We start from the raw sequence: 57,671 nt of genomic DNA on the forward strand, positions 1-57,671 counted from the left end.
TGCTGATTGTGTTGCGGCAATGGAGGCGAATGTTTCGGTTGTGCCCCAATGCAGTGCATATCATATGATCAACCGCTATCTTGAGCGGTCTGCGGATCATGCCTGCCGGATGGGAGAGAAGGTCTACTATATGCGGACCGGTAAACGGGTGGCTATCGATCACGTCAGCGAATGACGTGATCTTTTTTTTGGAACGCTTCGTGAGAAAACGCGAATCGCATGCCTTCGGCCTGCTCACCGCTTCGCGGAATAAAAAAATATCAAAATAACTTATTTTTAGGCCCACCTACCAGTTCAAAAAAATATAAATGTTTTTTTTAAATAGGAGTTACGCGGTGTGATTTTTTAAACACGAACCACACGAAAAAACACGAATTATTTACCTCACGAAATATTTCGAAAAACACGAAATAGGATCTTGGATGTAGATGTAATCACTGAATACCTCCTAAGATCTGAAAATAAAGATGATGATCAGAAAGTGTTTCTGCTGGAATCAATCAACAATTACCGCATCGAAAATCCTATTTCGTGTTTTTCGTACTATTTTGTGAGTTTATGTTTCGCGTTTTTTCGTGTGGTTCGTGTTTAAAAAATCACAATGGGAGTTGTGTTGAAAAACCATTCTTGGCAGTCTCCCCACTTCACAGAATTACACCGTGTAAGTCCTATTTGAAAAATCGCCATTGGCGATTTTTTTATTCCGCGAAGCGGTGAGCAGGCCGGAGGCATGCGATTCGCGTTATTCGCGTTTCAGATATTTATCCTGCCCATCCACCACTCATTCAGATATAATCGCCGATATCCATCTCGCGGGAGATGACCGTGTCGCAGTAGCAGCAGCGGTATCCACGCGGGTGGGCAGTAAATCGGCTTTCAGCAGGCTCGCGGGTATTGGTGATGCAGTTCGGGTTCGGGCACTTGATAACGCCCGTGATATCAGTTGGCACTTCGACCGATTTTTTCTCGACCACTTTGGAGTCGCGAATAATACTGATCTTTGCGTCGGGCGCAATGAGAGCAAGTTTGTCCACCTCGGACTTGACCAGTTCGCGGTTCTCGATCTTGACCATGTCCTTTCTGCCGCCGCGACTGCTGACGACATTGGTCGCAACCGTGAACGTAATGTTTGTTCCATCCTGAATGCCAAGGATGCGGATCACCGTCAGGCCCTCTCCGGGCGTGATGTGATCGATTACCGTTCCGTTTTTGATCGGGGAGATGACAATTCCTTGATCGCCGACCCGCTTCATGATCGCATCACCTCATCTAACATTGCCATTCGGATGGGAACTCCGTAATGCGCCTGCTGGAAGTATTTTGCACACGGCAGATTATCAACTGACTGATCGATCTCATCCACTCTCGGCAGCGGATGCAGCACAATCATGGAGGGTTTTGCCCGCTCAAGAAGTTCGGGCGTGACCCGGTAGGTTGCAGCAAAGCTTGCGAATGCCGCAGGGTCAGGGAAACGTTCCCGCTGAAGTCTTGTCACATACAGGACGTCGAGTTCAGGAATTGTTTCTTCGATATTTTCATGCACGATTATTTCCATTCCGGCATCGGTGAGATCCTGCTTGAGATGGCTCGGCAGGTCAAGGCCTTCGGGGGCGATGGTGTGCAGACGAATGTCATCGTATTTTGTTAAGGCAGCTGCGAGGGAGTGTACGGTTCTGCCGTACCGCAGGTCTCCTTGGAGGCCGATGTCGATGTTCTCCAGTTTCATGGATTTGCGAATCGTGAAGAGGTCCAACAGCGTCTGGGAGGGATGCTGGCCTGCGCCGTCACCGCCATTGATGACGGGAACAGATGCTACTTCGCTCGCGAGTCGAGCGGCTCCCTCTTTTGGATGGCGGAGCACGATTGCGTCAGCGTAACCTGAGATGACGCGGATGGTGTCGGAGAGTGTTTCTCCTTTGACGATTGAGGATGCCTCGACACTTCCGAGGTTGAGAATTTTTCCGCCAAGTCGCATCATTGCGGAGGCAAATGACATTCTGGTTCTGGTACTTGGTTCAAAAAAGAGCACGGCAAGAATTTTTCCCTCAAGTTCATGTCCGGTGAACTTTTTTTGATCAAACTTTGCAGCAGCCGTGAGAAGAGCGTCGATCTCTTCACGGTCCATGTCCCGTACAGACAGGATATTTTTTTGATCATGTGTCATGGGTTTTTGTCCAACTCTGATATCTGTATTTGGTGTGGGAGAGATAAATAATGGTCGTCTTGGTTTCTTGATCAGAAAAAATATATTTGAAAAAAAATTATTCAAGCCCCATTCTTTTCCAGATACGCCGCAGTTCGTTTCGCGACATTTTCCTTCAGATTTTCATAGAAGAAATTGTAATCGTCTACATGAAAGACCCCTTCAGCAAACAGTTCCGGAGTGGAATACACTGCCGGATCCGGCGAGTCCGCGATCAGAACAACTGAACCGTCAACCTCTGCAAGATATGCGCCGGTAAAGTTTGCCTCCCTTGAAGTCACAGTACCGTTTTCGAAAAATACCGCACCATAGTTCTCATCAGCAGACGCATACGTCCCGTCCGTCTTCCAGTTCAGCGGATTAATTGCGATTGATCCCGGAAGCACAACAATGTTTTTATCGGAAATCTCTGGTGCCTGTGTGTGATATGTGATAATAACGCCAGTATCAAGCTCGCCTGTTGCGGGCTTCAGCTGCTTGTACTGAGCAAGCTCAAACTCCGAGACCGTATAGCCGATAAGATATGCGGCAACAAGTTTCTCCTGAAGCTCAGGATCAACAAACAGATCGATCATCAGCTGTTTGGCTCGGTATGACCCTTGCGAGTGTCCGGCAAGAATGAAGGGCTTTCCATCGTTGTAGTTGTCCAGATAATAGATAAACGCAGCCTTCGCATCCTCGTAGGCAAGTTTTCCGGAGACATACTGATTTTCTGTCCAGGTGCCGTTGCCCATCATCGAGTAGAGTCCGGTTTGCCGGTAGTATGGGGCGTAAACATTCGCCGTCTCTTCATAGACGCCTTTGTTCGTCATCACATTTACCACTGCCCGATCCCGGGCTGCCGGATCACTCAGGTTCATGGAGTCAACATACAGGTTCGTGGCCAGAGTCGGGTAGAGATAGAAAACATCAACAGCCTTCTGCTCAGAAGACGCGTCTGGCACCATCACCCAGTTTTCCGCAAGTGAGTAGTCAAGCGGTTGATAGGGCGAGTCGCTCGCAGGCTCTGTAGTGACACAGCCTGCGGAGATGACCACAAGGAAAAGGAAAGGAATCAGAAAATATCGTTTATCCATATAGAAGGTAATAGGAGTTTATTCTACATAAGTGATGCTGGGTTTCTCATAGAGATCTGAAACGCGAAGATTTGAAACGCGAATAGCACGAATAGCGCGAATCGCATGCCTTCGGCCTGCTCACCGCTTCGCAGCTTCGCGGAATAAAAAAATCACCAATGGCGATTTTTAAGGAGTTACGCAGTTCGTGTTTCAAAAACGTATCACATAAATTCTATAGAACTTACGCGGTGCAATTTTTGAAACACGAACCGCATGCCTTCGGCCTGCTTATCGCTTCGCGAAACCACACGAAAAAACACGAATAATTTAACTCACGAAATATTTCGAAAAACACGAAATCTGTTCTTGAGTTCAGAATCAGTCACGAAGTCTCTCGTAATATCCGAAAGTAAAGATGACGATCAGAAAATATCTCTGCCGAAATCAATCAATAATTTCCGTATCGAATTTCCTATTTCGCGTTTTTCGTAATATTTCGTGAGTTAAATTATTCGCGTTTTTTCGTGTGGTTCGTGTTTTCAAAAAACGTATCGCATAAATTCTATTGGGAAAATCGCCATTGGTGATTTTTTATTCCGCGAAGCTGCGAAGCAGTGAGCACGACGGAACGACTCCTGATAGGAGGAGTTAAACACGACGGAACGGCGTGTGGAAGGCATGCGATTCGCGCTATTCGCGTTTCATCAAACAGAAAAAGAAGCCCGATAAATCTTCTCAGGCACCAGCGAATGCACCCGCCACATATCCTCACTCGTCACGACTCCCTCCTGAATCATCCGCTGCATCTTGCGGGGAACCGACCGCGGACCATTCACCGCCCCAGGCCGTGAAAGATCATCCATATAATCACTCTCAAGCGTGAACTCGCGTTTCTCTAAAAACCAGTCCGCAAGAAACGGCTCCCTGACCGTCACTGACGGATGAAGCGGCGTATCAGTAGTCGCAAAATGTTTCACCACACGAGAAGGATTCATCCCAACTGCTCTTGCCATATCAGGCACATCCAAACAAGGACCGCTCTCTGCATGAATCTGCAAAGAACAGTCCAGCTCCCTTGCAAGCATCAAAGCATGGGAAAGCACGCGGTTTGACGCATCCCACACATTCTGCTCGACCGGATAGTGAGGACGGCCTGACTTCAGACCAATCGCTTTCCCTTCCGCCACATACTCAGCCGCCACATCCAAAGCCCCGCACATCAAACGCTCCGCATCCACCAAACTCATCCGCTGAGTTAACCTCCCGATCTCAGCAGGATGCACACCGCACATCGCATAACAACCACAGCCCTCAGTTCGCACCGCGTCCGCAGTTGCTAACAGTTCATCAAAAACAGATTTGAAATCCTCAGGCTTCGTTGGCGAAACCTCATGTGACCAGGAAGGCAGAGACACCAGAATAATATGCGTCCCTCCCGACCGCATAAACTCCCGAACAACCGACGGACCTACGCCAGCCCGGCGGTTGATATGAAAATGATCATCCAGAATCGGAAAAGACTCAGGCATTTTCAGTCAAGAATTTTCATCATCGGGTAACCATTCTCGTACTTCAGCTGTGCCCGACAGACCGCGTCCCCGAACTTCGTCTCAATCACCGCATCATACATCGCACCGGTCAGCTCCGAGTAGCCGAACGGATTCTCATTCATCAGCGTTCGATCAAGACGCACCTCAATATGCGTCACATACGGCTGAAGAGAAACCGCACTCTCAATTGCCGCCTCAACCTTCTCAGCCGTTGACCTGCTGATGGGCGTCCCCACAAACTGGTGGTAAAGTGCACCAAGTTTAATCGCTGCTTCAAACACTGCATTTTCTCGATCAGTTGCCATTTTTTTCCTCACAAAAGTTTTACCGTATCATTGCGCGGCGAAATAATATCGCCCGACCGCTTGAGTTTGTCCAGAAGTTTCTCAACCTCATCTTTACCATATTTGTGCTGACTCACCATCGTATCAATCACATTGTCAATCTTTGCCGAACCCGCACCCTCAGCAAGAATCTTGATCGTCTCACGAAGGATGCGTGTCATGTCGCGGCTGGATTTGGTGATGCCGGTCGCAACCCGATCGATATCAATCGCACCGGTAGCTGGGTCGTACGCGACCTGCTTTAAACAGGTGTCCACAATTTTTACCACACGCGTCGCATCCTCGACAGTGATCTCATCAGCAAGTCTAACGCGGGCGCTCGCTTCTGCGAGCCTCACAAGTGCTTCTAACTGACGGGCGGTGACCGGTACGGGTTTGTCAGAATCAATTGCGACGCTGCGGAGATTCTGATAATACTGCACAAGAATCTGTTTGGCATCATCGGTCAGCATCGGGAAACAGTTTCGTTTCGCATACGCGAGATATTTTCGAAGCAGCACGGCATCAATCTCAGGCATGACGGGAGCGAGCTCGCGTTTGAAGTACTCATCATCAGCGCCCGGAATCGGATGCTTCTTGTGATGCATAATCTTCTCGCCTGCCATGTGGGACTTTAAGATATGGTTCGCGATGTTTAAGTCGCGGACCGCATCAGGTTTGTCCTTCATGATGAAGATCAGATCAAAACGCGAGAGCAGCGAAGGCGGCATGTTGACTTGTTCAGAGATGTTGGAGAACTCGTCGAAGCGTCCGAGCTTCGGGTTTGCTGCGCCAAGAAGTGAACAACGGGTACGAAGCGTTGCGTTGATGCCGGCTTTTGCTACCGAGATGGACTGCTGTTCCATTGCTTCGTGCAGGGAGGAGCGGTCGTCCTTTTGCATTTTGTCCATTTCATCTACTGCGGCAATTCCTTTGTCGGCAAGTACGAGCGCTCCTGCTTCCAGCGTCCAGCGTCCGTCGCCGAGGTCGTCTTTGACTGCGGCGGCGGTGAGACCTGCGGAGGATGCGGACTTTCCTGAGGTGTAGATGCCGCGGGGAGCGAGTTTGATGACGTAACGGAGCAGCTGCGATTTTGCGATACCCGGGTCTCCGACAAGGAGGACGTGAATGTCTCCTCTGAGACTGCTGCCGTCAGGCATTTCTTTGGCAATCCCGCCAAACATCTGAAGAGCGATTGCTTCTTTGACTTCGTCGTTTCCGTAGATGGTCGGGGCAATGGATCTGGCGATTTTTCCGTAGACTCCCGGGTCGGTCGCCATGTCTTTGATGGACTCTTCGTCCTCTTCGCTGATGTTGACTTCTTCAAACTCTTTGATGGAGATCTCTATAGAATTACATTCAACGAAGAGGTCAAAGACGGTGCTTTTCTGTCCGGCAGTGATTCGCTGAACACTTCTGAGAATGCCGTTGACAATCACGCGGTCGCCGGGAGATACAATTCCACAGATGTCATCGACGATGTCGATGTCGATGTTCTGCGGCTGTTCGCCGCCGCGGAGTCCTTCGGGGGTTTCCTGAATGCGGAGTTTCTGGGAGTCGATGAAGGTGGATCTGTTCTGGACGAGTTCGAGTTTTTTCTGGGTGCACTCTGCGTTGCCGCAGACGTCAGGTTCGGTGTAGGTGCCGTAATCCTGGGCTTTGTAGGTGAAGTGGCCTGCTGGACAGCGGAATGCACCGATTACGAGCCTTGGCCGAACTTCGGTGACACGGCGGATGATGCCGTCAACACTGACGAATTTGTTGATGTGTTCGGCACGGATGTCTCGAATCTGGGTTTTTCTGGGGAGGTGAATGAATCTGATGTTGATTCCTGTGATGATATCTTCGGAGATGTCGTTTCCTTCGCGGTCTTTGCGGCTGATGAGGTGGCCGGTTCTGATTGCGTCGCGGATGTCTTCGAGTGTTTTGCCGGGGCGTTCGAGCAGTTCGTCAGCAAGGATGACACCGGTTTTGCCGTAGCCTTCGAGGACGTCGTAGCCGATAGTGAGGGATTTGGTGTACGGGTATTCGCGGGCGAGTTTGTTTAAGTCGGTTTTGTACTTCTTTTTCAGAAATACGCCCCACTCTTCCGATCTGTCGATGATTTCGAGTTCAGCTGCCACGTTCTCCCTCCTGTTGTTTATGTGGTTTGGTGCGTGAGGGATTAAGGATTTGGAATGTCTGGGTGTGGGGGTGAGGGGTAGAAATTTTTCAGTAGGAGTTACGCAGGGTAGGTAGTTACTCCAAACGAGACCAAGGACAGAAAAATCTCAAATGATGAAATTCACCATCTCATAACTCCTGTTGAAAAAATTTCCAAAAATTTTCGTTCCGGCATCTGTTATGTTCCAAACGGAACAGTTTGTACTTACCATTATACGTTTTGAAGGAGTATGATATTTCTATGAAAAGGTTCATTGTACCTGTTACTGTTATTCTTACCGTTCTGCTGCTGACAGCCGGATGTATCGGGACTGATACTCCGGTACAACAATCGTTATCAGAAAAACCTCTTGGTACTTGGGTAGTGATGCTCCCTTCTGAAACAGTAAACGGCACTGAGAGATACGACAGCTATGAACTGAAACTTTGGGAGAATGAGTTCGGCACCGTGATATATTCCCATACGGAAAAAGTGAATGACCAGACATCTACCACCACGTATCAGATGGAAGGACCAGTCATTAAAAACGAGAACAACTATACGGTTGTCACCGAAGATGCTGGTAACTTTACCCTGACATTCTCCACAGATACCAATTACTGGAGACCAGAGATTCTGACTCTGCCGGATGGAACAGAAGTAACGAATGAATTAATCTACACAGTGTACGAAACCTCCAGCATCGGCAGTGCGCCAAGCAGCGGGTGGGACTCGCCCAAAGAACCGGTCGGACTCTGGACAACAACCCTTCCCTCAAAAAATGTGAACGGAACAGAAGTTGTGGTTAATTACTCCCTGCTGTTCCTTGGAAACGATAATGTCACCGTAACCTATGAAGAAACACAGATACAACATTATGAAACAACAACCCTTCTCCTTACAGAAGAAGGAACAATGATCAATGAAGGGGACAATTACACCATTACCACCGAAAATCTCGGTAACTTTACCATGATCTGTTCCTTCACCGAAGACGGAGTATGGGAAGCGGGACCAGTGGTTTTGCCAGATGGAACACTTATCGAAGACTACTGGCATTTGATCACTTACAACAACGTCTACACCTGAATCACTCATCCCAATAAGAGGAAAATAATCTTCTCTTATCCCTTTTCTTACCCCCATTACACATCTATAAATTCCCGCAACCCAAAATAGTACGTGTAAATTGAGGCTGGATTTTATCTCCCGCCTCTGGTGAAAAAACATGAAAAACGATGACTCTACCGTATCCAGAGGATACCAGTCGGATCGTGTCTATATCTTTGACACAACGCTCCGTGACGGCGAACAATCTCCCGGCGCAACCATGACCCTACAGGAAAAGGTGCGCCTCGCCCGTCAACTTGAGCTACTCGGCGTAGATATTATCGAAGCAGGATTCCCTGCCGCAAGCCCTGGCGACTTTGAAGCAGTTCGTGCAGTCTCAAAGACCGTCACCAACTGTCAGGTCGCAGGACTCTGCCGGGCGGTTGCCGCAGACATCGACCGTGCATGGGAAGCCCTCAAACATGCAGCCAACCCGAGAATCCATGTGTTCCTGGCAACCAGCCCGATTCACATGGAACACAAACTCAGAAAAACTCCTGAACAAGTTCTTGAGATGGCAAAAACTGCCATCCTGCACGCAGCATCACTCACCAAAAACGTTGAGTTCTCTGCCGAAGACGCGTCCCGCAGCGAACTCCCGTTCCTTGCAAAAGTCGTCGAGACCGTCATTGACGCAGGAGCCACAACCGTCAACATCCCTGACACGGTAGGATACATCCAGCCTGAAGAGTATGGAAACATCATCCGCTACCTCACAGAAAACGTCAAAAATATCAACAAAGCAGTAATCTCTGTTCACTGCCATGACGACCTCGGCCTCGCCGTTGCAAACAGCCTTGCCGCAGTAAAAGCAGGCGCTCGTCAGATCGAATGCACCATCAACGGCATTGGTGAACGTGCCGGCAACACCGCAATGGACGAAGTTGTCATGAACCTCAACGTCCGTCACGATTATTATCAGTGCAGTTGCGGCATCATCACCGAACAGATCTATCCAACCGCACGAACCCTTTCCCACATTATCGGAATGCCAATACCAGCAAACAAAGCAATTGTCGGTGCCAACGCATTCGCTCACGAATCCGGCATTCATCAGGACGGCGTCCTCAAATGCCGCGAGACATATGAGATCATGGACGCAGCCGCTATTGGAAAAACCGGCAACGACATGGTCTTAGGCAAACACTCAGGTCGTCACGCAATCAAAGCCAAAGTCGAAGAACTCGGCTACACCTTAAACGACGATCAGATAACAATCGTCTCAGACGCAGTCAAAAAACTCGCAGACATCAAAAAAGAGATCTTCTCCGAAGACGTCGAAGCAATCGTCCTTGAAGAAATCTTCCGGATGCCTGACAAGTTCAAACTCAAATACCTGCAGGTCCACGCAGGCAACGGCCCCATTCCACCGAATGCCAGCGTCATCATGGAAATAAACGGCGAAGACAAACAGCTGCACAACTTCGGTGTAGGACCAATCGACGCAGTCTTCAACACTATTGGTACCATCTCAGGATGTAAACCTGACCTCGAACAGTTCTCAGTAAATGCAATTACTGGCGGAACCGATGCACAGGGAGAAGTAACCGTCCGCCTGAGAAGAAACAACTACACTGCAATCGGCAGAGGAGCAGACCCTGACATCCTCGTTGCCGCAGGAAAAGCCTACGTGAACGCACTCAACCGCCTCGCCAAAAAAGTGGAGGAAAACCATGCATAGAACCATCGCAGAAAAAATTCTTCAGTCTAAAACCGACCAGAAGATCACCGGCCCCGGCCAGATCGTCAGATGCAAACTCTCACTCGTTCTTGCAAATGACATCACTGCCCCCCTGGCAATCAAATCTTTCCGGGAAATGGGAGCAAACAAAGTTTTTGACAAAGACAAAGTCGTCTTTGTCTGCGACCACTTCACCCCGAACAAAGACATCGACTCAGCCGAACAGGTCAGCGTGACCCGCAGTTTCGCTCAGGAGATGGGAATCACCCACTACTATGAAGGAGGCAACTGCGGAATTGAGCATGCCCTCCTTCCCGAAGAGGGACTCGTTGGTCCCTGGGACCTTGTTATCGGAGCTGACAGTCATACCTGTACGTATGGCGGTATCGGCGCATTCTCAACGGGAATGGGTTCAACCGATATCGCAGCCGGCATGGTTCTTGGTGAGAACTGGTTCAAAGTTCCGCCAAGCATCAAAGTTGATCTCCACGGCAAAATGGGAAAGTACGTACAAGGCAAAGACGTAATCCTGAAACTTATCGGAACAATCGGCGTGTCCGGCGCTCTCTACAAGGCTCTTGAGTTTGGCGGATCCGGTGTTGACAAGATGTCGATCGAAAGCCGTCTCACAATTGCCAACATGGCAATCGAAGCAGGTGCAAAAGCCGGACTCTTCCCAGCCGACAAGAAGACGCTGAAGTACACCCGCAAAGCCGGACGCAGTGATGAGGAGATCAAACCTGACAAGTTTGCGATGTACGAGTCAGAGATTGATATGGAGATCAAAGGGATGGCTCCACAGGTAGCTCTCCCGCACCTGCCGGAGAATGTGAAAGGAGTCGACGAAGTCGGCGAGCTGGAAATTCACCAAGCGGTTATCGGCAGCTGCACAAACGGAAGAATCGAGGATATGCGTCAGGCAGCAGATATTCTCCGCGGCAGAAAGGTGGACAAACATGTCCGCTGCATTATCATTCCGGCAACTCCCCGCGTATGGAGCGACTGCGTGCACGAAGGGCTGATGCAGGTGTTTATCGATGCGGGAGCGATCATCTCCCCGCCAACCTGTGGCCCTTGTCTGGGCGGCCACATGGGAATTCTCGCCAAAGGCGAGCGGGCAATCTCCACAACGAACCGCAACTTCCGCGGCAGGATGGGATCGCTTGATTCAGAAGTTATTCTGTCCAATCCTGCGGTCGCTGCGGCAAGTGCTGTTACCGGTCGGGTTACTGATCCAAGGAGTCTGTAAAAATGGAGTATAAAGGCAAAGCCCACGTTGTCGGGGAAAATATTGATACGGATGCAATTATTCCGGCACGGTTCCTGGTAACTACTGACGAGGCAGAGCTCGGCAGACACTGCATGTCCGGCCTTGAAGAGAACTGGGTCTCCCGCGTCTCGAAGGGAGATATTATGGTTGCGGGCGAGAACTTCGGCTGCGGTTCGTCCCGCGAACATGCGCCTGTCGCAATTAAAGGTGCGGGCATTCCGGTTGTGATCGCCCACAGTTTTGCGAGAATTTTCTACCGCAATGCGTTCAATACCGGACTGATTCTGCTTGAGGTCGGCGATGAGTATCAGAAGATCTCTGACGGCGAGATGCTGACTGTTGATACCGAGAAGGGAACGATCACAACAGCAGAAGGCGTTGTCATCTCCTGTTCTCCGGTTCCTTCATTTATGCAGGAGATTTTGGATGCCGGCGGGCTTGTTGGGTATGTGAGAAAACAGATCGGGGCTGAGTAAGGTGGGAAGCTACAAAATTGCGGTTCTGCCGGGCGATGGTATCGGTCCTGAGGTTGTTGCTGAGGCGGTGAAGGTTCTTTCAATCGTTGGGAAGAAATTCCATCACTCGTTTGATCTGCGGTATGCGGACTTTGGCGGTGCGGCGATTGATTCATCCGGCGTTCCGTTTCCGCCTGCGACGCAGGAGGTCTGCATGAGTTCAGACGCGGTTCTTTTTGGTGCGGTTGGCGGACCGAAATGGGATACGCTTGATCCGGCTATCCGGCCGGAGAAGGGACTTCTTGCGCTGCGAAAAGCTGCCGGAGCGTTTGCGAACCTGCGTCCTGCGAAACTGTTTTCCGAGTTAGCGGATGCATGTTATCTGCGGCCTGATATTGTGGCGAACGGGATTGATATTCTGGTTGTCCGCGAGCTTATCGGGGATGTTTACTTCGGTGAGCCGTCAGGGATTGAGGTTCGTGACGGCGAGCGGGTCGGTTTTTCGAATATGATTTATGCGGAGCATGAGATCCGCCGTGTGGCTGAGGTCGCGTTTGAGACGGCGATGAAGCGAGGCAAGCGGTTGTGTTCGGTTGATAAGGCGAATGTGCTGGCGGTGTCACGGCTCTGGCGCGAGGTGGTGACAGAAGTTGCCAAAGGGTATCCGGAAGTGGAGCTGTCCCATATGTATGTGGATAATGCGGCGATGCAGCTGGTGAGAAATCCTGCGGCGTTTGATGTGATTGTGACGGGTAATTTGTTCGGCGATATTTTGTCGGATGAGGCTGCGGCGATTACGGGATCGATTGGGATGCTGCCGTCCGCATCGGTTGGGGGAGCGAATACTCCGGGTCTTTACGAACCGGTTCACGGGTCTGCTCCTGATATTGCGGGGCAGAATCTTGCAAATCCGGTTGCAACGATTCTGTCTCTTGCGATGCTTCTGCGGTATTCGCTGAATCTTTCAGCAGAGGCTGACGCGGTTGAGGCTGCGGTTGCTGCAGTTTTAGCGAAAGGTTACCGGACAGGAGATATCTACCGCGATGGAATGAAGCGGGTAGGCTGCACTGAGATGGGGCAGCTGATCTGTGACGCGGTGTGATATTTTTTTCTTTTTTTTCTACGTTTGATTGTTACGTGATTGCTGATTGCTGATTGCGACGGTAGTTTGAGAAAAGGTGTCTGTCGTGGAAAAAATCCCGCACACTCCAAAAAGAGAAGAAGAGTGCTCCGTAAGTACTCTCGTGTTATCTATATTGTATTGATCATATATAAATGGGTGCTTTGTCTGGATTGATTTTTTTTCAAAATAGGACTTACGCGGTATGAAATAACATAAGGAAAAGAGATTCTCTGTCTTTGGTTTTATTTGGGGCAACCACGGAACACACTGAACACACGGAATTCCACGGAAAAAACACAGAATACCGCTTCGCTTACGGAAAACACAGAAAGCCTAAGGAAGTTGGCATCTCAAAACGGTAACATATACTAATACCCGTACACTTAGGCTTTCCGTGTTTTCCGTAAGCGAAGCGGTATTCTGTGTTTTTTCCGTGGAATTCCGTGTGTTCAGTGTGTTCCGTGGTTACTCCAAGCGAGACCACCTACAGAAAAATCCGCAATGAAACTCATCACCGCGTAACTCCTATCAAAAAAAAACAAAAAAAATTCGAAGCCTCATCACCTTTTACCAAAAGAGGATGACATCAGCAATCAGCAATCACCTAACAATCAAAGAACCTCTCACTCATACTTCCGCTCAGCCGCACCCACAATACCGCCCGCAGTCTTTTCCCCGACCCCTTTCACCTGCATCAGCTCCCCAGCAGTTGCCGAAAACACCGCACGAAGCGTTCCAAACGCCGACAAAATATCGCGTGCAGATTTTGGTCCGACCTCAGGCACAGCCGTTAAAATATACTCAAGCTCCTCTCTTCCGCTTCGTGCAGACTTGTGGCGGTGGAAACTCCGCTCAGACTTTGCCTCGCCCAGATCCCTGCGGGCAAACGCATACAGCATGCCGGCAGTCTCCTCCGCATCCCGCGTAAACACGAGCGACACGTCAAAGTCCACCGCAATTGACGCAAGCGTGTTGCGGATCGCATTCGGATGAATATTTCTCAGCTCATACAGATCCGCAATCGAACCTCCCTCAACAATCAGAACCGGTCTGGACGCAGACTCCGCAAGACTTTTTACCTGACCAAACAGATCCCGGTCGACAAGCGTATCCACAAAATCCTGCGCAGTCTTTCGTTCAACAAGAACCCGGTCACCAATGGCGTAGTCTCCGACCGGCAAAGCCGCAAGCGTAATCTTTGCGCCGAGATTGCTGAGATGCTCGGCAACCTTGGAAGACATCTCCCGATTATCGATAACGATTGCAGGACGCTCAGCATCATCCGATTCCGCAGACGATGCGGCTGCCCGAAGGACAGCGTCAGCAAGCGTCATCTGGGCTTTTGCAGGATCGGGTGTTGGAAGCGGAACATTTCCGCTGCGCATCGCCTTCACGCCTTTCTGCATCTGCTTCTCGCGGGTGCTGCTCACCCAACGGAAGGTTTCATCAGTCGTCCCTTTCGTGATCAGAACGATGATCTTTCCTGACGAGTTCCTGCCGGTCCGCCCCTTTCGCTGAATACTCCGCACCTCGGAAGGCACCGACTCGTAAAAGACGACGAGATCAGTGGACGGAATATCAAGACCCTCCTCACCAACCGAGGTTGCGACCAGCACATGATACTTTCCTTCGCGGAACTGGCGGATCGCTTCGATCTGTTCCTTCTGCGACAGACCTTTCTCGGTGTCGCGGGATGCCTGGCCCACGAACCGGATCGCAGGAACTCCTGCTTCTGCCAGATGGTGCACCAGCATCGAGACTCCGTCGCGGTAGGTTGCGAACACAATCACTCTGGATTCAGCGTCCTCAACCAGTTGGTCGCGGACGATTCTCACCACTTCGTCAGCTTTGGGATGCAGTTCCTTCTTCCAGTTGTCTGCAAGGGCAAGCAGGCGCTGGAAGCGTTCGTCCGAACAGATGCGTTTGCTTGCTTTGCTTCCAGCCCCAGACGCTCCTTCGCTTTCGAGCCGCATCAGATACGCTTTCAACGCGGTTGTTCCCTGCGATTCAGCCATTGTTACGCCGTGCTTGAGCTTCATCAGCTCGGCATGCACTGACATTGCAGTGTAGGCTGTGCGGTCGCGTTCATGCATTCTGGTCTGAATCTGTGCCATGACGCCGTTTAGCGCTTTCATGGAAAGCGCTTCACGTCGGGGGACGCGGTAGTTGAGATCGGTGAGAGTTACGAGCCGGTCATCGATCATGCTGTTTAAAACGCTCAAGGCAAGCCAGAGGTCTTCGGGCAGATCAACCGACCGGTACTCGATCTCCCGTTCATGGACGTAAGCACGAACGTCTGCGTCAGTCTCAACACGGCTTTCAACGATGCTGACCGAGAGATGTCCGCAGATTTCAGCGACCATCTCAGGGTCAGAACCGGGAGACGCGGTCATGCCAAGGATAAGCGGCTGAGTTGCGGTTGCGGCGTAACGTTCGGCGATGAAGACGTAGGCATAGTTGCCGACAGTTCTGTGGCACTCGTCGACGATTAAGAGCGAGACGTCGCGGAGCGAGTAGCGTTCAGCGATGAGATCATTTTTGATGACTTCAGGCGTTGAGATACACAACTTCGCTGTTCCCCACATCTCGATTCGTTTTGCCGGCGAATTGCTGCCGGTAAACATGGCGACGTCGCCTTCTTCGAGGAGAAGATTTTTGGAGAAGTAGCGGTAGTGCTGCTCGACTAAGGGTTTGGTCGGGGCGAGCATGAGAATTTTGCCGATTGAGAGCCTCTCGGCAGCGACGCGAAGGGCGACTGCGGTTTTTCCCATTCCTGTCGGAAGAACGACCAGGGTGTTGCCGTCAAGTGCGTGTCTGGCGATGTTGGTCTGGTATGCACGCTCTTCGATGGTGTCCGGAGGGATATTGGGATGGCTGACGTAGGGCATTGGTATTGTAATAATATTGGTTGGGAGGATAGAAGAAAGATGAGGTTTGTCAGGATTAACCAACATATGTACCCACGTAACTAAATTGAAGAGTGAACATCTATTTCGTTCAAATGAAATTAAGCCCTATGAAAATATTATTTGTTCTTGAAAAAAATATGTCTGACGTAGTTCAGCATCACAGACATCAATTGTCGAATGCGAGAGATGGAAATATAATAATATTTTACAAAGAAATTTGGCTGAGGGAAATCACAAATATAGTTTTCATATTTTTTAAGATTATTATATATGGGTTCAGGAAATGTCGAGTCAATAGGTACAGACATATATCTATCGGGTCTGTTATAAAGATCTTTTCCCTCCTTTATTTTTCTCTCAAGAACGTTTTTCTCCAAATATTTGGTTTTGTTAAGCTCCTGATGAGAAAAAGATGTGATTTTATAGATAATTTTGTCAAGACCTCCCAAGTAAGAAAAATGCCATCCTGCTTCCCTGATCTTCAGGGATGTTTGGTAATGTCTAATTTTAGTAGGAGTATTTCCTTCGTTTAATTCTTCCAATAGAAAGGAACTATACTGACAATCAATATCTTTTTTGAACTCATTATATCTTAACACCTTCACTGCAGACCAATTTGGATTGGTGTAGTTAAGATAATTCAAATAATAATAATACATCTTCATTTCAAGACATTTTATTCCAGGGGTTGCAGCAGCTTCCAAAATGCTATCTGGCCTTGGTATTTCATCTATATCAGAAATAATTACAATATCATCAGCATTACAGGTTTTTAGGCCTTCCATTATACAATTTCGTTGATAGTTTTCATATGTCCATGAAGTCCTGTACTCCGGATACTCATTAACGATAATATGTATTATTTTATCATTCCATTTTTCGAACCGTTCTTTATTTTCATCAAAATAGAGAGGCTTATCTATATTTGAATGAGTTTTAGTCGCTTCAACAAGTACAAATTTGTCTATAATCTGATCAAGTGTTTCCAGACGCAATTCCAATAAGTCTAATTCATTAAAGAAAGAAAAACAATCATAAATCATAATGTTTCAGTCCCATATACTAATAATCTTGAAATCCCGATCTCGGGTGTAACATCAGCCTTCCACCCCAACATATTTTCTGCTTTACTAACATCCGGCAGTCTCCGAGTCGGATCGTCCTGAGGCATCGGATGATAAGTAAGATTTTCCTCTTTATCACATATCGTATAAATCATTTTGGCAAGCTCCAGAATTGTCATCTCATGAGAACTGCCAATATTCACCACTTCCCCAGTACATCCGTCATACGCTGCCAAACGCAACAGACCGACAACAGTATCTGTCACGTAACAGAAACACCGCGTTTGTGATCCATCACCAAATATCGTTACTGGTTGCTCATGCACAATCTGATCCATAAAACGCGGGATAACCCGTCCATAGATACCATCCGCACGAATTCTCGGGCCATATGTGTTGAAAATTCGTGCAATCCTGACATCAACACCTTTCTGGCGAAGATATGCCATACACAATGCCTCTCCGCACCGCTTCGCTTCATCATAACATCCCCGAGGACCAACTGCATTCACATTCCCTCGGTAAGTTTCCGGTGTCGGAAAAACAGACGGTTCCCCATATGTTTCACTCGTTGATGTAAACAAAAACTTTGCATGATTTTTTGTGGCAATCTCAAGAGCATGCATTGTCCCGATAGTATTCGATCGGATAATCTCAATAGGGAACTCAGCAAACTCAAATGGTCCAGCACGAGATGCGAGGTGGAACACATAATCAAATGGGTCATCGAGAGATAAATCCTTAGAAACATCCTGCACTATCATAGTAAAGTTCGGATTGGATTGAAGATGAACTATATTTTCTTCGCGACCGCTGGAGTAGTTATCAAGACAGACTACGTTTGCGCCAAGTGCCAAAAGGGACTCGCACATCCATGAGCCAAGAAAACCTGCACCTCCGGTTACCAGGGCTCTTTTTCCCTCATAATATGAGGGAGTTATCTTTGAGATAATTTCGTTAATTTCATTAAAACTCACATTGACCACCCTTCAGAAGTCCTTCTCGTAATATAGGACCAAACACAGAATGTTTCAAAGTCAATTCCAGATTGGATTTCATCCACCCAGGCTTGTCACCGATATCATATCTGGTACATGCCGTAACAAGTCCAATAGAAGCCTGAAATTTTCGAAGAGCGTCCGTCAATTGAATTTCTCCTTTCTTTCCAGGTTTTGTTTCCTTCAATAGATCAAATATTTCGGGAGTCAGTAGATATCTGCCAATTGCTCCCAAATTCGACGGAGCATCTTCCGGTTCGGGTTTCTCCACAATATCAGTAATTCGATAATGGGTATCATCGATACGGTCACCTGCAATAATTCCGTAATCACGAATTTTTTCCATTGCCACTGGCTCAACGACGATGATCGGTTGGGTGTATCCAGTATAAGCGTCAGACATTTGAGCGGTACAGGGCTTCTGTCCTGCGTGAGGAACACAGATGGTGTCACCCAACAATACTGCAAACGGCTCGTCACCACAGTGATGCTCAGCGTAGAGAATCGCGTCACCAAGTCCACGTTGTTCCTTCTGTCGGATAAAATGTATATCTGCAAGTTCTGAGAGTTGCTTGTTTTCCAATAATAGCTTCTGATCTCCAGACTGTGTGAGATGATATTCCAACTCTAATGATGAATCAAAGTGATCTTCGATAGCTCGTTTGTTCCTTCCAGTAATAATAAGAATATCATCGCAACCGGATGCCACAGCCTCTTCCACAACATACTGAATAACTGGTTTATCCACGACTGGTAACATTTCCTTTGGCTGAGCTTTGGTCATCGGAAAAAATCTGGTGCCCCATCCGGCAGCAGGAATCACAGCTTTCGTTACCTGTTTCACCAGCATACACCTTCTGCATCAGAAATAGTAAGAATATGTCTTCCATCAATAATAATTCGGGATTTCATGCCGTCGAACTCTTCGCTTAGCTGTGAAAATTCAGACCATTCTGTCATTACAAGGCAGGCATCAGCATTTATCAATGCCTCTCTTGCGGAATTACAGTAGAGAACATTTGGGAAGACATGTTTCATATTTTCTCCTGCCATTGGATCATAGCAGACAGGTACGGCGTTTTTGCCAAGCAGAGATGCAATAACTGGTATGGATCTGGATTCCCGAATGTCATCAGTATTATCCTTGAAGGCAAGCCCAAGGACAGCAATTCGTTTTTCTTTCAGATCAGGAAGATGTCGCTCTAAAATTCGGATCATTTGCAGGGGCTGTGATTCATTCACAGCAAGTACAGCTTGAAGAAGAATTGGATGCACTCCCGCTGTTTCGGATAATGCAGCGAGTGCCGAAACATCTTTTGGGAAACAACTGCCGCCGAAGCCTGCACCGGCATTCAGAAAGTGGGGTGAAATACGATGATCAAGACCAACGCCTTTCATCACTTCATAGACGTCCACATCTAACTGTTTGCAGAGATTCCCGATTTCATTGGAAAAAGATATTTTTGTAGCGAGAAATGCATTCGCGGTGTATTTAATCATTTCAGCGGCAGTACTGCCGGTAGTGAGTACTGGAACGTCCAAACCAGAATAGACATTTTTCATTACGTTCAGAGTTCGTTCGTCTGTCGTGCCAAGAACGATTCTGTCGGGATGCAGAAAGTCATCGATTGCCCTTCCTTCACGAAGGAATTCAGGATTCATACAACAGTCAAAGGACTGTTCCGGTAATTTTGATGCAAGAACCGGACGAACAATATTTTGGGTTGTGCCGGGAGGGACAGTGCTCTTTACAACAATAACCGGATAAGGTGTAGAGTGTTTGACAAGTTGGTTGGCAATATTTTCTGCAGCAGAGCGAATATAGGATAGATTTGCACTACCGTCAGGGTTTGGTGGGGTTCCGACAGCTATGAATATCACGTCACTCTCAGATACTGATGTGTACTCAGTAGAGGCACGGAGATTTTTACCAATATGGTTTTTCAGAAGTTCAGAGAGACCATTTTCATAGATTGGGGGGATAGCAGAATTTATTGCGTTAATTTTAGTTTCGTCGATATCAACAATCGTTACATCATGACCGAGATGTGCAAGGCACGTTCCGGTTACCAATCCTACGTAACCGCCGCCGATTATCGTAATATACAGGTATTTATTCATTTGACTTACCATTTTGTCACTCGATCTCTACCCATAATGTCGCATAATGGGCAGTAAGACAACGATTCAATGAGGTATTTTTCGTACCCAATATCTTAGTAATGTAGGACATTGACGATGATAAAATCATCTATAATTGTTTAAGATGATATCATTAATCTACCCGTAATATTGCGATTCAGCGAAATTATATGTGCAATTAATTTTCTGATGACTCTGATATGACACTCCCAATTTTCGAGAAATAATTTGCACCATGATCGAGATAATACTGTGCAATTTCACAAAAATACACTCATAAAATATTGACACCATCTCAAATGGTGAAAATGTTCCTCACCATAAGGGCAAGGAATATTTTCATGCAATAAAAAGGGAAACTCAGTTGAATGAGATCATCTCAACTGATCGAACGTCTTCTTGCCGTTCATCAGCTGGTAAACAACCGCAGGAATCTCTGCCAACGGCAGCCGCACCTGCTTCATCGAGTCGCGGTCGCGAACGGTCGCGGACGCATCCTCCTTCGTATCATAATCGATCGTAATACACACAGGAGTTCCGATCTCATCCTGTCTACGATATCTGCGGCCGATAGCTCCAGCATCATCATACTCAGTCTGGACGCCCTCGTTCTGCAACGCGTCCACCAGCTTACGTGCAATCTCATCAAGACCGTCGCGTGCCATCAGCGGAAGAACCGCAGCCTGCACAGGAGCAACGCAGGACTTGAACCGCATCACCGTTCTCGTCTCGCCGTCAGCAACATCCTCGGCATACGCATGCTCAAGAACCATATAGCTCATCCGGTCAATACCGTACGATGGCTCAATCACATGCGGCATAACATCCTCGCCGAACACATCGACCATCTCGTCCTTTACCGTGTACATCTCTGGCGGAACAATGATTTCCTCGCCGTCAACAACAAGGTGCAGACCGTCAGGCTGCGGCACAGCGGTTGGCATAAGTTCAGCAATCGCCTTTGCTTTATTACGGAACATCGGTCCCATCTTGCCGTAGTTGGGAACAATTGCCTTGTGGTGGACCTTCTTTGCCTCAGGATACTGGACAAAGATCGTCATCTTCTCGCCCGAAACTTTGGAGTGGGCCTTCAGATCATAGTTTGTGCGGTCCGCAATACCCACAATCTCCACCCAGCCGAACCGGTCAGAGAGAGCTTCTGCATCCCAGCAATCGGTCGCATAATGCGCACGCTCGTCAGGCATATGCTGACGGAACCGAATTTTGTCAGGATTGAAACCGATCGTGCAGAGGATATCATGCGTCATCGCCACATAATATGCCACATACTCGTTCGCAATAATGCCTTCGTCAACTGCCTGACGCATCGTCTTCGTAATTGCCGGAGCATCCGTCTCCTGCTGGGCAATGCCGCATAAGGGCATTGCATAATCTGCGTACCGGGAGAAGAACGGATGATCCTTTTCCTCAGGGTGGACGAAGATCTCGGCTTCTGCCTGCGTGAACTCACGCAGACGAATCATTCCTTGACGGGGCGAGATCTCGTTACGGTAGGATTTTCCAATCTGAACAGCACCAAACGGCAGATGATCGCGATAGAATCTGAGAAGCCGCGGGAAGTCAACGAACATTCCCTGGGCGGTTTCGGGACGAAGATATCCTTTCCGCTGTCCTCCTGGACCGATACTTGTGGTAAACATCAGGTTGAAGTCGAAAACATCAACTGGTCCGAGAACTTTGCCGCAGGCCGGACACTCTTTGTCGACGAGGACGTCATGCAGATCCTGTTTGGACATGGTTCCTGCATGCGGAATGCCAAAGGATTCTGCAACGTGATCAGCTCTGAGGAACTCCAAACAGTGCGGGCACTGGAACATTTTGTCAGAGAAGCCGCCAACGTGACCGCTCGCAACATAGATTGGTTCAATACCAACGGTCGGGCATTCAATCTCATAGTATCCTTCCTGCACGACGTAGAACTTGCGCCAGACATTTTCAATTCTGCGCTTCATCATTGCGCCAAGCGGGCCGTAGTCAATGAAACCTGCAACTGAGCCGTATATCTCAGAGGACGGCCAGACAAAACCGCGTCTGCGTGCAAGTTCCGTGACTCTTTCGTAGGTATCTTCCATATCTGCCATGGTTTTCCGGTGCTGTATGTATGGGGCGGACAGACATATAGTTCTCTCGCTGTTGTCGGGTTTGTGTTTTTGTTCGCTGCTCCGCCCACGGAACACACTGAACACACGGAATTCCACGGAAAAACATCACGGAGCAGACGTGAACAACACGGAACTTACAATTTCGTGATAATTTTTCTCGTGATAGGACTTACGCGGTATATGAAATAGCATAAGGAAAAGGGATTCTTTGTCCTTGATTTTATTTGGGGCAACCACGGAACACACGGAATTTCACGGAAAAAACACAGAATACCGCTTCGCTTACGGAAAACACGGAAAGCCTAAGTGTACGGGTATTGGTGTATGTCACCGTTTTGAGATGCCAACTTCCTTAGGCTTTCCGTGTTTTCCGTAAGCGAAGCGGTATTCTGTGTTTTTTCCGTGAAATTCCGTGTGTTCCGTGGTTACTCCAAGCGAGACCACCTACAGAAAAATCCCAAACAATGAAACTCATCACCGCGTAACTCCTATCGTGATAATTTTTTTCCTTGTTGTTCACGTCTGCTCCGTGATTTTTTTCTGTAAAATTTCCGTGTGTTCAGTGTGTTCCGTGAGCGGAGCTACGAGCACGAACAGCGAACACAAATTTTGTGACCATCGATACAGTTTTTAAATTCCATACCAAACATCATCTCATCACAACCTCTCCGGTGTATTCATGTCCGCTGAAACAACCATGATGGGGATTTTTCTCCTCCTTGCCTGCACGCTGATAGTTCTTTTTTTAAGCAGCAAGATCAATCTCCCAACAATCATCGGATTTTTTTTGACAGGTATTATTATCGGGCCATCGGGCCTCAACTTGTTCGATTATGATCAGGTCAGCCTTGTCGCAGAGTTTGGTCTGATTCTTCTGATGTTTACGATCGGTCTTGAGATCTCGCTGAAGAAACTTCTGGAGATGAAGAAGCTCGTTCTCATCGGTGGAGGCTTGCAGATCATTCTTACCACAATTTTTGTCTGGGTTGTTCTAGCTGCGTTCGGCATTCCCTCAAACACTGCTCTTCTGCTCGGACTGATGGTATCAGCCTCTTCGACCGCGATTGTTCTCAACATCTATCAGAACAATGGACAGATTGACACGAGACATGGAAAACTGCTGCTTGCAATTTTAATTAGTCAGGACATCGCCGTAATTCCTATCATGTTGATGCTCCCGATGCTCGCGGGAACCGGCGAGAGTGTTATGGAGTCGCTTCTGATGCTTGGCACGAACATGATAGCTCTCTTAATCGTGATGCTGATAGCTCTGGTAGTTGTTCCAAAAATTCTCGAGGTGGTAGTCTCACGAAGAAACCGCGAGCTGTTCATCATCTCGGTGATGACGATCTGTATCGGTATTGCCTGGGTGCTTTCGCTTGTTGATGTGTCGATGTCGCTTGGTGCGTTTCTTGCGGGAGTGGCGATTGCGGGGTCAGAGTATAATCATGAGGTTATCGGAATCATCATGCCGATCCGGGATATGATGACGGGAATTTTCTTCATCTCAGTTGGTATGATGCTGTCGGTTGCCGTAATGATGGAAAATATTGTGCTGATTTTAGTGCTGGTTGGTCTGCTGATTTTGGCAAAGACGGTGATAGCAACTGCGTCCGGATGGATTGCCGGAGCGACTGCGGGGACAGCGATTATCGGGGGTCTGAGTCTTGCTCATATCGGAGAGTTTTCTTTTGTTCTTGGATCGTCAGGTCTGTCGCTTGGTCTTCTGACTGACGGGATCTATCAGATTTTTCTCGCGGTTGCGATTATTTCGATGACGATTGCGCCGTTTGCGGTAAATGCTGCGCCAAAGATCTCGCAAAGAATAGTTCACGCTGCAACGCACGGGAAAGGTGGGGCGGCAATTTCTCTGACGCCGGAAGCTGCAGCAAAGGTTGACGAGGAGGGAGGGCCTGTTATTGTGGTAGGTTTTGGGCCGGCAGGGAGGTATGTGGTTCGGGCGCTGAAGCGTATCGGCCGCGAGTATATTATTCTTGAGTTGAATCATGAGACGGTTGTTGAGGAGCGGAGAAAGGGGGAGAGTATTCTGTATGGGGACGCGTCGCTTGAGCCGGTTCTTCATCATGCAGGTATTAGTCATACGCGAACGCTGGTGATTACGATCTCGGACTCTTCGGCTGCCGAGTCTATTGCGGTGATGGCCAGAAGGCTGAATCCCTGGACGACGATTATTACCCGTGCCCGGTACACGAGCGAGAGTTCGGCGCTGTTTAAGCTGGGTGCGGACGAGGTGATTGCAGATGAGCGTGAGGCTGGTCTTGCGATGGCACGGCGGGTATTTGCGAATGAGAATGTTCCGGCTCAGGATCTGGAGCAGTATGTTTTGGATGTGCGGGGCGAGATGTTTGCCGAGCGTGAGAAGGTGCTGCTTGAGAAGGTGATTGGGAATAAGGTGCAGAAAATTTCGTCTGCTCTTGCACCTTCGTCGAAGTCGGATTTTGTTCATATTGCGGTGAGGCCTGATTCTGAGGCTGCGGGTAAGGCGCTTGCTGATTTACATCTGCGAAAGAGGTTTCATGTATCGGTTGTGTCGCTGCATCATGCGTCAGGCGAGGTTATTCTGACGCCTGACGGGACAAAGGTTCTGATGCCTGAGGATATGCTGGTTCTGAGCGGAAAGCGGGAGGATCTTGAGCGGGTGCGGGCAGTGTTTGGGGATGGTGTACACGTGGATGATGACATTTCGAAACGCGAATAGCACGAATAAAAAATCGCAAATGGCGATTTTTAAGAGATTGTGTAAATTATTTATTTTTAGAAAAATCGATTCGTTTTGAGAGGCAAAGAGAATTTTTTTGAAAATCGCCATTGGCGATTTTTTATTCGCGCTATTAGCGTTCTTCGCGTTTCAAAATCATCTCCCACATCAAAAAAAGCCATTCGGATCTCTGGAGCAAAAGCGGTTTGGGGGTAATCATACAGTCGTTGTGGTTATTAATTATTTGCTTCCGGTTCTGTTGTTTGAATGAAGGGCAGAAACATCCAGAATCATTATATGCTTAGAAGTATATTTTCATCGAATAACCCGTTGGGAGGATATACAAATATGGCCCCAAAGAAGAGACAGAAGGATTTATTGAAGCTGTTTTCTGATATTACGCAGAAAACGAAGATTGTGGAGCCCATGAAGCAGCTCCACGGGACGCTTCGTGATCAGGATGCGGTCGAACGTGAGATCGCCCTGATCATGCGGGAGATTCAGGACCGTGGATTTTTCAAGACCAAGCTTGAGCCGATTCAGCTTGCGCGTCTGATCACTGCGTTTCATGCAGGAAAGAACGACACCGAGATCGCCCGCGAACTTGGAGATGAGAAGCTTTCCAAGACCGTTGCCCGTGCACGAGTTCGGCTGAAGCTGTTCCGCGAACTGGACTTTAACATGCCCTTTGATCAGGCCCAGATGCGGACGTTGATGAGTACCGATAAAACCATGCGGGAGATCTCCGAGGAGTTAGGGATAAGCCCGACAACCCTTCGCGAGTACCGGCATGTAATCGAACAGAAAGAGGATGTGACGCTCGACCCGTATCTGGAACGCATCCGTGACGTGATGGAGGACCGGGATCTGACGGAAAAGATGGCGTCGGGTCTGCAGGAGGACACGCTTGGCGAGGCCATCGATGTGTCTGAGTCTGACAGTATCGAGATCAACTAACTTCATATCCTATACTTTTTTTTCGTTTTTCCTTGACCTATTTCTATTTATAGCATCAGGGAGGAGTATATTGCATGTACATCAGATATGTCGGTCACTCCTGCTTTTCACTGGAAGGGTCCAAAAAAATTCTAATCGATCCACAGCCTGCAGATGCGGCAAAGGTTGATGCGGATCTCGTTTTGGTTACACACGGACATGGAGATCATCTGGGAATAACAATACAGCTGAAGAAGCAGACGATCGCAATCCATGAGCTTGCAACATATCTGTCTAGAAAGGGAGTCACGACAACCGGAATGAATATCGGAGGAACGGTTGTTGTTGACGACGTCAACATCACAATGGTTCCTGCAGTCCACTCTTCCTCGGTGGAGGAGAATGGCGTGGACCTCTACATGGGAACTGCGGCAGGTTTTGTGGTGGAGATGGACGGGGTTGTGGTCTACCATGCGGGAGATACGGGACTGTTTTCGGACATGAAGCTGATTCATGAGTTGTATCATCCTGATGTTGCCCTGCTGCCGGTAGGCGGCCATTTTACGATGGGACCAGATGAGGCGATGATTGCGGCTGAGTGGATTGGCGCTCCGCTGGTTATTCCGATGCATTACAATACGTTCCCGGCAATTATGCAGGACTTAACCGGGTTCAAGCATGCGATCGAGTCGACGACGTCGATGACGGTGGATGCGGTTTCGCCCGGAAGCGGCGTTACGGTGTCGCCCAGAACATAAAATATTTTTTTTTCGTTTTCTCAACAGGTGTATTGAAAAACCTGATAACTCTTTACAAAATAGGACTTACACGGTGCGATTTTTGAAACACGAACCACACGAAAAAACACGAATAATTTAACTCACGAAATATTTCGAAAAACACGAAATCTGCTCTTGAGCTCAGAATCAGTCACAAAATCTCTCGTAAGATCTAAAAGTAAAGATGATGATCAGGAAGTGTCTCTGCCGAAATCAATCAATAATTCCCGTACCGAAACTCCTATTTCGTGTTTCAGACCTCACACTACCTTGCAGCATCACGGCTGGTGACTCGTTAGATGATGATCCTCATAAGAGCGATCACGAGAATGCCAATTCTTGCATTCCTGTGATTCCAAGGATGAAAGTTGCTGCTGTGAGAGGTGTCATGCCGTCCTCGCTTCGATGTTTCGAAGAATTTCTTCCAGTCTTTCTTCCGTTACCGTTGTGTTGTGTTTGATATTTTCCGAGAGCTCAATCTGGTAGTCTAGTATGACTATCATGAACTGGACCGGAAGAGGCGGATTTTTTTTGGCGGCTGAAATTCTGTCGATTTCGGCGAGAACTTTTTCGGGTTCTTCTGGTGAGTAATATCCTTCGAGGAGGATGGTGAGGTAGCCGGTTTCGTTGACACCATAGTCGCTGATGTTTCGATCGTACTCTGTTACTTTGTTCCGGAGGTGGCTGTTGATATCAGGATCACTGGTGGTGTAGCCGGATGCATTGAGCATTGTGCTGTAATTTACTCCGTCCACTCCCGGCCGGATGAGGATAAGGGTTCCCGGGGCGGCGGTTACTTTGGTTTTGTTTTCCGGCGGCTGAGATGCGATGATGTTCTGAAGAATTTCTGTCAATCTTTCTTCCGTTACGCTTGCGTTGTGCTTGTATTCGTCCGAGATATCAAGGCTGATGTCTATCTCAGGTATGATGAACTGGACCGGAAGAGGTGGGATTTTTTTGGCGGCTGAGATTTTATCGATTGCGGCGAGAATTTTTTCAGGTTCTTCCGGTGAATAGTATGTTTCAAGGAAGATGGTGAGGTAGCCGATTTCGTTGACGCCGTAACCGTTGATACTCCGGTCGTACTCTGCTGCTTTGTTCCAGAGGTAGTTTTCAATATCCTGATCTTTGGTGACATGACTGGAGGTGTTGAGAATTGCGCTGTAGTTCACCCCGTCCACTCCAGGCCGGAGGAGAATTACGGTCCCCGGAGCGGCGGTTACTTTGCTGATGTTTTCCGACGGCAGTGGCGGTTGCGGGGGGGTATCTGAAGCTCCCGCGAGGAGAATAACTGCGAGTATGGCCGCGACTACAAGAATGATTGCGGTTATTATGAGAAGGTGTGTGTTTTTCATGATATTTTTCCTTAGAGAATGATCCAGAGGAGGAAAAAGTAACAGATGACGACACCTATCCCAAGAAGAAGGAACAGTCTGATCTTTTTTGGCTCGGCATTGTTCTTCCGCATCTGACGGAATGCATATGCATAGAGAGTGACTGTGACTATGATGAGCAGAAAATAGCCAATGACCATGAAGGTGTTCATGATCTTTTACCGAAAAATTTCTGCAACTCACCACAGGCAGCGTTGAACTCAAAGGTTAGTCCGTTGAATAGCAGACCGAACACGACGCCGAACGTGTAGATGGAATATGTTCCTGCGAAAAACTGCGAGTAGTTTGTCATCAAAACATATCCGAATGCTGCGATGCAGATTAACAGGACGGCAAAGAGGAAGAGGCGGAGTATGTTCGCTCTTTTTCCTATGCAGACCGGCTGGTCATCTGCATTTTGTGCGGTAAGAGTTGTCATCCGATACATGGCAGAGAGCGTGAGGATGCCGATAATGATGCCTGCGATGTAGAGCGCCATGCAGAATTCTGAGGTGAGTTCTGCGTGATCTCCATACCATGAAAGTACTCCGCCAAGGATAAAGGAGAGTACAAGCGGAAGGATCACGATGAGTGAGGCGGTAAAGCGGTTGTGCATTTTTTTTGTTCCTGATTTTTCAAATTTTTTCAATTCAGATCTGCTGTTCCTCATACAACAGTTCGTTTGGGAAATAGTAGATGATGGCGACTGCGGTAAAGCCTATCGCAAGACCTATGATGTACGATAGTGGGGCGAAGCCGATTTTTTCCGGCATGTAGCTGCTGAGGAGATATGCAACCCATACTACGATGCCTGCAAAGATGAGGAGAATTGATGTAAGGATTGCGATGCCGGATTTTTTCAGGACTACGTTTTTGGTGTCTTTTGTTTCACGGACATCGAGCAGAAATGCGGCAAACATTACGGCAAAGCCGATGAGAAGACCAAAGCAGTAGGTGAGCAGGGAGAGTTCCGGGCTTGATCCTGCGAAGGCTTCGTAACTTCTGAGAGGTGTGGCCATTGTGAGGGAGCCGAGGATGAGGATGGCGTAGAGTATCCATTTTGTGCGTTTGCCAAACATTTTTGATATATTGATGGTATTGGAAATGAGCCAATATAATAATTGTGGACAAAGTATGATACTTTGGGAGCGGCGGGTTTGGTAAAGTGTGAGATTGTGATCAATAGCTATATTAGAGGTTATCAGCAATTGTTTTTGTATGCGTCGCTGGATTCTCATTCTCTGTCTTCTTGGTATTTTGCTGAGCGGAACAGGGATGGTGTCCGCAGAGATGGTTGGGAACTATACTATCTGGGATATGGAAATCAGCCCGATGTATGAAGAGATTGTTCCCATAGATGACGGAAAAGAGATCGTCCTTGTTGAAGGATGGGGTTATTTAGAAATCTGGCGACAGATAGTTATTACGGACTTGGTTGCCATTTTTGAGGGAACAGTCCTCGAGTGGCCTCTCATCATTTTCTCTCCGGTTATCTTTGCTCTTCTTGGATTCATTTCTGTATTTATCTACACGTCCCGGAAAAATCAAAAGATCTCCCTGCCTCAGGAAAAAATTCTTGCTTATCTTCATGATAATTCAGGCTCTACCCAGCAGCAGATCATCTCTGCTGTGGGAGCCTCCCGCGGCTCTGTCTGTTATCATCTGCATGCTCTTGAGAAACAAAATAAAATTCATCCGGTGACCCGCGACGGACGTTCCTTCTATTACACCAGTAAAGATCCGGGCGACATGCTGGAGCAGACAATTCATTATCTCCTCTCGCGGGAAAAGTCCGGGAAATTTTTACAGACCCTGTATCTTCATCCGGGAATTACGAGAAAGGAGCTTGCGGGGCAGCTTGGAATAACGCCTGCTACTGTCCGGTGGTATCTGATCCGGTACATGGATGAACGGGTTTGCAGAACAGAAAAATGCGGAAAGGAGTACTGCTACTCGCTCACGGATGAGGCGAGAGAGATCTGTGAGCGGTTTGCGGAGGAGAGTGTTGCGGGAAAAAAAGATCAGGAACGTTATGAGTAATGATGGGAAAAAAATTGTGAGTTGATTTTGTTTACAGAATTTTTGCGGAAGAAAAATGATGAAGTTGATCAAACCGACAAAAGATCAAAGTCTATCGATGGGCATCGGATTCTGCGACGGTCTGGGAAGTTCACGATCTGAATAGGCAACATGCAGAGGGTTTGTCGTGTTCCGCGTATACTCCCGATTTTGTACTGGAGAGATGTAGATACAGTCATCTGTCAGATAAATCACACCTGAGATCAGATTGGTATCTGTGATCAGCAGTTCAATCCGGGAGTTGGGTAAGTCTGTAATCGTTCCTTTGTACATTGTCCGGACTCCGTTCGGATCTCCGAACACAATAAAACCTGGCGAAACAGCAGTCATTTCAGCGGTATAGGGCTGGCCGTACAATGTGATTGGCAGAGTAAGATTCTTCCACTCTTCCGGATGCAGTTCGACAAAAGAGAGCAGAGTAAACGATCCTGAGTCGGTGGTTTTGGTAGAAAATACGTCGGGTATCTGAATTGGACCATAGTTCTGTGTAGCAGTCTGAAATCCCTGAGAGAGTTCCAGACCAGTACTGTCTCCTGAGGATATGACAATGCTGTGTCCGGGAATGGTGAAGACGGGCGGTTTTGCGTCCTGCACGTCCATGGATAATATCATCCAGAGTCCAAGAACAAGTACGCAGATTAGGAGTAATGTTATCAAGGCTGTCGATTTTTTCATGTGTGTTCTCCGTTAAATATGTCAAATTTTTTTGGTCAAATATGTGGGGAGAGGGGTATCCAGATATGTCATCTGTTCATTATGAGGGAATCGAAGATGAGTGGAAATCTGAGAATTTGTTTTGTGCGTTTGCCGAACATTGTTGTTCTGTTTTAAGTTTCTTGATGCTATTGGAAATGAACCAAGATAATAATTGTGGACAAAACCTCATACAAAAAATGAATACATAAAAATATTGCATTTAGACCACAATGAATTTTGTGACGAAACCGGTAATTACTATCATAACCGACGTGAAGATGGTGAGAACAAGGGCAAAATATAATAGAACTCTGTTTTCAAGAAGAGAAGATCGAATTTCATTGAATATGATGGCTGCTACCAAAAACAGTATAAATGGAAATACATAAAAAAATAGAGATATTGGGTTGAACACTTCTTACACCCGAGCGTAATGGTAATTCGCATCTTGAGCTGCGATATATGCTTGAACAAGGGCTATTGCTGCTGCAAGTCCCATTCCAGCTGCAGTTACAGCTGAAACTAATGCACCTATTCCTATTCCCACACCAGTAAGTGCGCCAATACCCACGGGTACAAGTGCGAGATCAGCTGCAGAAGCTGTTGCAGCGAATGCTGCCTCTGCAAGGAGACAGGAATCAACTGCCTCCTTAAACCCATTGAGATCAGCTGTGTTTTGTGCGTTTTCAAAGCATACTTTGCCTACTCTGTCAGTGTTACTGATTTCCCACAGTTTATTTCCTGGATAAAAAGTGTACCTAACACCGAACCATAAACTACTTCCAGAAAATGAATCTGCCTGAATACTTAATGTTGATAATGAATTCGGATATGATGATATCTGCTGTTCATCAGATATGATTATCACGGTAGATATCCCCGTGTCTATGTACTTCTCTTCCAAAATGACAGTATTATTACTAGGGTAGAAAACTGATGTTGAAATTGTACCTCCTCCAGTTACTGTTGAGACTCTCTCACCAGTACTTGTGTAGGATATATCCACAGCATACGTGATACCCTCATAGGTAAATGTCTGATTTACGGTTGGTTCCTGAGCGAACACTCCGGGAAATAAAGAAAATATCAAACAAAGACAGATCATTACTGTAATAGTTTTCATTTTAGTTTTTTTCATTTTAATTACATCCTAAATAGTTTTTGATTATGTCGATCACGAATTCTGAGTTTCAGATCCATGTCTTGAATTTCGGCAACACCGGAATACCTATCGTCAGGTATGACATATCCATCATTGCCATTTTGGTGTCGGATACCGGAGAGTAATTTTTGCGGATTTTCTCCGGCCTCCTGCTTGGCGAATAGTAATTCACCAAAACACAGTGCACTAACTTCAGCGTATCTATGTTTTCGGGATTGTATGTCTCAATCCACAATTCAATATATAGTTTCTGCAATTATGAGTCTGTTGATCACAAACTAGGATTTCAATGGAAAAATCCAAGTTTATGATCAATAACTATATCAATACATTTGACGACTACTTGTGATGACAAAAAGAGTAGTGATTGTTTTCGGTATCATTATATTGCTCATATGTAGTATAATCATGCCGGTGGGAGCAAACAACAGTGGTAGTGAGGTAAATAACCACCTAAAAACAGAATTTATTTCTGTAGATGTTACTCGGGCAACACCAATTGAAGGAGCGGTAAGAGAGGGGTCCACAAATCAGCATACCTATTATGTAAATTCAGGATCAACAGAAATTAATATCGAAGTTCGCTGGATACTTTCACCAGATAATAATGATTTAGAACTGGTTGTAATATCCCCAACTGGCCAGATAATGGGACGATTTACAGATGGCAGTGATGGAAACATAAATGGCGTTATCCCAGTGCGATTACGTGCCTCGTCGCTACCAACAGGTACCTGGAATTTTTGGATATCGGGAATTACTGTTAAAACCACACAGAGATACACAATCGCACTAAATGCACTTTAGATCATTAAAAAAAATGGGCATTAATCTTGGCATTCCTGTCCTCATAACAACAATATTATTTTCTTGTAGCTCATGCTGTGTCTCTGCTGAAATAATGCAAAATTACACTATTGGTGGAATTGAAGTAAGTTTAATCAACGAACCATTAGTTCCCATTGATGATGGTACGGAAATTCATACAGTGAGTGATTTTGAATCTCTGACAGTAGTTAAAGACCATATCATATTTCAAATTTACCAAATATCCAAAAATACGCCTTTTGAAGGCCTTGTAATTATCTTATCCCCTATCATATTCATTTTACTTGGGTTTTTTGGCATCCTTAGATTTACCTCGAACAAAAAACGGGAAGAATCTCAACTACCAGAAAAGATCATATCATATATCAAAAATCATCCCGGTTGTACCCAGAAACAACTTATTGAATCAATGAACTGCTCACGTGGTTCTGTCTGCTATCATTTGAACAAACTTTTAGACAAACCAAATAAATTGCAAAGAATATACTCAGGCAGCATCCCGCAGTATTATCTCGCAACAGTAAAGGACATCGACAAAGATCCTCTTGAGGAGGGCATCAGGCAGCTTCTATCCAGAAAGAAATCCGGGAGACTGTTAAAAGCACTCTATGAACATCCCAATGCAACAAGAAAAGAACTCGCAGCCTCTCTTAACGTCCTGCCAAAAACAATTCACTGGTACATCCATACATATGCTGATGAGAGAATTATCATCATAGAAAAAAATAGTTCCGAGTACCGATACTCACTCACGAATGAAGCAACGCAAATCTATGAACGCCTGACAAAAATTTCTTGTGAAGAACCTGTACCGCGGGCAAGCACCTGAACGAGCGTTTCTTTTTTTCGCAGAAAATTATTTTTCACAGAGTCGTGAGAAAAAAATTTACATTACAAATTTCTCAAAAAAAGATTTAAACAAAAATAATCAGAATAAAAATCGCCATTGGCGATTTTTTCATTCGTGCTATTCGCGTTTCTCTCGAAATCAGCTACGCAGCTTCGGCTGCGTAGCAACAGCCTTCGCGATCAGCGAAATGCCTGCCTGCACATCCCTCAGATCCACAACCTCGACCGGCGAGTGAATATACCGTGCCGGAACAGAAACCGGAACACTCGGAATACCCCCACGCTCAAAATTGATCGCAGACGCATCCGTATTACCGCCGTCTCCTACCTCGACCTGAACCGGAATATCAAACTTCTTACCCGTCTTCACCAGCCAGGAAACAACACGCGGATCGGCAATGTGCCCGCGGCCTGACGCAGAAACCGCCACAACAACAGGACCCTTCCCCATAAACACCGGAGCCTTTCTCCGCTCAATGCCCGGGGAGTCTCCGGGAATCGTCACATCAGTTGCAATCGCAACATCAGGATTCAGCGTAAACGAACTCGTCTTCGCACCCTTCAGACCAACCTCCTCCTGCACCGTAAACACCGCATAAATCGTATGCTTTGTCTCCATCTCGCGAAGCGCCCCAATCAGCATCGCACAACCTGCACGATTATCAAACGCCTTGCCGGTCACAACAGTTCCCGACAGCTGAGCAAACTCGCGGTCGATCGTTACCGGCGTACCGACAGAAATTCCCAGAGCCTCAACCTCTTCAGGACTCGTCGCACCCACATCAATAAACATATCCTCAAAACCGACCGGCTTCTTGCGATCCTCATCACTCATCACATGTGGAGGTTTCGTACCGAGAACGCCGCGGACAACTCCCTTCTCGCCGTGCAGAAGAACACGCTGGCTTACCAGAACCGGATTATACCAGCCGCCGATACCAACAAACCTGATAAAACCATGATCATCCACAAACTGGACCATCAGACCGATCTCATCCATGTGGGCAGCGAGCATGATCTTAAAATCATCGCCCTTCTTTACGGCGATCAGATTTCCCATCTTATCGGTCGTGACCTCATCAACGAAAGGTGCAACCTCATCTCTGATAATTTTTGCAACCGACGACTCAAATCCCGAAATACCATGGGCATTCGAAAGCTTCTGTAATAATACACTGATTTCTGTAACTTCCATACAACTTCACTCCATAACTTTTGCAATTCTCTCAAGAGCTGCTTTGATATTTTTCTGCGACGTCGCATAACTCATGCGGGCATAACCAACGCCCGCACTGCCAAACGCAGTACCGGGCGTGATAATAACTCCCGCATTCACAATTTTCATAACCGTTTCTGCATCAATCTTCGGGAACGCATAAAACGCACCGTCAGGTTTGTTCACCGGAATGCCAAGGTCCGTAAGTCCTGCGATAAGCAGATTTCTTCTCGCCTCATACTCCTTCTTCATCGCAGCAACCGAGTCCTGCGGACCTGCATATGCTTCAAGAGCCGCATACTGGGCGATCGAGGTCGCACACGCAAGTGTGTACTGCTGAACTTTGATCACTTCGTGAACGATCTCTTCACTCGCCGCAAGAAAACCGATCCGCCATCCGGTCATTGCATAGGTCTTGCTTGCTGCATTGACCGTCACGACGTTGTCACCGAAGGTTGCGGCACTCACGAACTTGGTGCTGCCGTAACAGAACTTTTCGTACACCTCATCGCTGATGACGGTCACATCATAATCGGCAGCCGACTCAACGATCGCACGAATGGTTTCGGGAGTCTCTACCATGCCGGTCGGGTTTGCCGGACTGTTCAGAACAAACACCTTTGCTTTCGGGTCCGACATATGTTCTTTGATGGTCTCAACATCCAGATGAAGATCAGGCCGGAGAGCTACCGGATCGGGAACGCCGCCGGCAAGAGTGGTGAGTGCTCCATACGAGACAAAGCCGGGATTATTGAAGATGACTTTTTCGCCTGAGTCAATCAAGGACTGAATCGCAATATTGAGTGCGCCGGATCCTCCGGCGGTGATGACGACGTTTCCTGCATTGCAGGAAATGTTGTTCTCCCGCGAGAGTTTTGCGGCAACTGCTGCACGCAGTTCGTCAACTCCTGCGTTGTTGGTGTATCCGGTTTTTCCCCCGGCAAGGGCTGCGACTGCTGCGGCCTTGATATTTTCCGGCGTGTCGAAGTCAGGCTGGCCGAGTCCCATGTTGATGGCGTCCGGTCCCGCTCCTTCAAACATTTTGCGGATACCTGAGATGTCAATTGCGGTTACACGTTTTGCAAACTGGGTCATGGTCTTACTCGATGTTGGTGTGGCGGCGTTTCAGATCGCTTTCTTCGGTTTTGGTCATGTCCATTAGGGTGGAGATGACAGCGTCGCCGAACATGAGGGAGCTTGTTTCAAAGATGGTGCCAAGCGGGGCGAACGAGCGGTGTTCGCCAAGCATCTGGCGGATCTCATACTCATGGGCGTCGCAGCTGACAGGATCTCTCTGGGTTTCGATCTTGATGACGAAGTCGGCGATTTTGCCGATGCGTGAGTCAGGGTTGGAGGAGATCAGGGCGACTTTTACACCGAGGCTTTTTGCGGTTTCGGCGATGTCGCCGATGGTTTTGGTGTTGCCGGAGCCGGAGAAGGCAACGATCAGATCGCCTTCACCGATTGCAGGAGTTATTGTCTCGCCAACGACATACGAAGTGAGACCCATGTGCATCAGACGCATGGCAAAGGATTTTGCAACCAGTCCGCTACGGCCTGCTCCCATTACATAGATGCGTTTTGCGTCAAGGATTGCCGCAAGGAATGCATCAATTTCACCGCTGGAGATCTGTCGGGCGATGGCATCGATTCGGGATGCCATTAAACTCATCATATTTTTGACTGAGGCTCCGTGAGTCATACTGCTACTATATGGGTTGTGCAAATAGATGAGAGTATGGTGTTTGGGATGATTTGTTCGGGAGGGAGGGGTGTGATCATTGTTTGGAACTTGGTTTTGTTGGGCGGGATTCTCTGTCCTTGGTTGCGTTTGGAATAACCACGGAACGCACAGAAATTTCACAGAGCTTCACGGAAAAGAAAAAAATGCACGGAGAACGCCTGCGGCGCCGGAATGCACGGAAAAATTACCGAGATAATTTATTTTATTTACTCTCAAAATATGAAAAATATATTCCGTGCATTCCGGCGCCGCAGGCGTTCTCCGTGCATTCAGTGAAGCTCTGTGTGCTCTGTGCATTCCGTGGTTACTCCAAGCGAGATCAAGGACAAAAAAGAAAAAAATCAGACATGCGGGATCTCCGTATGTCCCGCAATCTCACTACTGACCGTCGCAAGGTCGTCGACCGAAAGATCATGAATATCTACATGACCGGTTACGCGGGCAAACACCCGCAGCTCCTCAGTTGACACCGCAAAAAAGTTCGCGACCCGCAATGCTCCTTCATCAATCGAAAGATTTGCACGAAGGGTCTCATCCTGCGTTGCAATTCCTGCAGGGCATCTGCCATTATGACAGACGCGATGACGGTTACAGCCAAGAGCAATCAGTGCCGCAGAAGAAACAGCAACCGCGTCCGCGCCAAGCGCAAGAGCCTTCACAAAATCTTTGCTCGTCCGAAGACCGCCCGTGATAACCAGATCAATTTCGGGAGCGTGCTCACGCAAAAACTTCGCAGCTCTTGCGAGAGCATACACCGTTGGAACGCTTGACGCATCCTTCAAAAACTTCGGCGAAGAGCCTGTTGCCCCGCCGCGTCCGTCGATCGTGACAAAATCCGGATTAGCCGCAACAATAAACGCGAGATCCTCCTCGACATGGCCTGCGGCAATCTTCACCCCGATCGGTCTGCCGCCGCTTCGATCTCGAAGAGATGCGATCAGACTCTTCAGATTCTCAGGAGTATTGAGTCCCGGAAAGTGCGAAGGACTCACCACATCCTCGCCGACCGGTTTTCCCCGGATTTTGGCGATCTCTTCTGTCACCTTCTTTCCCGGCAGATGACCGCCCATCCCGGGCTTTGTTCCCTGCCCGATCTTGATCTCAATCGCATCAGCTTCGGAGAGATTCAGGTCAGTTACGCTGTAGAGATTTGGCACATACTCAAAGATGTACTTGTATGATGCAGCCTTCTCCTCGGGAAGGATGCCTCCTTCACCGCTGCACATCGCGGTTTTGGCAAGGGCAGACCCTTTCGCAAGAGCAATCTTTGCTTCGCGGGACAAAGCCCCAAAACTCATGTGAGAAATATACATTGGCGTCTCAAGAACCATCGGCTTTTTCGCATGCCTGCCGATAATCGTCCGCACGTTCACGAACGAGCCGTCATCCAGCGGCTGGCTGGCAAGCTGTGCTCCAAGCACAAGAATATCATCAAAAGAGGGAACCCTCATCAGAGTATCCATGGGCTCGGTGATGCTTTTGCCGGTCGTTGCCAGATAATGAATCTCATCAACAACACTGTTGCCAAGATACTCAGTTTCAGCAACCGGAACTGAAGTGCAGGAGAACTGCGAGGTTGCGGCCAAACAGACCGGACACTTCCAGGTCTTGGGAAGTTCAGAGAACGTTGTTGTATCTGTCTCCGAAAATACGTAGCCGCAGACACCGCACTGGTATTCAGCCATAATTTTTCTCCAAAAAAAGTTAGTAGTTTCTGGCCTCGATCCGGAAGTAAGCCTTCGGATGATCACAGACCGGGCAGACATCGGGAGCGTCCTTTCCAAGAATTATGTGGCCGCAGTTTGCGCACTGCCAGATGGCGTCACTGTCGCGGGAGAAGACGATTGCCTGATCGATGTTTGCGAGAAGTTTTCGATATCGCTCTTCGTGATGCTTTTCGATTGCGCCAACCATTGCGAACAGTCCGGCGATTTCGTCAAATCCTTCGGTCTTTGCGTCTTTGGCAAAGTTCGCATACATGTCGGTCCATTCATAGTTCTCGCCTGCCGCTGCGTCTTTGAGATTCTGCATGGTGTCAGGGACACTGCCGCCGTGGAGCAGTTTGAACCAGATCTTTGCATGCTCTTTTTCGTTGTCAGCGGTCTCTTCAAAGAGGTCGGCAATCTGGTTGTAGCCTTCTTTGCGGGCTTTGGATGCATAGTAGGTGTATTTGTTTCTGGCCTGGGACTCGCCGGCAAAGGCGGTCTCTAAGTTTGCTTCGGTTTTGGATCCTTTCAGATTTGCCATTTTTTTGTAACCTCGTTTGAGTACTGCCTTCATATTGGTAATCGGCGGGTAAAAAATTTTGTAGGGGAAATGATTTCCGTTTATGGTAATTTTTGTATGCGATTTCGCTTGGGGTAACCACGGAATGCACTGAGCACACAGAGCTTCACGGAAAAAATGAAATGCACGGAGAACGCCTGCGGCGCCGGAATGCACAGAAAACATAAGGAAGCTGGCATCTCCAAATGATAGCAGAAACATATGCTCCTACTCTTAGTTTTTCCGTGCATTCCGGCGCCGCAGGCGTTCTCCGTGCATTTTCTCCGTGAAGCTCCGTGAAATTTCTGTGTGATCCGTGGTTACTCCAAGCGAGACCACATGTAGAAAAATCCCAAAAAAATTACAACAAAACCGCCATCACCAGAATCAGCGCTGTCGCACCCACCAGATCGATCGAGCTCGTCACGACCGGAACGCCGAAGTTATCAGGATCATATCCCAGACGATAACTAAACACTGCCGTGTAATAACCAAGCAGATTCATCACCGTAATCACCAGAAAACCCGCGACAACCGACAGCAAAACCATCTGAGTAAACCCTGGCGTCGTAATACCGATAGCTGCTGCTGAGATGTGCGACAACGCACCCATCAGCGGAAGAATCAGCAGAGCATAGACATAATTCTCCAGAAAATGCCAGAGAACAATCCGTGACGGCAGATAATCAGGATCCACCAGACCCATATGCATCTCGGTCGCAACCCGGGACGTGAGAATCCCTCCGATCGATCCGCAGCCGTTCATGAAAGGAGCAATCAGAATCAGAACTGCGGCTGCCGCAATCAGGCTCTCAAGACCGTTCGTGTAGAGGACACCAGCAACAATGCCAAGAAGCGAGAGCGGGGCAAGAAGCGGAAGTCCTTCACGCAGAACATCCTTCATCATCACGGTCGCACGTTTCGCAGAAACAACAGCCCAGATAATTACCACCAGCACCACAACACCGCAGACGATTTTGATCTCGGCGGGTGCCGCCATGATCAGAACCGCAGTCACCACAAGGAACGGCAGGGTCATCATGTCGCCAAACGTTGTCACAACCGGAGCTCCGACCATGTCAAGATTCAGGCTTCTCCGGTAACACACAACCGAGGTGATAACACCAATCAGGGTCACAACAATGCCTGCAAGAACGCCGGAGATCACGGAGATTATCACCATATCCAAGAGACCGATGACCTCAACGCCTACTATCATGCAGATGATTTTGCCAAACACCGCAAGAAGCACGGAGATGAACACGGTGAGAAGAATTGATGCCCGCAGGTTGTCGCCGAGGTCGGTTTCTCTGCCGAACTTTACCTCAAACGCACCAAGATGCATGGATGACGACAGGCGGGATGTCAGAATTCCGGCTATCGCTCCACGCATGTTAATTGAGGGAGTGACGAGCACCATAAGACCCGGGATCAGTAAAAGAACTTCATTGACCGCGCCCAGATAGATACCTGCAATAAATGATAAGCTGACACTAATTAAGAGTGTGACCAGTCCGGTGAGAAACTCTTCGTGCTCCGAAAGAGTCTTCCATCCAACTATCGCCAATCTCGTCATTGGCCACCTCATCCGCCAGCATCATAATCTATACTTATACGCGGGCATGACGTATCAAGACTTTGTCTTATGGTGGTGGCGGTTGTGAGGTTGGGATTTGTTGGATGTGGTTTTGCTTGGAGTAACCACGAAATGCACGGAAATATCGCGGAGCTTCACTGAAATGCACGGAGAACGCCTGCGGTGCCGGAATGCACGGAAAATCTAAGATAGTTTGTATCTCCAGTGACATATGCATTTGAAAAAAGAAGAACTGGTGTGATAATTCTCAATTGAAAATGGCGTACCAGGTAAAAAACATATTATTTTTATCGATTGTTTACCTACAACATGATAATAATCTCATTAAAATACTCTGAAAATGCACGGCTGCAAATCCTCATTAAAATCATCATCCAATAAATAACAAAAATAATTACATGTTATGTTGCATGCAAGCATGAGTTAAAATTATCTTGTAGTACTCACATGGTTATACTTAGGCGAGGAAAGGAAAGTGAATTACGCATCATTGGAGATACGACCGGGATTGTACAGTCGCATATCTGTTTATGATGCAGCGAACAGGCCACAATACTCAAAGTATCGATGTCCCATTTGCGGTGAACTGGTAGAATTTCGAAATGGTGATTGCAGACAATATTTTGCACACAAGCGTAATTCAAGCATTGCTGAAAATTGTCCATTGCATGATGTCAATAAGTCATCACCATATGATAAAGATCCTCAGGGATATTATCGAGAGAAAACAGGGCTGCCTCTTTACTTAGAAATCATCGGAGATCACTTCCAATTCTACTTGGAGCTACCCAATGTATCCAAGAATAATAGAAATATAATAGATCAAAACATCGAGATTCAAATCTGTAAATTAATCAGATTAGAGCCTGTTGCTACGATACTATTTTCAGAATTATCAGAGCAGAAACCAACTCTCATTCCTCTGAATCAAGTTGAACCTGAGTATTATTTTAAATATTCAGCAGAATATGGATTGAATGATATTCCAAAAAATACATCTGCGTTTTATGATGGAGGTACTTTTTTCTATATTAGAAGTAAATATTCTCGTAAAGTGTCATTTCGCGGAGAAATACGGGCAAATGTTGAATACTATTTAGTGACTCGTAAGGAACATATTCCAAATAGACCGTTTCTAGAAGTGATCGATATACGTCCACTAATTACGAAAAATCAAAATTATGTCGTTTGCGTAGTTAAGTTCAATGAAGTAACCTCTGACTCATGTTATTTTGCTAGAAAATTAAACGTGGTCTTGGTAGAAACTCCAGTAGAATTTATACCAATCTGGCCTCCAATGTTGTTCGAAAATAAATCATATATTCTGACGGAATCAGCAACAATATTTGGAAAAAATCTCTGTAATTCAGAGTCATTTGAATCCTCATTTATGTCACAGGTAGTAATGGAAAAATCAGTATCAATAACTCCGCCAGGGCATGATAATACCAAACCAACAATGATCAACTACGATACAACTGCTTCCTACCCTCAGTACCAATGGCCTTCCACCACTATTGAATGGAACAACACGCCTGCTCCAGAAAAGATCATCTGGATCAAAAGCGGAACGTTGTCCTATGCCTCAAATGCAAAATGCCACCTTATTCTCACAAAAAATGGAGTAACTGAAGTAGTGTACAAAAATTCTCAAAAACTCAATTTATGCAGAGAAATTGCAAAAAATTCAAACGCATTCATATATCATGGTCATGATCTAATATCACATATTGCATTTTCCAGAAAACAGAAAAATCAAAATGCAGAATCGACACTCACCGATGATTTGTTATACCTACGATTATCAAAATGCCAAAAAAACATGATCAAAATTCCGTCATACTTGAAACACTTTGGAATATATATCTCCTCGTACCCCAAAACATGCGCATATTTACATTCTGCTATCAAACAGGGAAAAATTTCTGCGGACTCGATTCGTACACTAACGGAGCTACAAAAGACAGGAGCACTCTAAATGGAAGAAAATACCTATTACTCGCTATGCATAACCGTTGAGACAAAAAATCAAAAAACTGGAAACTCATACTGGAAGCTCCTCCGAATTGCGGATCTTCCAATGAATGAGGAGAACAAAGGGAGTAAGCAAAAAACATTTCTTCCGTATGGGCCAGAGTCAGATGTTCCCCAACATCCAGAGCTGTCTATGGCACCTAATAACGCAAGACCAAATGAACTTCGCATCTGGGAATGGTGGATTGAAGGTGAAAAGATATTCTCTGAACCTTCGAATGAGACATTTTATGAACTCATATTTCCAGAAAATATTGGTCCTGAGAATATCTCCACAAATAAATTACCTGTCCCCTCAATTCTTGATAAATTACTAAATGGACTTCCGAGATCTGGAGAACAACTTAATCCATTCCTCTTTGTAATCTCCTGGTCGAATGAAGAATACATCTGTATTGAGATTACTAAGGAAAATTCACGTTACATTTCACAGGAAAACATTGTAAAAATACCAGAAGGAACCATTGTAAAACTTTATCGGATATCTGCTGCGGACTGCATTGATTCGCTGAATATATCTCAAAGTTTTGAAAGGAAACAAAAAAATCAGACTGTTTCTCCGATAACAAGAAGGCGTATATATAAAAGAATTCGTTTACGGGATTCTTTGGCTGAATTAAAGGTTCAATCTTTTGACAAATGCCTTGCAGAATATCTTAATCAGGCATTGTTTGCTTCCAAATACACTGCAGGCCAGAAACAGATCATCACCAATTTCTTCATTTCAGAAACAAATACTGATGATTCCTTTCCAGTATTCCTTCAGAGATACTATAACTACAGCGAAACATCATCTGAATTAACTGATTTATTTGTGAAATGGTACAATGAAAGAAGAGCTACCCTTGATGAATTTGCATCCACTGGGAATAAAATGGAAAAATTTCTCACGGCACTTGTAGAGGGAACTCCTGAACTCCGAAAAAAGTATTGTGATTATATCCAGAAGGATCTGATCGAAGAAAAAATGAAAATCTCGAAAGAAATTGAGATTTTGGAAACTGAAAAATTACAACTACTCCAGAATATAGAGTTATCCAGGGAACAGATGAGAGTTCTCGAAGAAAAAGAAACAAAATTAAATGAACACAATACCAAAATATCCTCAGAAATATTCAATAAATTAGATGCATTTAGAGAAATGCTTACCCTCTTAGGTCACACAGAAACAAAAATAACTCCGTCTTTATCCAACGTTCAGAGAGATGTACCAGGACTAACCCTTAAAACATCATTATTATCTCAAAACGACGATAAAGAGATTGAAAATCTCACCAGCTGCGAGGAGAGTGTCGGACATCTTTGTGACAATCTGGAGGAAATCGGCATAACATCCAGCACGAACAACGCTACTGATATTTCACATCTCGTTGTTGGATCACATTTAAGCCATCTTCCAATTCTAGTAATCGGATCACAAGCACGAAAAGCTGCAGAAATCATTTCATACTCTCTTACGGCAGAAATTCCTGAAACAATCTGTTTATCAGCAGGTTTTAGCGATTATACGTCCTTGAATCATGTGATTCGGGATATTACTACAGAATATGTCATATTGGACAATGTAGTTGGCTCTACTGAAGAATATTGTTATCTCCATTTATCAGAAGAGTTTCCTGAAAAACGTTTCATTTACACATTGGAATTTGTCGAGACTCTTGCCTTAATGCCAATGGGTATCTATGGGCATTTCCTGATCATTAATACTGAAAAATATCTGCAATATCCCTCCCATGCCCCAATAATCCTTCCAGGACAGACAAATTGCCAGGATTTTATCACGGATAAGGATGATAAGATAATTCAGAAAAAACTTCAGTCTGAACTTGGAAAATTGTTGCAAGGATCACTTTTGCCACAGCGTTATCTCGTGACCAGACTTGGCATTCTCCAAAATATAACTGCGACCATGGATGATGTTGACAAATCAATTGAGATGTTACTCGCTGAATTAGTTGATATTGGCAATTTCAGACCTTATCCGGAGGAGTACATCGACATGCTGCAAACAAATGGAACCATTAAACTAGGAAAGACCTTTGCAAGATATCTAACAGAGAATGAGATATGAATTTTCACGAGTTGGCGGATCAAATGTCCCAAGACATGGGGATTTATCAGTTTGAAAATGAAGCAAATACATCCTATTATTCTCGTTTAATATATTCAGGGATAGGAGAATGGATAAAAACTGCCTGTTACGATAATGCTGTTGATGATTCTTTGTATCAAGAACAGGTTGGAGCAACAAAACATTCTGTAACGAAAAAATGTCAAAAAATACTTGATGCATATCTCGAGTTATTTCCAGAGCAAAAAACTTGGTTTTATCCTGAAATGGACACGAAAAATATATTACCCCCAGTTCAGGAAATAAGAAATCGTCTGATTGGTGCTGGGTGTTTAGTTCCAAATCAGGAAAATACCTTGCAATACTCGATGAAAAAATGTGCTGAAATAACAGATAATCTGTATCTTTATCGAGGTTGGATCGATCGAAAACCAGAGCAGATCATCGGTCTTGGAACCTATACCAGTTTTCCCAGTGACATTGAATTATGGAATTTTTCCGAAATGTTTTCCATACCCCAATACTCTGCCGACGAGTACACTAAACGATACAAAAAATATGTCAACATGCATATGTGTGAAAGTACAAATCCCCCGACAACCAGAGAATACTTTAATTACAGACATTGGGGAACAAATTCAAATGCATGGATACAGGAACTACCAGAAAATTTAGAGATGACGTTATATAGAGATAATTTCTCTGATTATGGTTGTGTGTTCTTGGAAGACGACAAAATGTACATTGCAGGATTTCCAAAATGGATTATGGATTGCCATGAATACCGGAGATTTTACTATGGTCTTCGGGCAATGTATGGAAAAATACCAAAAGTACGTATTAACGTCGATGAAGATATGTTTACCCTCAGGCTACCCTCACATCTTCCGGACATTGAACAGTACGCTTTGTATATGCTCTGTTGGCCTAAAGAACATATTCAGGATAAAAGACTGTTTATCGGACCAATAGAAACACTCACCAGTGTTGAAAAACTTCTTCAAAATCTCACTTTGAATGTGGTGATATCCCATGACTGATCAATATAGTGTACAAAATATTCACAAAATTCTCTTGGAAAAATTACAGGATTACATCAGATCACAATATTTTGGCGAAAACAATCTTCTGTTAGATGCAGAAGAGGAGTTATTTCGTACAAATCATCTTCTTTCTCAGGATCCGTATATTGAGGCCAATATCCCATATGAACTCTATGCAGGAGGATTAAACGCTGCCAATCTACCAGATGACATCAAAAAAATTCTTCTCAGATTGAGCAAAGAGCATATCGGCGTATTTGAGACACCATACATCCATCAGATTGAAGCTCTTGAAGCCTTTTATCATGGTTCAGATCTTTTGGTGACTACAGGAACAGGTTCGGGTAAAACAGAATGTTTTACCTGGCCTATGGTTGCCAGTCTCATTTCTGAAGCATCGAATTCTCCTCAGACATGGGAAATGCGAGGAGTTCGAGTATTACTTCTGTATCCAATGAACGCCTTGGTTGCAGATCAGGTTAGTCGCCTGAGGAAAATGATCGGTGATTATGATAAAAAATTCATACGATGTTTTCACGAACTGGTAACTGATGACAACGTTAGGAGACCACAGTTTGGAATGTACACTGGAAGAACTCCTTATCCGGGAAATTATTCGAAATCGAAGGATCGTGAGTTTGCCGAGACTCTTCAAAAAGATATTCTTGCTTCATCGTCTGAATATCAGTCTGCTTTGAAAAAACTTGGACGTTATCCCGCGAAAGCTAATCTTCAGAATTATGTGAATGAATTAATCCAAGGAAATCATCCTGATACCTCTAATGATGCGGAGCTCATAACCCGCCATGAAATGCAGAAGAGCTGCCCAGATATTCTTGTAACAAACTACACGATGCTGCAGTATATGCTTATTCGTGATATTGAACAAGAAATCTGGAATAATACTCGTAGCTGGCTTGCAGCTTCAGAGAAGAATACATTACTTATCGTCATTGATGAAGCACATATGTATCATGGTTCGGCAGGTGGTGAGGTGGCGCTTCTCATCCGACGTCTTATGCATCGACTCGGAGTCGGACGGGATAAATTTCGGTTCATTTTAACCAGTGCCAGTATCCCTCATGAAAACTCGGATCAGGAAGAAAAACTGCAACAGTTTCTGAAAGACATTACTGCTGGAAATTTCGACAAAAAGTTTGCAATTATTTCTGGAAAACGAAAAGAATTTACAAATGGGGCATCACTAAATTTTTCGTCTAATGATATTGTCGGTATCTCTATCGATGATCTACAAGGAGAAGAAGATAAAAAAATTCAGACTCTTCACCAATTTTGTAATGCGATTCATCTTCCGATTCCAAAATCAGAGAAACTCTCCGATTATGAGTCATGTTTGTATAACCATCTTCCCGATTATCTCCCTGTACAAAAACTGCTGGAAAAATCTACCGGAAAGGCAGTGGCCATTCATGATCTGGCAGAGGCAGTTTTTCCGGATGATGATAGCAAGTCTGCACTGAGAGGTGTGGAAATTCTTCTTGCAGTTCTCCCGATTGCGAAAAATAATGATGGTCAAGTCTTATTCCCAGCCAGACTGCATCTCTTTTTCCGCGGGTTAGAGGGATTATTTGCCTGTTCTAATCCAAATTGCCCACACAAACATACCGGAGACGGTATCACTCTGGGCAAAATTTATCCAGCACTTTCTACTGACATCTGTGAATGTGGCGGACAGATTTATGAACTCATCAACGACAGACGATGCGGAGCGCTATATCTGAAAGCATTCATGCAAAAAGGGGACAGTGAAAAGGTTACTATTGATCTTTGGAGTACATCAGGGAGTCTCTATGGAAAAAATATGCGAGAAATCCATCTTTATGTAATTCCTGATGGTTCTGATGTTAAAAAGGATAATAGGAAGGAGGGATGGCTTGATCCCTATACCGGAGTTCTCCATAGGGATAAGACATTGAGGGAAAAAGAGGCATATTTACACGTTGCATTTGAATACAATGAAATACCTAAAAAACCAGGACAGTACACCTTTAAATCCTGTCCTAAATGTGGTAAAAGGTTAGACAACTTATCATTGAGTAACTTTTCTACCAAGGGCAATGAGCCTTTTTACAACATCGTGTCGTCACAACTTCACGCACAACCTCCGGTCATTTTCGATCCGGAAATTGTCGAGAAACATCCCAATGCCGGAAGAAAAGTTCTTCTGTTCTCTGATAGCAGGCAACGGGCTGCCACTCTGGCAAAGGATATGACTAGATCTGCAGATGACGATGCTGCCAGAGCTGTTCTCGTATTGGCTGCAAAAAAACTTCAAGATTGGAGTGAAATTAAAAAAGAACCTATCACTCTTGATCAGTTGTATCCCGCGTTTCTTGAGATCACGCAAAAAAATAACTTGATGTTGTTTTATGGTAGTGATAAGGATGGCTTCAAAAAAGGATGGAAGACTATTCATGATGCTCTATCTAGTGCTGAAAAAAGAAATCGTCCTCTGGACTATGAAAAATTAACCAAGGATTTCACAAATAAACCTGGTCTCTACTCAGAACAATTATTAAAGAATATTTGCTCCCCATATCGTTCACTAACTGATATCGGAATGTGTTGGCTGATTCCAAGTGATTATGAATATATCGAGGATTGCATTGATGTTCTTGAGAAGAAGGGAATATATATAAATGAAGATGAATTTCAGAGTTTATTTTCCGCATGGGTTCATCATTACGCCACTGATAGCTATGCCATTTCTGAAAGTATTAATGATGAGGTGAGAAGAAACATCACCAAATGGCAGTTTGGCCGTTTTGGAGTGGAAGGAAATAAAATTCAGGAAATGCCTCGTCAGTTTAAACGTATTCTCGCTGATCATAAATATTCAGATGATGATATTGCATCAATTCAGAATGTATTGCAGGAGAAATTTTTTGTGATAGGTGGGGATGAAGAAAAACGTACATACTATCTTTCTGAAAAAAAAATTGCTTTAAACTTCGACGATACACAACCATGGTATCGCTGTAAAAAATGTGCAAAAATTCACCCGACCACACTTTGGGGACATTGTGTGCATTGCGGACATAAGGGATGTGATGAGCTATCTGTGTCTGATCTTGATAGATATAAATTCTGGAGAAATCCCATTCTCGAAGCAATTAAGACAAATTCCGGAACATCTATCAGGACCATCAATACAGAAGAACATACTGCCCAATTATCGTATAAAGATCAACGCGATAATACCTGGTCTACAACAGAAAACTACGAGATGCGTTTTCAGAATGTTCTTGGGGATAATGAAGAACCGATTGATGTATTGAGTTGTACCACTACAATGGAAGTGGGTATCGATATTGGATCATTAACAGCAATCAGTCTGAGAAATGTTCCGCCGCAAAGAGATAATTATCAACAGAGAGCTGGTCGCGCTGGTCGTCGCGGTTCCTCTCTTTCAACTATTGTTACCTATGCTCAGGATGGTCCACACGATGGATGGTATTTTAATCATCCAGAAAATATCATTGCAGGAGACGCACGTCTTCCATGGATAGATGTTAATAATGAAAAACTTCTTCAACGCCACTTAAATTTACTGATAATCAATCAGTTCCTCATTCAGAAAGGTACAGATTTGGACAGATGTACTGTTCATAAATTTTTTGATGAGTATTACGAGAATTTCAAGGCATATCTTGAGAATTTTGTCTATGACTCCAAAGAATTGAAGATCATCCTCACAAAGGAAATGCCTGATTATAAGAAAAATTTGTTGGGGAGACTACAGGATCTATCAAATGATGTACAAATCTCAAAAGAGTCTGGTGAGAAAACCACGTTACTGGATCATCTCAGTTCCGAAGGTATTTTACCTACCTATTCATTCCCGCAAAATGTAGTCGGATTTTATGTGGAAAATAGCACGGGAAAGGTGGAACAAAGACCTGAACGCTCTTTGGACATTGCAATCAGTGAATACGCACCAGGAAAAATTCTTGTCATTAATAAGAAAACCTACAAAGTAGGAGGTATTTACAACAATATAGCAAGAAGTATTAATTCTCAAAATCAGGCTGAACCCTATTTCCAGAACCCAAAATACATCATGAATCTCTATGAGTGTACCAAATGCAAATGGACAGCTACGGAAAAACCTCACAATGATATTTGTCCATTCTGTGGAGAAGCAATTTCAAAACAAAAAAATTTACTCAAACCATGGGGTTTTGCACCAAAAAATCATGCAAGCATTCCGGAGGCATGGGCTGAAGTAGAGTATTCCTATGCTGAAGAACCATGTTATTTTGCAGAACCAACCTCAAAGGATCTACAGAATGTCCGCGAATGTGCACATCTGAAAGCTGCAAACCGTTCGGATAAGATTACTATTATAAACAAAGGAGTCGACGGAAATGGATTTAGAGTTTGTCAAAAATGTGGTGCATCAGAGGTAATTATCCCCAAATTAGATAATCAGAATGATGAAGAGTCGAAACCCAACAAAGAGGATAAATTAGGCCGCCCCTATGTTTTGACCTATGGAAGAAAAGGAGAACCTTGTTTCCATTCATTCGCAGATGTTTATCTTGGTCACACCTTTAACACAGACATGGTAGTTTTCGAATTTGAACTCGATCCCCATAAATTGAACCTAGAAGGGTTGTGGATATATAATGCGGCAGTAACACTTACCGAATCTTTCCGTTTGGCGGCGAGCAGAGTTCTGGATATAGAATTCACCGATCTAAATGCAGGCTATAGAATTCATAAATCAAATGAGAGTGTTTTCCTTGATATCTACCTTTATGATAGCCTTTCCAGTGGGGCTGGATATTCCTCAGGTTTATTAAATCAGTCTGAGGAATTGATTACTGCTGTGAGAGAACAGCTCGAAAGCTGTAATTGTGAGTCTGCTTGTCACAATTGTCTGAAGCATTATTGGAATCAACGTCGCCATGCCGATCTTGATCGTTTTGCTGCTCTTGATTTATTGGAGTGGGGGGTGTCTGGAAAAATTCGTGAGTCTATAGGCATAGTAACTCAAGAAAAATTGGCAAAATCACTGATGAAAAGGTTCTCATTATCAGAATGTGGTATTGAAATTAGCCTCGAAGACGAACATTTGGTAATTATTTCCAATAGCAGGTCATATAATTTCCTAATATATCCTGCTATGCAGAAACGAGATGTCTTTGATGGAAAATTCATAAATATTTCAGACATTGATATCAAGAAATCATTGCCGACAGTATTCGATTATATTAAGAAAAAAGTAGGTGATACATCACCTTGATTGGGAAGTGTTTTCTTCTTCCGACGAGGATCGGGTGGAGATACCACTGCTCAGTGCTCACTGCTCAACCAAAAAACATCAAACCACCAAACCAAAAAAAAATCCCGCACACTTTCAAAACACACAACAGTGCTCCGTAAGTACTCTCGTGTTAATATATGTTTCTAAAAATATATAAACTAATGTATTGTCTGGAAAGAAAAAAATATTCCAAACCAAAATATCTCATTCAAACAACCGTGAGCAGTGAGCAGTGAGCGATGGTATCTGGTATCTCCTTCCTTACCATCATAAACACACACAATAGAAACCATTCTCCCATATTGTTTCCATAGAAAGGACTGATACGCATTGGGGACAAATATACATAGTACTACTTAGCAGGAGATCACGCAATGACCCCCGAACAAAATCAGGAAACCTCCGAAGACATCATCAGTCTCACGGACAAGTCTCTCTATATCAACAGGGAAATATCCCTCATACAGTTCAACCGCCGCGTCCTCGAAGAAACGGCAAACCTCACCCACCCGCTGCTCGAGCGGATCAAATTCCTCTCCATCTTCGCCAACAACATTGACGAGTTCATGATGATACGGGTCTCAGGAATTCTCCGCCAGATTCGCGGAGGAGTACTCGAACGCCCCGCAGACGGCATGACCCCAACCGAGCAGATGAAAGAGATCCTCGAAACCATCATCCCGTTGCAAGCCGAGTCCTGCCGCTGCTGGAGTCAGGACCTCAAACCTGCCCTCGCCAGCGAAGGAATCTACATCCACAAATTCCGGGACTTCGGCCCCGACCAGCAGGAGTACCTCAAAAATTACTTCGACACCCAGATATTTCCCATACTCACCCCCATGACCTTCGACGGATCCCACCCGTTCCCCTTCATCTCAAACCTCTCCATCAACCTCGCCGTAGTCATCAACCATCCCACCCGCGGTCAGGTCTTCTCCCGGGTCAAAGTTCCCAAAGGAACACTTCCAAGATTCATCCGCATCCCCAACAACCGAATGATTCCCCCCGCAAACAACTCCGAGTACCACTACGTCGTCCTCGAAGACCTTGTTGCCTCCAACATCCAGATGCTCTTCCCTGGAATGGAAGTCAAAGACACCTACGTCTTCCGGGTAACCAGAGACGCAGACATGGAGATCGAAGAAGACGAAGCATCCGATCTCCTGACCGCAATCGAGTCAAGCGTTGAACTGCGGAGAATCGGCACCCCGTCCCGTCTCGAAGTCCACGCTGCAATGCCGGAATGGATTCGCGGAATCCTCTCAACCAAACTCAGACTCATGCCGACCCAGGTCTACGTCTCCCACAGCGGCCTCATCGGCATGAGCGACCTGATGGAGTTGATGGACATCGACCGGCCTGACCTCAAGGACGTCCCCTTCAAAGCCGCCCTTCCCGCATGTCTCGGCAAAGAAACAATGGCAGCCGCAGTCTCCCGCGACGACCTCCTCCTCTACCACCCTTACGACAGCTTCAGTCCGGTCGTCGAGTTCGTCAGGCAGGCAGCCCATGACCCGAACGTGCTCGCAATCAAACAGACTCTCTACCGCACCGGAAAGAACTCGCCGATCGTGCACGCCTTAATGGAAGCCCGCGAAGAAGGAAAACCGGTCACCGTCCTCGTCGAACTCAAGGCGCGGTTCGACGAAGAGAACAACATCGAGTGGGCACGTTCGCTTGAGCGGGCTGGCGTTCACGTCATCTACGGAATTGTCGGCCTCAAAGTTCACGCAAAAATGTGTATGGTCGTCCGCCGCGAACATGACGGACTCAAGACCTATACCCACATGGGAACCGGAAACTACAACGCATCGACCGCACGCATCTACACAGACCTCTCGATGTTTACCTGCGATCCTGATATCGGAGCAGACATTGCCGATCTCTTCAATGCCCTCACCGGCTACTCGCAGAAAACCGGCTACCGCAAACTGCTGGTTTCGCATGGAACGGTTGGAACCATGCGAAAGGAACTGATCGCCAGAATCGATCGCGAGATCGAGCAGCAGAAACGATTCGGCGACGGATACATCGCATTCAAACTCAATGCACTCGTTGACGAGGAGTGTATCATGGCGCTTTATCGGGCAAGTCAGGCAGGCGTCAAGGTTGACTTAATCGTTCGCGGCGTCTGTTGTCTGCGACCTGAGGTTCCCGGAGTCTCAGACAACATCCGGGTGATATCCATCGTCGGCAGATTCCTCGAACACACCCGTATATACTACTTCAAAAACGGCGGCGACGAGGAAGTGCTTCTCGGCAGTGCTGATCTGATGCCGAGAAATCTGTCGAGACGCGTGGAGATTCTCTTCCCGGTCGAAAACACCTATCTGAAGGATATGATCATCAGAACGATTCTGGAGATGCATCTTAGAGATACCGCCCAGGCGCAGGTTCTCCACATCGACGGAAGTTATGAGAAGGTCCTTCCAAAAGAAGGAGAAAAGCCGTTGAACTCACAGTTGTGGATGATGGAACACCGCGGAATTTGGCATGACTACTGACATCGACGAAGGATACCGACTTTACGGCGCAAAAGCTCTGCTCCAGCTTGCAGCAGATATGGCAGGCGAGTCTGCCGGCGTGAAAGCGGGAACCGACATCGAGTACATTCATCGTATGAGGGTCGCGTCCCGCAGACTTCGGGCTGCTCTGCCGCTGTTTGCCGGATGTTTCGGAGAGAAAGAGTACCGGGCATGGGAAAAAGAGGTGAAGCAGATCACCCGTTCGCTCGGACGTGCCCGCGACCTTGATGTGCAGATAGCGTTCCTGCGTTCTTACTTAGAAAAACTGCCAAAGACCGCACTACCGGATGGTATGCCGCGGTTCCTGCCGCTCGAGTATCAGGAGCTGCTCAACCCCCAGCAGAATGAGATTCCCCTCCTACCGGAACCGAAGGTTCCGGCAGAGGAAGAGCAGACCGGTCTGTTCGTAAGAATAAAACGATTCTTTGCAGGAGTCCCCGAGGTCCCCGAGCTGCCAAAAATTCAGGAACCTGAACTTCCAAAGGAACAGCAGATGGGACCTGAGCTCAGGGCAGGTATTGAGTGCCTTACTCTCAGACTGATGCAGGAACGTGCCGGTTTGCAGGGCGATGTCATCAAAGCGGTCGAAGCATTCGAGCAGTCAAAAACCGTTGAGTCGATCCAGAAAACCTGCATGGAGATCGTTATCCACGGAAAAATGGAGAAGACCGAGACCAAAACTCCATTCTCCTACCGCGAGGCCTACTATAACCTCAGCCTCTGCCGCGAGAATGTGTTTCTCTACGCAAAAGCCCTCGCTGACCCGGAACGTGTCGCCGCACATCACGAGATGCGTATCGCCGCAAAAAAACTTCGCTACACCATGGAGTCCTACAAGGACCTCTACGGCGACGGACTTGCGCTGGCAATCCGAATGGTCAAAGAGTTGCAGGATTATCTCGGCGACATGCATGACTGCGATGTCTGGACAGAGTTCCTGCCGATTTTCCTGAAAGAAGAAGAGGAGAAGAGTATCGCTTACTTTGGAAACACTGCCTTTGTTGCGGCGGTTCGTCCGGGACTTGAGAATCTTGAAGTCGACCGTGCGGAAAAACGCTCGAAGCTGCATGCTGATGTAAACGTGTTCTGGAAAAAGAACGAAGGACTCTGGGACCAGTTCGAGAAAAATCTGATCAAGCCGCTCGAAGATCTCAGACTTCAGACACTCTCACTACCGAAAGGAGTTGCTTCGATCGCCTTCTTTGCTGACATTCATGCAAACCTTCCAGCACTTTCGGCAATCATCGCGGACGCAAAAAGTCGGGGATGTGAGACCTTCATCTATGCAGGAGACGTCATCGGGTTTGGACCGTTCCCCGAACAAACCATGCGAACACTTGCGTCCGCGAACGCAAACGGTGTCTGCGGCAACGCAGAAGAAGCAATTCTTCTTGCAGGGAAAGTAAAGGAGTGTCCGAAGGAGTTTGATCCCCGCAGGTTTGTTCTCCACAAAAAAACCTGGAAGAAACTCTCGCCCGCTTCCCGCGCCGAACTCGCAGGGCTTCCTGCCGAGATACGATTCCTGTGGGAAAATCTGCGAATCGTCGTGGTGCATCATCCGAAGTCATTTGAAAACGTCTGTTCCGAGACCTCAGACGCACAGCTTGAACAGCTGGCTGCTGAAACTGACGCGGATGTTATCATCTGCGGTCACACCCACCGGCCGTTCGCCAAAAAAGTTCACGGTGTCTGGATCACCAACACCGGCGGCGGCGGGAGATCGGGAGATGGAGACCTTCGTGCGTCATATCTTCTCGCAACAAAAGATCCGTTCACCCTTCATCACATCCGGGTTCCCTACAACATTGAAGAGACGCTTGCCCGTCTTGCAAAGAACAAAGAACTCACCGCAATGTTTGGGGCAGGGCTTGACTTTGACGAAGCAGCAGACGCTGCGGCAGGAAATATGCCGGAGCTGACGAAAATGCCGCAGACCGTTTCCGTAACTTCAGCAGAAGAGGACAAATGACCGACAAAATAGTTGCATTCATCGATATCGGCACGAACTCCGCACGACTGCTGGTCGTTTCCATCAGTCCAAACGGTGCGTATCATATGCTGAGCAGAATCAAAGACATCGTTCGGCTCGGTGAGGATGAGTACATCTCAGGCGTTGCAAAAATTATGCCGGAAGCAATCGACCGTCTGGTTCTTGTGCTGAAACGGTTCGTTGATCTTTCGAGAACCTTCGGCGACGCAGAGTTTGTCATGATGGCAACGTCTGCAATGCGGGAGGCAACGAACGCTCAGGAGATTGTTGATCAGATTCGATCAGATCTCGGTCTTGAGATTCAGATCATCAGCGGCAAAGAAGAAGCAAGACTGATTCATCTCGGCGTTGCGGCAGGCATGAGTCTTGGGAACGATCAGGCGCTGTTCATCGACATCGGCGGAGGGTCCACCGAGCTCATCGTTGGCGGTCAGTACTCGTACTCAACGCTGGAAAGCATGCAGCTTGGCGCAATCCGAATCACGAATCAGTGCATCAAAAAGAATTTTTCCGGAGCACTGCCGCAGAAGAAGCAGACCAAGATGATGAACCGGATTATGACAGTCGCAATGCCTGCCCTTCAGAGAATATCCGAGCATCCGTTTACGCGTGCAGTCGGCAGTTCAGGCACCACCATCAACCTCGCAGAGATTGCGCAGCGTCTCTATCATGCAGAGGAGAGCAGCGAAAAACTTGTTCTGCTTCTTGCGGACCTCGACAAACTGTTCACGTATCTGAGCTCCTTGTCGCTTGAAGAGCGGAGAAGGGTTCCCGGCATCAATCCGGAACGTGCGGATATCATTCTTGCGGGAGCGGCGATTCTTCTTGCGGTGATGAAGACCCTGAAGATCCCGCAGCTGGAGATCAGCGACCGGGGCTTACGGGAAGGAATCCTGATGGATTATCTTGCAGTGATACCGGGAACTCCCCAGTCTGAGCAGATGCCGGTAAAGGATGCAAGTATTCTGCAGCTTGGACGCTACTGCCGGCTTGAGGAGGATCATGCGAAAGCTGTGCAGAAAAATGTGCTCACGATGTTTGACTCTGCCAAACTCTGCGGTCTGCACAACTACGGGGCATGGGAGCGGGAGCTTCTCGCAAACGCTGCCTGGCTGCATGATGTGGGAGACTTTCTCTCGTTTATCGGCCATCACCAGCATGGCGAGTACATTATCCGCAACACCGAGCTGCTTGGTTTTGATCAGCGGGAGATTGAGATCATGGCAAAGATTGTCCGCTATCACCGCAAAAAACTTCCCGGACGAAAGGACTCCGAGTTCGGATCGCTGAGTATTGAGGATCGTGACAGAGTCCGAAGCATGGCAATATTTCTGCGGACTGCTGAACTTCTGAACCGCAGCCATGCGGTCTCGGTGACGGATGTGTATTACTCCTGCAAAGGAGGCGACGCAACGCTCAATGTTGCGGCGCCGGAAAGTTCGGATCTGACGCTGGAGCTGATGAGTCTTGCGCCGGAAACGGCACTGTTTACGAAGGTGTTCGGTAAGAAGCTGACCGTGCGCAGGGTGTAAACTTTTTTTTCTTTGGTTTTATTTGGAGTAACCACGGAATGCACGGAAATTTCACGGAGCTTCACTGAAAAAATCAAAATGCACGGAGAACGCCTGCGGCGCCGGAATGCACGGAATTTTTTTGGAAATTGTATTGTGTTTATACAATGATTCGTTTGATCTCAGCTCCCGGAAAATGATTGAAGTTGATGAGAAATCCTAATCGATATCCGGTAAGTCGGAGGTAATTGTGAAGTTGCGCTGTATGTATGCCAGTAAGAGAGTCGACTGCCTTGATTTCAAGAATTATTTTGTCATAGCAAATGAGGTCAGGACGATATGCTTGCTGAAGTTTCTTTTCTTTGTAGATTAGAGGAAGGGACTTTTGGGAGTCAAAGGGAATATTTTTCCTCAAAAATTCTTCTTCCAGACACTCCTGATATACAGCTTCCAATAAGCCGATTCCCATTTCCCGATATACTTCGTATATGGCGCCGCGAATCTCATAGGATTCTGATTCATAGAGCAATTTTTCCTCCATGAGAGTAAAAATGTTCTAACGAACAATAATTCTTCCGTGCATTTTCTCCGTGAAGCTCTGTGAAATTTCCGTGCATTCCGTGGTTACTCCAAACGAAACCGCCTACAGAAAATTCCTTTTTCTTATGCTATTTCATACCGCGGACCTCCTATTCCAAGCAAAAAAATTCAGTAAAATCCCATACTCAATCAGATAGAATATAAAGCCAGCCCCCATAATATACAGTAAAGATATGGACGAAGAAGTTCACGCACTCAATACCAATACGCGG

45 protein-coding genes (1 of these 45 cut by a window edge) are annotated in these 57,671 nt (G+C 46.4%); 19 read left to right on the top strand and 26 right to left on the bottom strand.

All coding sequences use genetic code 11. From position 1 onward, the window contains the following. Window positions 1-175, top strand: partial view of a phosphate signaling complex PhoU family protein gene (locus McpCs1_RS04640; RefSeq protein ID WP_338096095.1) — the end only. Its footprint begins 491 nt before the window's first position; the window shows 175 of its 666 coding nt (coding positions 492-666); its start codon lies off the left edge, out of view; the stop codon is at window positions 173-175. Between the two features lie 610 nt (window positions 176-785). Here McpCs1_RS04640 and pyrI read toward each other — a convergent pair. From pyrI to McpCs1_RS04670, 6 genes are all read right to left on the bottom strand, one after another. Then, on the bottom strand, window positions 786-1,253 hold the full coding sequence (gene pyrI, locus McpCs1_RS04645) for an aspartate carbamoyltransferase regulatory subunit (protein WP_338096096.1): 468 nt from the start codon (window positions 1,251-1,253) through the stop codon (window positions 786-788). Continuing rightward, the gene (gene pyrB, locus McpCs1_RS04650) at window positions 1,250-2,164 is read right to left on the bottom strand and encodes an aspartate carbamoyltransferase (protein WP_338096097.1); all 915 of its coding nucleotides are present in this window, start codon (window positions 2,162-2,164) and stop codon (window positions 1,250-1,252) included. The genes pyrI and pyrB overlap by 4 nt, the downstream gene beginning before the upstream one ends. 101 nt (window positions 2,165-2,265) lie before the next feature. Continuing rightward, window positions 2,266-3,279 carry a DUF3089 domain-containing protein gene (locus McpCs1_RS04655; RefSeq protein ID WP_338096098.1) on the bottom strand — a complete coding sequence of 338 codons (1,014 nt, stop codon included), beginning with the start codon at window positions 3,277-3,279 and terminating at the stop codon, window positions 2,266-2,268. Between the two features lie 686 nt (window positions 3,280-3,965). Beyond that, entirely contained in the window at window positions 3,966-4,790 is an 825-nt protein-coding gene (locus McpCs1_RS04660) for a TatD family hydrolase (protein WP_338096099.1), read from the bottom strand. A 2-nt stretch (window positions 4,791-4,792) separates the two neighbouring features. Further along, window positions 4,793-5,116, bottom strand: a complete 324-nt coding sequence (locus McpCs1_RS04665) for a dihydroneopterin aldolase family protein (RefSeq protein ID WP_338096100.1) — start codon at window positions 5,114-5,116, stop codon at window positions 4,793-4,795. 8 nt (window positions 5,117-5,124) lie between these two features. Then, on the bottom strand, window positions 5,125-7,257 hold the full coding sequence (locus tag McpCs1_RS04670; protein WP_338096101.1) for a minichromosome maintenance protein MCM: 2,133 nt from the start codon (window positions 7,255-7,257) through the stop codon (window positions 5,125-5,127). Between the two features lie 281 nt (window positions 7,258-7,538). On the opposite strand from McpCs1_RS04670, the gene McpCs1_RS04675 reads away from it, so the two are divergent. The 5 genes from McpCs1_RS04675 to leuB all read left to right on the top strand — a co-directional run bounded on the left by McpCs1_RS04675 (window position 7,539) and on the right by leuB (window position 12,895). Beyond that, window positions 7,539-8,366: a hypothetical protein gene (locus McpCs1_RS04675; protein WP_338096102.1), complete on the top strand. Its 828-nt coding sequence runs from the start codon at window positions 7,539-7,541 to the stop codon at window positions 8,364-8,366. Between the two features lie 139 nt (window positions 8,367-8,505). Next, window positions 8,506-10,068, top strand: coding sequence for a 2-isopropylmalate synthase (locus McpCs1_RS04680; protein ID WP_338096103.1), 1,563 nt, complete (start codon window positions 8,506-8,508; stop codon window positions 10,066-10,068). Then, complete coding sequence (leuC, locus tag McpCs1_RS04685; protein ID WP_338096104.1) at window positions 10,061-11,317, top strand: 3-isopropylmalate dehydratase large subunit; 1,257 nt, start codon at window positions 10,061-10,063, stop codon at window positions 11,315-11,317. The genes McpCs1_RS04680 and leuC overlap by 8 nt, the downstream gene beginning before the upstream one ends. A gap of 2 nt (window positions 11,318-11,319) precedes the next feature. Beyond that, window positions 11,320-11,814 (top strand): 3-isopropylmalate dehydratase small subunit, encoded by a 495-nt coding sequence (locus McpCs1_RS04690; protein WP_338093722.1) that lies wholly within the window; start codon window positions 11,320-11,322, stop codon window positions 11,812-11,814. Between the two features lies 1 nt (window position 11,815). Continuing rightward, complete coding sequence (gene leuB, locus McpCs1_RS04695; protein WP_338096105.1) at window positions 11,816-12,895, top strand: 3-isopropylmalate dehydrogenase; 1,080 nt, start codon at window positions 11,816-11,818, stop codon at window positions 12,893-12,895. Between the two features lie 644 nt (window positions 12,896-13,539). Here leuB and McpCs1_RS04700 read toward each other — a convergent pair. From McpCs1_RS04700 to glyS, 6 genes are all read right to left on the bottom strand, one after another. After that, window positions 13,540-15,804 carry a DEAD/DEAH box helicase gene (locus McpCs1_RS04700; RefSeq protein WP_338096106.1) on the bottom strand — a complete coding sequence of 755 codons (2,265 nt, stop codon included), beginning with the start codon at window positions 15,802-15,804 and terminating at the stop codon, window positions 13,540-13,542. A 137-nt stretch (window positions 15,805-15,941) separates the two neighbouring features. Then, window positions 15,942-16,868: a glycosyltransferase family 17 protein gene (locus McpCs1_RS04705; protein WP_338096107.1), complete on the bottom strand. Its 927-nt coding sequence runs from the start codon at window positions 16,866-16,868 to the stop codon at window positions 15,942-15,944. Then, entirely contained in the window at window positions 16,865-17,866 is a 1,002-nt protein-coding gene (locus McpCs1_RS04710) for an NAD-dependent epimerase/dehydratase family protein (RefSeq protein WP_338096108.1), read from the bottom strand. The genes McpCs1_RS04705 and McpCs1_RS04710 overlap by 4 nt, the downstream gene beginning before the upstream one ends. Then, the gene (gene galU, locus McpCs1_RS04715; RefSeq protein ID WP_338096109.1) at window positions 17,856-18,737 is read right to left on the bottom strand and encodes a UTP--glucose-1-phosphate uridylyltransferase GalU; all 882 of its coding nucleotides are present in this window, start codon (window positions 18,735-18,737) and stop codon (window positions 17,856-17,858) included. The genes McpCs1_RS04710 and galU overlap by 11 nt, the downstream gene beginning before the upstream one ends. After that, on the bottom strand, window positions 18,728-20,020 hold the full coding sequence (locus tag McpCs1_RS04720; RefSeq protein ID WP_338096110.1) for a UDP-glucose dehydrogenase family protein: 1,293 nt from the start codon (window positions 20,018-20,020) through the stop codon (window positions 18,728-18,730). The genes galU and McpCs1_RS04720 overlap by 10 nt, the downstream gene beginning before the upstream one ends. 383 nt (window positions 20,021-20,403) lie before the next feature. Beyond that, a complete protein-coding gene (gene glyS, locus McpCs1_RS04725) occupies window positions 20,404-22,122 on the bottom strand; it encodes a glycine--tRNA ligase (protein ID WP_338096148.1) in 1,719 nt (572 codons plus the stop codon). Between the two features lie 709 nt (window positions 22,123-22,831). Between glyS and McpCs1_RS04730 the strand changes: the two genes are divergently transcribed. The 3 genes from McpCs1_RS04730 (at window position 22,832) to McpCs1_RS04740 (ending at window position 26,565) form a co-directional block, all read left to right on the top strand. Beyond that, on the top strand, window positions 22,832-24,871 hold the full coding sequence (locus McpCs1_RS04730) for a monovalent cation:proton antiporter family protein (RefSeq protein ID WP_338096111.1): 2,040 nt from the start codon (window positions 22,832-22,834) through the stop codon (window positions 24,869-24,871). A 348-nt stretch (window positions 24,872-25,219) separates the two neighbouring features. Next, on the top strand, window positions 25,220-25,828 hold the full coding sequence (locus McpCs1_RS04735) for a response regulator receiver protein (protein ID WP_338096112.1): 609 nt from the start codon (window positions 25,220-25,222) through the stop codon (window positions 25,826-25,828). A gap of 74 nt (window positions 25,829-25,902) precedes the next feature. Continuing rightward, window positions 25,903-26,565: a metal-dependent hydrolase gene (locus tag McpCs1_RS04740; protein ID WP_338096113.1), complete on the top strand. Its 663-nt coding sequence runs from the start codon at window positions 25,903-25,905 to the stop codon at window positions 26,563-26,565. 407 nt (window positions 26,566-26,972) lie between these two features. Here McpCs1_RS04740 and McpCs1_RS04745 read toward each other — a convergent pair whose 3' ends face one another. From McpCs1_RS04745 to McpCs1_RS04760, 4 genes are read right to left on the bottom strand one after another with little or no spacing between them, the layout of a single operon-like run. Next, window positions 26,973-27,941 (bottom strand): hypothetical protein, encoded by a 969-nt coding sequence (locus tag McpCs1_RS04745; RefSeq protein ID WP_338096114.1) that lies wholly within the window; start codon window positions 27,939-27,941, stop codon window positions 26,973-26,975. A gap of 11 nt (window positions 27,942-27,952) precedes the next feature. Then, window positions 27,953-28,120, bottom strand: coding sequence for a hypothetical protein (locus McpCs1_RS04750; RefSeq protein ID WP_338096115.1), 168 nt, complete (start codon window positions 28,118-28,120; stop codon window positions 27,953-27,955). 8 nt (window positions 28,121-28,128) lie between these two features. Further along, window positions 28,129-28,575, bottom strand: a complete 447-nt coding sequence (locus tag McpCs1_RS04755) for a hypothetical protein (RefSeq protein ID WP_338096116.1) — start codon at window positions 28,573-28,575, stop codon at window positions 28,129-28,131. Window positions 28,576-28,609: 34 nt separating this feature from the next. After that, the gene (locus McpCs1_RS04760) at window positions 28,610-29,038 is read right to left on the bottom strand and encodes a hypothetical protein (protein ID WP_338096117.1); all 429 of its coding nucleotides are present in this window, start codon (window positions 29,036-29,038) and stop codon (window positions 28,610-28,612) included. Window positions 29,039-29,177: 139 nt separating this feature from the next. Between McpCs1_RS04760 and McpCs1_RS04765 the strand changes: the two genes are divergently transcribed. Further along, window positions 29,178-29,999 carry a winged helix-turn-helix transcriptional regulator gene (locus tag McpCs1_RS04765; RefSeq protein WP_338096118.1) on the top strand — a complete coding sequence of 274 codons (822 nt, stop codon included), beginning with the start codon at window positions 29,178-29,180 and terminating at the stop codon, window positions 29,997-29,999. Window positions 30,000-30,083: 84 nt separating this feature from the next. Here the strand turns inward: McpCs1_RS04765 and McpCs1_RS04770 are convergent, their stop codons facing one another. The 3 genes from McpCs1_RS04770 to McpCs1_RS04780 all read right to left on the bottom strand — a co-directional run bounded on the left by McpCs1_RS04770 (window position 30,084) and on the right by McpCs1_RS04780 (window position 32,068). Beyond that, the gene (locus McpCs1_RS04770; protein ID WP_338096119.1) at window positions 30,084-30,713 is read right to left on the bottom strand and encodes a hypothetical protein; all 630 of its coding nucleotides are present in this window, start codon (window positions 30,711-30,713) and stop codon (window positions 30,084-30,086) included. 439 nt (window positions 30,714-31,152) lie between these two features. Further along, window positions 31,153-31,872 (bottom strand): geobacillin-26 family protein, encoded by a 720-nt coding sequence (locus McpCs1_RS04775; RefSeq protein ID WP_338096120.1) that lies wholly within the window; start codon window positions 31,870-31,872, stop codon window positions 31,153-31,155. 52 nt (window positions 31,873-31,924) lie between these two features. After that, entirely contained in the window at window positions 31,925-32,068 is a 144-nt protein-coding gene (locus tag McpCs1_RS04780; RefSeq protein WP_338096121.1) for a hypothetical protein, read from the bottom strand. Between the two features lie 176 nt (window positions 32,069-32,244). Here McpCs1_RS04780 and McpCs1_RS04785 point away from each other — a divergent pair, with 176 nt between their 5' ends. Together McpCs1_RS04785 and McpCs1_RS04790 are read left to right on the top strand one after the other, a co-directional pair. After that, window positions 32,245-32,703, top strand: a complete 459-nt coding sequence (locus tag McpCs1_RS04785) for a hypothetical protein (protein WP_338096122.1) — start codon at window positions 32,245-32,247, stop codon at window positions 32,701-32,703. Further along, on the top strand, window positions 32,693-33,553 hold the full coding sequence (locus McpCs1_RS04790; RefSeq protein ID WP_338096123.1) for a winged helix-turn-helix transcriptional regulator: 861 nt from the start codon (window positions 32,693-32,695) through the stop codon (window positions 33,551-33,553). The genes McpCs1_RS04785 and McpCs1_RS04790 overlap by 11 nt, the downstream gene beginning before the upstream one ends. Before the next feature lie 159 nt (window positions 33,554-33,712). On the opposite strand, the gene McpCs1_RS04795 is transcribed toward McpCs1_RS04790, so the two are convergent. The 6 genes from McpCs1_RS04795 to McpCs1_RS04820 all read right to left on the bottom strand — a co-directional run bounded on the left by McpCs1_RS04795 (window position 33,713) and on the right by McpCs1_RS04820 (window position 40,374). After that, window positions 33,713-34,768 carry a M42 family metallopeptidase gene (locus McpCs1_RS04795; RefSeq protein WP_338096124.1) on the bottom strand — a complete coding sequence of 352 codons (1,056 nt, stop codon included), beginning with the start codon at window positions 34,766-34,768 and terminating at the stop codon, window positions 33,713-33,715. Between the two features lie 6 nt (window positions 34,769-34,774). Then, complete coding sequence (locus McpCs1_RS04800; protein ID WP_338096125.1) at window positions 34,775-35,884, bottom strand: pyridoxal phosphate-dependent aminotransferase; 1,110 nt, start codon at window positions 35,882-35,884, stop codon at window positions 34,775-34,777. Between the two features lie 4 nt (window positions 35,885-35,888). Further along, on the bottom strand, window positions 35,889-36,461 hold the full coding sequence (hxlB, locus tag McpCs1_RS04805) for a 6-phospho-3-hexuloisomerase (protein ID WP_338096149.1): 573 nt from the start codon (window positions 36,459-36,461) through the stop codon (window positions 35,889-35,891). Between the two features lie 413 nt (window positions 36,462-36,874). After that, window positions 36,875-38,218, bottom strand: a complete 1,344-nt coding sequence (locus tag McpCs1_RS04810; RefSeq protein ID WP_338096126.1) for a glutamate synthase-related protein — start codon at window positions 38,216-38,218, stop codon at window positions 36,875-36,877. Between the two features lie 19 nt (window positions 38,219-38,237). Beyond that, on the bottom strand, window positions 38,238-38,813 hold the full coding sequence (gene rbr, locus McpCs1_RS04815; RefSeq protein ID WP_338096127.1) for a rubrerythrin: 576 nt from the start codon (window positions 38,811-38,813) through the stop codon (window positions 38,238-38,240). Between the two features lie 346 nt (window positions 38,814-39,159). Beyond that, window positions 39,160-40,374: a magnesium transporter gene (locus tag McpCs1_RS04820; RefSeq protein WP_338096128.1), complete on the bottom strand. Its 1,215-nt coding sequence runs from the start codon at window positions 40,372-40,374 to the stop codon at window positions 39,160-39,162. A gap of 529 nt (window positions 40,375-40,903) precedes the next feature. On the opposite strand from McpCs1_RS04820, the gene McpCs1_RS04825 reads away from it, so the two are divergent. From McpCs1_RS04825 to McpCs1_RS04855, 7 genes are all read left to right on the top strand, one after another. After that, window positions 40,904-42,373 (top strand): hypothetical protein, encoded by a 1,470-nt coding sequence (locus McpCs1_RS04825; protein ID WP_338096129.1) that lies wholly within the window; start codon window positions 40,904-40,906, stop codon window positions 42,371-42,373. Next, on the top strand, window positions 42,374-44,500 hold the full coding sequence (locus McpCs1_RS04830) for a hypothetical protein (protein ID WP_338096130.1): 2,127 nt from the start codon (window positions 42,374-42,376) through the stop codon (window positions 44,498-44,500). A gap of 23 nt (window positions 44,501-44,523) precedes the next feature. Next, on the top strand, window positions 44,524-45,540 hold the full coding sequence (locus McpCs1_RS04835) for a hypothetical protein (protein ID WP_338096131.1): 1,017 nt from the start codon (window positions 44,524-44,526) through the stop codon (window positions 45,538-45,540). Then, entirely contained in the window at window positions 45,533-50,812 is a 5,280-nt protein-coding gene (locus tag McpCs1_RS04840) for a DEAD/DEAH box helicase (RefSeq protein ID WP_338096132.1), read from the top strand. The genes McpCs1_RS04835 and McpCs1_RS04840 overlap by 8 nt, the downstream gene beginning before the upstream one ends. A gap of 395 nt (window positions 50,813-51,207) precedes the next feature. After that, window positions 51,208-53,337 carry a polyphosphate kinase 1 gene (gene ppk1 / locus McpCs1_RS04845; protein ID WP_338096133.1) on the top strand — a complete coding sequence of 710 codons (2,130 nt, stop codon included), beginning with the start codon at window positions 51,208-51,210 and terminating at the stop codon, window positions 53,335-53,337. Then, window positions 53,327-55,327, top strand: coding sequence for a CHAD domain-containing protein (locus McpCs1_RS04850; RefSeq protein ID WP_338096134.1), 2,001 nt, complete (start codon window positions 53,327-53,329; stop codon window positions 55,325-55,327). The genes ppk1 and McpCs1_RS04850 overlap by 11 nt, the downstream gene beginning before the upstream one ends. Continuing rightward, the gene (locus McpCs1_RS04855) at window positions 55,324-56,880 is read left to right on the top strand and encodes a Ppx/GppA phosphatase family protein (RefSeq protein WP_338096135.1); all 1,557 of its coding nucleotides are present in this window, start codon (window positions 55,324-55,326) and stop codon (window positions 56,878-56,880) included. The genes McpCs1_RS04850 and McpCs1_RS04855 overlap by 4 nt, the downstream gene beginning before the upstream one ends. 139 nt (window positions 56,881-57,019) lie before the next feature. Here the strand turns inward: McpCs1_RS04855 and McpCs1_RS04860 are convergent, their stop codons facing one another. After that, complete coding sequence (locus McpCs1_RS04860) at window positions 57,020-57,400, bottom strand: GxxExxY protein (RefSeq protein ID WP_338096136.1); 381 nt, start codon at window positions 57,398-57,400, stop codon at window positions 57,020-57,022. Window positions 57,401-57,671 lie beyond the last annotated feature (271 nt).

Origin of the sequence: Methanorbis rubei, from assembly GCF_032714495.1 — an archaeon.
Lineage (GTDB): Archaea > Halobacteriota > Methanomicrobia > Methanomicrobiales > Methanocorpusculaceae > Methanocorpusculum > Methanocorpusculum rubei.

What these genes read in the sequence shown, in the direction of transcription:
- McpCs1_RS04770 (WP_338096119.1), bottom strand. Translation starts at nt 30,713, where the DNA reads ATGAAAAAATCGACAGCCTTGATAACATTACTCCTAATCTGCGTACTT.
- galU (WP_338096109.1), bottom strand. Translation starts at nt 18,737, where the DNA reads ATGCTGGTGAAACAGGTAACGAAAGCTGTGATTCCTGCTGCCGGATGG.
- McpCs1_RS04735 (WP_338096112.1), top strand. Translation starts at nt 25,220, where the DNA reads ATGGCCCCAAAGAAGAGACAGAAGGATTTATTGAAGCTGTTTTCTGAT.
- rbr (WP_338096127.1), bottom strand. Translation starts at nt 38,813, where the DNA reads ATGAAGGCAGTACTCAAACGAGGTTACAAAAAAATGGCAAATCTGAAA.
- McpCs1_RS04835 (WP_338096131.1), top strand. Translation starts at nt 44,524, where the DNA reads ATGTCCCAAGACATGGGGATTTATCAGTTTGAAAATGAAGCAAATACA.
- McpCs1_RS04765 (WP_338096118.1), top strand. Translation starts at nt 29,178, where the DNA reads ATGCGTCGCTGGATTCTCATTCTCTGTCTTCTTGGTATTTTGCTGAGC.
- McpCs1_RS04830 (WP_338096130.1), top strand. Translation starts at nt 42,374, where the DNA reads ATGGAAGAAAATACCTATTACTCGCTATGCATAACCGTTGAGACAAAA.
- McpCs1_RS04740 (WP_338096113.1), top strand. Translation starts at nt 25,903, where the DNA reads ATGTACATCAGATATGTCGGTCACTCCTGCTTTTCACTGGAAGGGTCC.
- McpCs1_RS04795 (WP_338096124.1), bottom strand. Translation starts at nt 34,768, where the DNA reads ATGGAAGTTACAGAAATCAGTGTATTATTACAGAAGCTTTCGAATGCC.
- McpCs1_RS04790 (WP_338096123.1), top strand. Translation starts at nt 32,693, where the DNA reads ATGCACTTTAGATCATTAAAAAAAATGGGCATTAATCTTGGCATTCCT.
- pyrB (WP_338096097.1), bottom strand. Translation starts at nt 2,164, where the DNA reads ATGACACATGATCAAAAAAATATCCTGTCTGTACGGGACATGGACCGT.
- McpCs1_RS04750 (WP_338096115.1), bottom strand. Translation starts at nt 28,120, where the DNA reads ATGGTCATTGGCTATTTTCTGCTCATCATAGTCACAGTCACTCTCTAT.
- McpCs1_RS04820 (WP_338096128.1), bottom strand. Translation starts at nt 40,374, where the DNA reads ATGACGAGATTGGCGATAGTTGGATGGAAGACTCTTTCGGAGCACGAA.
- McpCs1_RS04840 (WP_338096132.1), top strand. Translation starts at nt 45,533, where the DNA reads ATGACTGATCAATATAGTGTACAAAATATTCACAAAATTCTCTTGGAA.
- McpCs1_RS04860 (WP_338096136.1), bottom strand. Translation starts at nt 57,400, where the DNA reads ATGGAGGAAAAATTGCTCTATGAATCAGAATCCTATGAGATTCGCGGC.
- McpCs1_RS04810 (WP_338096126.1), bottom strand. Translation starts at nt 38,218, where the DNA reads ATGGCTGAATACCAGTGCGGTGTCTGCGGCTACGTATTTTCGGAGACA.
- McpCs1_RS04705 (WP_338096107.1), bottom strand. Translation starts at nt 16,868, where the DNA reads ATGATTTATGATTGTTTTTCTTTCTTTAATGAATTAGACTTATTGGAA.
- McpCs1_RS04700 (WP_338096106.1), bottom strand. Translation starts at nt 15,804, where the DNA reads ATGCCCTACGTCAGCCATCCCAATATCCCTCCGGACACCATCGAAGAG.
- McpCs1_RS04775 (WP_338096120.1), bottom strand. Translation starts at nt 31,872, where the DNA reads ATGAAAAAAACTAAAATGAAAACTATTACAGTAATGATCTGTCTTTGT.
- McpCs1_RS04850 (WP_338096134.1), top strand. Translation starts at nt 53,327, where the DNA reads ATGACTACTGACATCGACGAAGGATACCGACTTTACGGCGCAAAAGCT.
- McpCs1_RS04690 (WP_338093722.1), top strand. Translation starts at nt 11,320, where the DNA reads ATGGAGTATAAAGGCAAAGCCCACGTTGTCGGGGAAAATATTGATACG.
- McpCs1_RS04785 (WP_338096122.1), top strand. Translation starts at nt 32,245, where the DNA reads ATGACAAAAAGAGTAGTGATTGTTTTCGGTATCATTATATTGCTCATA.
- McpCs1_RS04755 (WP_338096116.1), bottom strand. Translation starts at nt 28,575, where the DNA reads ATGCACAACCGCTTTACCGCCTCACTCATCGTGATCCTTCCGCTTGTA.
- McpCs1_RS04760 (WP_338096117.1), bottom strand. Translation starts at nt 29,038, where the DNA reads ATGTTTGGCAAACGCACAAAATGGATACTCTACGCCATCCTCATCCTC.
- McpCs1_RS04720 (WP_338096110.1), bottom strand. Translation starts at nt 20,020, where the DNA reads ATGGTAAGTCAAATGAATAAATACCTGTATATTACGATAATCGGCGGC.
- glyS (WP_338096148.1), bottom strand. Translation starts at nt 22,122, where the DNA reads ATGGAAGATACCTACGAAAGAGTCACGGAACTTGCACGCAGACGCGGT.
- McpCs1_RS04800 (WP_338096125.1), bottom strand. Translation starts at nt 35,884, where the DNA reads ATGACCCAGTTTGCAAAACGTGTAACCGCAATTGACATCTCAGGTATC.
- pyrI (WP_338096096.1), bottom strand. Translation starts at nt 1,253, where the DNA reads ATGAAGCGGGTCGGCGATCAAGGAATTGTCATCTCCCCGATCAAAAAC.
- McpCs1_RS04680 (WP_338096103.1), top strand. Translation starts at nt 8,506, where the DNA reads ATGAAAAACGATGACTCTACCGTATCCAGAGGATACCAGTCGGATCGT.
- McpCs1_RS04730 (WP_338096111.1), top strand. Translation starts at nt 22,832, where the DNA reads ATGTCCGCTGAAACAACCATGATGGGGATTTTTCTCCTCCTTGCCTGC.
- McpCs1_RS04660 (WP_338096099.1), bottom strand. Translation starts at nt 4,790, where the DNA reads ATGCCTGAGTCTTTTCCGATTCTGGATGATCATTTTCATATCAACCGC.
- McpCs1_RS04665 (WP_338096100.1), bottom strand. Translation starts at nt 5,116, where the DNA reads ATGGCAACTGATCGAGAAAATGCAGTGTTTGAAGCAGCGATTAAACTT.
- McpCs1_RS04655 (WP_338096098.1), bottom strand. Translation starts at nt 3,279, where the DNA reads ATGGATAAACGATATTTTCTGATTCCTTTCCTTTTCCTTGTGGTCATC.
- McpCs1_RS04745 (WP_338096114.1), bottom strand. Translation starts at nt 27,941, where the DNA reads ATGAAAAACACACACCTTCTCATAATAACCGCAATCATTCTTGTAGTC.
- McpCs1_RS04855 (WP_338096135.1), top strand. Translation starts at nt 55,324, where the DNA reads ATGACCGACAAAATAGTTGCATTCATCGATATCGGCACGAACTCCGCA.
- hxlB (WP_338096149.1), bottom strand. Translation starts at nt 36,461, where the DNA reads ATGAGTTTAATGGCATCCCGAATCGATGCCATCGCCCGACAGATCTCC.
- McpCs1_RS04675 (WP_338096102.1), top strand. Translation starts at nt 7,539, where the DNA reads ATGAAAAGGTTCATTGTACCTGTTACTGTTATTCTTACCGTTCTGCTG.
- ppk1 (WP_338096133.1), top strand. Translation starts at nt 51,208, where the DNA reads ATGACCCCCGAACAAAATCAGGAAACCTCCGAAGACATCATCAGTCTC.
- leuC (WP_338096104.1), top strand. Translation starts at nt 10,061, where the DNA reads ATGCATAGAACCATCGCAGAAAAAATTCTTCAGTCTAAAACCGACCAG.